Annotated in this window: 56 protein-coding genes and 2 pseudogenes (2 of these 58 only partly in view); 35 read left to right on the forward strand and 23 right to left on the reverse strand. The window is 63.6% G+C overall.

Annotated elements, in window-relative coordinates:
• From kdpB to AC1RGE_RS19200, 3 genes are all read left to right on the forward strand, one after another.
• Nucleotides 1-1,794, forward strand: partial view of a potassium-transporting ATPase subunit KdpB gene (gene kdpB / locus AC1RGE_RS19190; protein ID WP_011062825.1) — the 3' portion only. Its footprint begins 279 nt before the window's first position; 1,794 of the gene's 2,073 nt are visible here — the last part of the coding sequence; the start codon falls outside the window, past its left edge; its stop codon occupies nt 1,792-1,794.
• A 78-nt stretch (nt 1,795-1,872) separates the two neighbouring features.
• Entirely contained in the window at nt 1,873-4,545 is a 2,673-nt protein-coding gene (locus AC1RGE_RS19195) for a DUF4118 domain-containing protein (RefSeq protein ID WP_019093585.1), read from the forward strand.
• The gene (locus tag AC1RGE_RS19200; protein ID WP_011062823.1) at nt 4,542-5,234 is read left to right on the forward strand and encodes a response regulator; all 693 of its coding nucleotides are present in this window, start codon (nt 4,542-4,544) and stop codon (nt 5,232-5,234) included. Before AC1RGE_RS19195 ends, AC1RGE_RS19200 begins: the two co-directional genes overlap by 4 nt.
• Here AC1RGE_RS19200 and AC1RGE_RS19205 read toward each other — a convergent pair.
• Nucleotides 5,213-5,353, reverse strand: a complete 141-nt coding sequence (locus AC1RGE_RS19205; RefSeq protein WP_015636715.1) for a hypothetical protein — start codon at nt 5,351-5,353, stop codon at nt 5,213-5,215. The two genes, AC1RGE_RS19200 and AC1RGE_RS19205, sit on opposite strands and share 22 nt — an antisense overlap.
• 211 nt (nt 5,354-5,564) lie before the next feature.
• Between AC1RGE_RS19205 and AC1RGE_RS19210 the strand changes: the two genes are divergently transcribed.
• Nucleotides 5,565-6,062, forward strand: coding sequence for a GNAT family N-acetyltransferase (locus AC1RGE_RS19210; protein ID WP_011062822.1), 498 nt, complete (start codon nt 5,565-5,567; stop codon nt 6,060-6,062).
• 34 nt (nt 6,063-6,096) lie between these two features.
• Here the strand turns inward: AC1RGE_RS19210 and AC1RGE_RS19215 are convergent, their stop codons facing one another.
• Entirely contained in the window at nt 6,097-6,582 is a 486-nt protein-coding gene (locus AC1RGE_RS19215) for a GNAT family N-acetyltransferase (RefSeq protein WP_019093588.1), read from the reverse strand.
• Nucleotides 6,583-6,764: 182 nt separating this feature from the next.
• Here AC1RGE_RS19215 and AC1RGE_RS19220 point away from each other — a divergent pair, with 182 nt between their 5' ends.
• From AC1RGE_RS19220 to AC1RGE_RS19235, 4 genes are all read left to right on the forward strand, one after another.
• Nucleotides 6,765-7,199 carry a YybH family protein gene (locus tag AC1RGE_RS19220; RefSeq protein ID WP_019093589.1) on the forward strand — a complete coding sequence of 145 codons (435 nt, stop codon included), beginning with the start codon at nt 6,765-6,767 and terminating at the stop codon, nt 7,197-7,199.
• Between the two features lie 67 nt (nt 7,200-7,266).
• Nucleotides 7,267-7,611, forward strand: a complete 345-nt coding sequence (locus AC1RGE_RS19225; protein WP_011062819.1) for a YciI family protein — start codon at nt 7,267-7,269, stop codon at nt 7,609-7,611.
• 26 nt (nt 7,612-7,637) lie between these two features.
• Nucleotides 7,638-8,129, forward strand: coding sequence for an SRPBCC family protein (locus tag AC1RGE_RS19230; RefSeq protein ID WP_011062818.1), 492 nt, complete (start codon nt 7,638-7,640; stop codon nt 8,127-8,129).
• Complete coding sequence (locus AC1RGE_RS19235) at nt 8,129-9,376, forward strand: RNA polymerase sigma factor (protein ID WP_011062817.1); 1,248 nt, start codon at nt 8,129-8,131, stop codon at nt 9,374-9,376. The genes AC1RGE_RS19230 and AC1RGE_RS19235 overlap by 1 nt, the downstream gene beginning before the upstream one ends.
• A gap of 52 nt (nt 9,377-9,428) precedes the next feature.
• On the opposite strand, the gene AC1RGE_RS19240 is transcribed toward AC1RGE_RS19235, so the two are convergent.
• Nucleotides 9,429-10,154 carry an SDR family oxidoreductase gene (locus AC1RGE_RS19240; RefSeq protein WP_011062816.1) on the reverse strand — a complete coding sequence of 242 codons (726 nt, stop codon included), beginning with the start codon at nt 10,152-10,154 and terminating at the stop codon, nt 9,429-9,431.
• A 111-nt stretch (nt 10,155-10,265) separates the two neighbouring features.
• Here AC1RGE_RS19240 and AC1RGE_RS19245 point away from each other — a divergent pair, with 111 nt between their 5' ends.
• A complete protein-coding gene (locus AC1RGE_RS19245) occupies nt 10,266-11,090 on the forward strand; it encodes a LysR family transcriptional regulator (RefSeq protein WP_019093592.1) in 825 nt (274 codons plus the stop codon).
• A gap of 22 nt (nt 11,091-11,112) precedes the next feature.
• Here AC1RGE_RS19245 and AC1RGE_RS19250 read toward each other — a convergent pair whose 3' ends face one another.
• A complete protein-coding gene (locus AC1RGE_RS19250; RefSeq protein ID WP_015636709.1) occupies nt 11,113-11,967 on the reverse strand; it encodes a LysR family transcriptional regulator in 855 nt (284 codons plus the stop codon).
• Between the two features lie 88 nt (nt 11,968-12,055).
• Between AC1RGE_RS19250 and AC1RGE_RS19255 the strand changes: the two genes are divergently transcribed.
• Nucleotides 12,056-12,490: a multidrug/biocide efflux PACE transporter gene (locus AC1RGE_RS19255; protein WP_011062813.1), complete on the forward strand. Its 435-nt coding sequence runs from the start codon at nt 12,056-12,058 to the stop codon at nt 12,488-12,490.
• A gap of 7 nt (nt 12,491-12,497) precedes the next feature.
• Here the strand turns inward: AC1RGE_RS19255 and AC1RGE_RS19260 are convergent, their stop codons facing one another.
• Complete coding sequence (locus AC1RGE_RS19260; protein WP_019093593.1) at nt 12,498-13,145, reverse strand: TetR/AcrR family transcriptional regulator; 648 nt, start codon at nt 13,143-13,145, stop codon at nt 12,498-12,500.
• 151 nt (nt 13,146-13,296) lie between these two features.
• Here AC1RGE_RS19260 and AC1RGE_RS19265 point away from each other — a divergent pair, with 151 nt between their 5' ends.
• The 4 genes from AC1RGE_RS19265 to AC1RGE_RS19280 are packed head-to-tail and all read left to right on the forward strand — an operon-like array spanning nt 13,297 to nt 16,784.
• The gene (locus tag AC1RGE_RS19265) at nt 13,297-13,905 is read left to right on the forward strand and encodes a paraquat-inducible protein A (RefSeq protein WP_015636707.1); all 609 of its coding nucleotides are present in this window, start codon (nt 13,297-13,299) and stop codon (nt 13,903-13,905) included.
• Nucleotides 13,905-14,519, forward strand: a complete 615-nt coding sequence (locus AC1RGE_RS19270; protein ID WP_015636706.1) for a paraquat-inducible protein A — start codon at nt 13,905-13,907, stop codon at nt 14,517-14,519. Before AC1RGE_RS19265 ends, AC1RGE_RS19270 begins: the two co-directional genes overlap by 1 nt.
• Nucleotides 14,512-16,203 (forward strand): PqiB family protein, encoded by a 1,692-nt coding sequence (locus AC1RGE_RS19275; RefSeq protein WP_015636705.1) that lies wholly within the window; start codon nt 14,512-14,514, stop codon nt 16,201-16,203. The genes AC1RGE_RS19270 and AC1RGE_RS19275 overlap by 8 nt, the downstream gene beginning before the upstream one ends.
• On the forward strand, nt 16,200-16,784 hold the full coding sequence (locus tag AC1RGE_RS19280; protein ID WP_019093594.1) for a PqiC family protein: 585 nt from the start codon (nt 16,200-16,202) through the stop codon (nt 16,782-16,784). Before AC1RGE_RS19275 ends, AC1RGE_RS19280 begins: the two co-directional genes overlap by 4 nt.
• Nucleotides 16,785-16,844: 60 nt before the next feature.
• Here the strand turns inward: AC1RGE_RS19280 and AC1RGE_RS19285 are convergent, their stop codons facing one another.
• Nucleotides 16,845-17,762, reverse strand: coding sequence for a LysR family transcriptional regulator (locus AC1RGE_RS19285; protein ID WP_011062808.1), 918 nt, complete (start codon nt 17,760-17,762; stop codon nt 16,845-16,847).
• Between the two features lie 199 nt (nt 17,763-17,961).
• Between AC1RGE_RS19285 and AC1RGE_RS19290 the strand changes: the two genes are divergently transcribed.
• From AC1RGE_RS19290 to AC1RGE_RS19310, 5 genes are all read left to right on the forward strand, one after another.
• Nucleotides 17,962-18,720, forward strand: coding sequence for a 5-oxoprolinase subunit PxpA (locus AC1RGE_RS19290; RefSeq protein WP_015636704.1), 759 nt, complete (start codon nt 17,962-17,964; stop codon nt 18,718-18,720).
• 95 nt (nt 18,721-18,815) lie between these two features.
• Complete coding sequence (locus tag AC1RGE_RS19295) at nt 18,816-19,058, forward strand: acetyl-CoA carboxylase (RefSeq protein WP_011062806.1); 243 nt, start codon at nt 18,816-18,818, stop codon at nt 19,056-19,058.
• A gap of 10 nt (nt 19,059-19,068) precedes the next feature.
• Nucleotides 19,069-20,442, forward strand: coding sequence for an acetyl-CoA carboxylase biotin carboxylase subunit (locus AC1RGE_RS19300; RefSeq protein ID WP_492584848.1), 1,374 nt, complete (start codon nt 19,069-19,071; stop codon nt 20,440-20,442).
• On the forward strand, nt 20,439-21,311 hold the full coding sequence (locus AC1RGE_RS19305; RefSeq protein ID WP_492584850.1) for a 5-oxoprolinase subunit B family protein: 873 nt from the start codon (nt 20,439-20,441) through the stop codon (nt 21,309-21,311). The genes AC1RGE_RS19300 and AC1RGE_RS19305 overlap by 4 nt, the downstream gene beginning before the upstream one ends.
• Nucleotides 21,308-22,282 (forward strand): 5-oxoprolinase subunit C family protein, encoded by a 975-nt coding sequence (locus AC1RGE_RS19310; RefSeq protein ID WP_011062803.1) that lies wholly within the window; start codon nt 21,308-21,310, stop codon nt 22,280-22,282. Before AC1RGE_RS19305 ends, AC1RGE_RS19310 begins: the two co-directional genes overlap by 4 nt.
• Nucleotides 22,283-22,414: 132 nt before the next feature.
• Here the strand turns inward: AC1RGE_RS19310 and AC1RGE_RS19315 are convergent, their stop codons facing one another.
• The gene (locus tag AC1RGE_RS19315) at nt 22,415-24,025 is read right to left on the reverse strand and encodes an inorganic phosphate transporter (protein ID WP_015636700.1); all 1,611 of its coding nucleotides are present in this window, start codon (nt 24,023-24,025) and stop codon (nt 22,415-22,417) included.
• A gap of 241 nt (nt 24,026-24,266) precedes the next feature.
• Entirely contained in the window at nt 24,267-25,289 is a 1,023-nt protein-coding gene (locus tag AC1RGE_RS19320; RefSeq protein WP_103289602.1) for a transporter, read from the reverse strand.
• A gap of 855 nt (nt 25,290-26,144) precedes the next feature.
• Here AC1RGE_RS19320 and AC1RGE_RS19325 point away from each other — a divergent pair.
• The 3 genes and pseudogenes from AC1RGE_RS19325 to AC1RGE_RS19335 form a co-directional block, all read left to right on the forward strand.
• Nucleotides 26,145-26,255: pseudogene (locus AC1RGE_RS19325) on the forward strand (hypothetical protein); the annotation flags it as partial.
• A gap of 228 nt (nt 26,256-26,483) precedes the next feature.
• Nucleotides 26,484-27,188 (forward strand): methyl-accepting chemotaxis protein, encoded by a 705-nt coding sequence (locus tag AC1RGE_RS19330; RefSeq protein ID WP_370508325.1) that lies wholly within the window; start codon nt 26,484-26,486, stop codon nt 27,186-27,188.
• 110 nt (nt 27,189-27,298) lie between these two features.
• Complete coding sequence (locus AC1RGE_RS19335; protein WP_011062799.1) at nt 27,299-27,742, forward strand: hypothetical protein; 444 nt, start codon at nt 27,299-27,301, stop codon at nt 27,740-27,742.
• Nucleotides 27,743-27,811: 69 nt separating this feature from the next.
• On the opposite strand, the gene AC1RGE_RS19340 is transcribed toward AC1RGE_RS19335, so the two are convergent.
• Nucleotides 27,812-28,129, reverse strand: coding sequence for a PepSY domain-containing protein (locus AC1RGE_RS19340; RefSeq protein ID WP_011062798.1), 318 nt, complete (start codon nt 28,127-28,129; stop codon nt 27,812-27,814).
• 155 nt (nt 28,130-28,284) lie between these two features.
• On the opposite strand from AC1RGE_RS19340, the gene AC1RGE_RS19345 reads away from it, so the two are divergent.
• Nucleotides 28,285-29,196, forward strand: a complete 912-nt coding sequence (locus tag AC1RGE_RS19345; RefSeq protein WP_011062797.1) for a sterol desaturase family protein — start codon at nt 28,285-28,287, stop codon at nt 29,194-29,196.
• Here the strand turns inward: AC1RGE_RS19345 and AC1RGE_RS19350 are convergent.
• Nucleotides 29,174-29,854 carry a helix-turn-helix domain-containing protein gene (locus tag AC1RGE_RS19350; protein ID WP_011062796.1) on the reverse strand — a complete coding sequence of 227 codons (681 nt, stop codon included), beginning with the start codon at nt 29,852-29,854 and terminating at the stop codon, nt 29,174-29,176. The genes AC1RGE_RS19345 and AC1RGE_RS19350 overlap by 23 nt on opposite strands.
• A complete protein-coding gene (locus AC1RGE_RS19355) occupies nt 29,855-30,982 on the reverse strand; it encodes a glycerophosphodiester phosphodiesterase (protein WP_072442745.1) in 1,128 nt (375 codons plus the stop codon).
• 247 nt (nt 30,983-31,229) lie between these two features.
• Here AC1RGE_RS19355 and AC1RGE_RS19360 point away from each other — a divergent pair, with 247 nt between their 5' ends.
• Entirely contained in the window at nt 31,230-31,565 is a 336-nt protein-coding gene (locus tag AC1RGE_RS19360) for a DUF2025 family protein (protein ID WP_011062794.1), read from the forward strand.
• 55 nt (nt 31,566-31,620) lie between these two features.
• On the opposite strand, the gene AC1RGE_RS19365 is transcribed toward AC1RGE_RS19360, so the two are convergent.
• Nucleotides 31,621-31,944: an antibiotic biosynthesis monooxygenase family protein gene (locus AC1RGE_RS19365; protein ID WP_011062793.1), complete on the reverse strand. Its 324-nt coding sequence runs from the start codon at nt 31,942-31,944 to the stop codon at nt 31,621-31,623.
• The gene (locus AC1RGE_RS19370) at nt 31,941-32,660 is read right to left on the reverse strand and encodes a CTP synthase C-terminal region-related (seleno)protein (RefSeq protein ID WP_492584852.1); all 720 of its coding nucleotides are present in this window, start codon (nt 32,658-32,660) and stop codon (nt 31,941-31,943) included. The genes AC1RGE_RS19365 and AC1RGE_RS19370 overlap by 4 nt, the downstream gene beginning before the upstream one ends.
• Before the next feature lie 88 nt (nt 32,661-32,748).
• On the opposite strand from AC1RGE_RS19370, the gene AC1RGE_RS19375 reads away from it, so the two are divergent.
• The gene (locus AC1RGE_RS19375; RefSeq protein ID WP_492584854.1) at nt 32,749-33,627 is read left to right on the forward strand and encodes a LysR family transcriptional regulator; all 879 of its coding nucleotides are present in this window, start codon (nt 32,749-32,751) and stop codon (nt 33,625-33,627) included.
• 5 nt (nt 33,628-33,632) lie between these two features.
• Here AC1RGE_RS19375 and AC1RGE_RS19380 read toward each other — a convergent pair whose 3' ends face one another.
• From AC1RGE_RS19380 to AC1RGE_RS19400, 5 genes and pseudogenes are all read right to left on the reverse strand, one after another.
• A complete protein-coding gene (locus AC1RGE_RS19380; protein ID WP_401335073.1) occupies nt 33,633-34,172 on the reverse strand; it encodes a DUF1003 domain-containing protein in 540 nt (179 codons plus the stop codon).
• 89 nt (nt 34,173-34,261) lie between these two features.
• Nucleotides 34,262-34,810, reverse strand: coding sequence for a methyl-accepting chemotaxis protein (locus tag AC1RGE_RS19385; protein WP_370508327.1), 549 nt, complete (start codon nt 34,808-34,810; stop codon nt 34,262-34,264).
• Nucleotides 34,808-35,581: pseudogene (locus tag AC1RGE_RS19390) on the reverse strand (PAS domain-containing protein); the annotation flags it as partial. The gene AC1RGE_RS19385 and the pseudogene AC1RGE_RS19390, both read right to left, overlap by 3 nt.
• Before the next feature lie 357 nt (nt 35,582-35,938).
• Nucleotides 35,939-37,009 carry a diguanylate cyclase gene (locus AC1RGE_RS19395; protein WP_492584856.1) on the reverse strand — a complete coding sequence of 357 codons (1,071 nt, stop codon included), beginning with the start codon at nt 37,007-37,009 and terminating at the stop codon, nt 35,939-35,941.
• Between the two features lie 183 nt (nt 37,010-37,192).
• Nucleotides 37,193-37,801, reverse strand: a complete 609-nt coding sequence (locus AC1RGE_RS19400; RefSeq protein WP_011062787.1) for a TetR/AcrR family transcriptional regulator — start codon at nt 37,799-37,801, stop codon at nt 37,193-37,195.
• Nucleotides 37,802-38,004: 203 nt separating this feature from the next.
• On the opposite strand from AC1RGE_RS19400, the gene AC1RGE_RS19405 reads away from it, so the two are divergent.
• Entirely contained in the window at nt 38,005-39,063 is a 1,059-nt protein-coding gene (locus tag AC1RGE_RS19405) for an MBL fold metallo-hydrolase (protein ID WP_011062786.1), read from the forward strand.
• 169 nt (nt 39,064-39,232) lie between these two features.
• Here the strand turns inward: AC1RGE_RS19405 and AC1RGE_RS19410 are convergent, their stop codons facing one another.
• Nucleotides 39,233-39,550: an XRE family transcriptional regulator gene (locus tag AC1RGE_RS19410; RefSeq protein WP_026020019.1), complete on the reverse strand. Its 318-nt coding sequence runs from the start codon at nt 39,548-39,550 to the stop codon at nt 39,233-39,235.
• Nucleotides 39,551-39,656: 106 nt separating this feature from the next.
• A complete protein-coding gene (locus tag AC1RGE_RS19415) occupies nt 39,657-40,448 on the reverse strand; it encodes an AraC family transcriptional regulator (RefSeq protein ID WP_492584858.1) in 792 nt (263 codons plus the stop codon).
• A gap of 114 nt (nt 40,449-40,562) precedes the next feature.
• Between AC1RGE_RS19415 and AC1RGE_RS19420 the strand changes: the two genes are divergently transcribed.
• Together AC1RGE_RS19420 and AC1RGE_RS19425 are read left to right on the forward strand one after the other, a co-directional pair.
• Nucleotides 40,563-41,378 (forward strand): sulfite exporter TauE/SafE family protein, encoded by an 816-nt coding sequence (locus AC1RGE_RS19420; RefSeq protein WP_011062783.1) that lies wholly within the window; start codon nt 40,563-40,565, stop codon nt 41,376-41,378.
• A gap of 121 nt (nt 41,379-41,499) precedes the next feature.
• Entirely contained in the window at nt 41,500-42,699 is a 1,200-nt protein-coding gene (locus AC1RGE_RS19425; protein WP_492584860.1) for a hypothetical protein, read from the forward strand.
• 12 nt (nt 42,700-42,711) lie between these two features.
• Here the strand turns inward: AC1RGE_RS19425 and AC1RGE_RS19430 are convergent, their stop codons facing one another.
• The 3 genes from AC1RGE_RS19430 to AC1RGE_RS19440 all read right to left on the reverse strand — a co-directional run bounded on the left by AC1RGE_RS19430 (nt 42,712) and on the right by AC1RGE_RS19440 (nt 46,111).
• Nucleotides 42,712-43,692 carry a hypothetical protein gene (locus tag AC1RGE_RS19430; protein ID WP_236184036.1) on the reverse strand — a complete coding sequence of 327 codons (981 nt, stop codon included), beginning with the start codon at nt 43,690-43,692 and terminating at the stop codon, nt 42,712-42,714.
• Between the two features lie 156 nt (nt 43,693-43,848).
• The gene (locus AC1RGE_RS19435; RefSeq protein ID WP_011062780.1) at nt 43,849-45,096 is read right to left on the reverse strand and encodes a ribonucleotide-diphosphate reductase subunit beta; all 1,248 of its coding nucleotides are present in this window, start codon (nt 45,094-45,096) and stop codon (nt 43,849-43,851) included.
• 751 nt (nt 45,097-45,847) lie between these two features.
• Nucleotides 45,848-46,111 carry a DUF2790 domain-containing protein gene (locus AC1RGE_RS19440; protein ID WP_011062779.1) on the reverse strand — a complete coding sequence of 88 codons (264 nt, stop codon included), beginning with the start codon at nt 46,109-46,111 and terminating at the stop codon, nt 45,848-45,850.
• A gap of 411 nt (nt 46,112-46,522) precedes the next feature.
• Here AC1RGE_RS19440 and acs point away from each other — a divergent pair, with 411 nt between their 5' ends.
• From acs to argR, 7 genes are all read left to right on the forward strand, one after another.
• Entirely contained in the window at nt 46,523-48,478 is a 1,956-nt protein-coding gene (gene acs, locus AC1RGE_RS19445) for an acetate--CoA ligase (protein WP_011062778.1), read from the forward strand.
• 603 nt (nt 48,479-49,081) lie between these two features.
• The gene (locus tag AC1RGE_RS19450) at nt 49,082-49,858 is read left to right on the forward strand and encodes an ABC transporter substrate-binding protein (protein ID WP_011062777.1); all 777 of its coding nucleotides are present in this window, start codon (nt 49,082-49,084) and stop codon (nt 49,856-49,858) included.
• Between the two features lie 92 nt (nt 49,859-49,950).
• A complete protein-coding gene (locus tag AC1RGE_RS19455) occupies nt 49,951-50,640 on the forward strand; it encodes an ABC transporter permease (protein WP_011062776.1) in 690 nt (229 codons plus the stop codon).
• Entirely contained in the window at nt 50,637-51,335 is a 699-nt protein-coding gene (locus tag AC1RGE_RS19460) for an ABC transporter permease (protein WP_011062775.1), read from the forward strand. Before AC1RGE_RS19455 ends, AC1RGE_RS19460 begins: the two co-directional genes overlap by 4 nt.
• A gap of 1 nt (nt 51,336) precedes the next feature.
• Complete coding sequence (locus AC1RGE_RS19465) at nt 51,337-52,449, forward strand: succinylglutamate desuccinylase/aspartoacylase family protein (protein ID WP_019093133.1); 1,113 nt, start codon at nt 51,337-51,339, stop codon at nt 52,447-52,449.
• A 23-nt stretch (nt 52,450-52,472) separates the two neighbouring features.
• A complete protein-coding gene (locus tag AC1RGE_RS19470) occupies nt 52,473-53,237 on the forward strand; it encodes an ABC transporter ATP-binding protein (RefSeq protein WP_011062773.1) in 765 nt (254 codons plus the stop codon).
• Between the two features lie 112 nt (nt 53,238-53,349).
• On the forward strand, nt 53,350-53,627 hold the beginning of the coding sequence (gene argR / locus AC1RGE_RS19475) for a transcriptional regulator ArgR (protein ID WP_011062772.1). 703 nt of this gene lie beyond the right edge of the window; the window shows 278 of its 981 coding nt (coding positions 1-278); it begins with the start codon at nt 53,350-53,352; the stop codon falls past the right edge of the window.

The raw sequence follows: 53,627 nt of genomic DNA on the forward strand, positions 1-53,627 counted from the left end.
CAGGCGGCGAGCCTCAAGGGCATGAAGCGCCAGACCCTGGCCAAGCTGCTGCAACAGCCCCGGCATGGCGCCGCCTGGTTGCCCATGGCCGCCAGCGAACTGCGCAAGGACATGGTGGTGCTGATCGAGGCCGGCGACCTGGTGCCCCTGGACGGCGAGGTCATCGAAGGCGTGGCCACGGTGGACGAAAGCGCCATCACCGGTGAATCGGCGCCGGTGATCCGTGAGGCCGGGGGCGATTTCTCCTCGGTCACCGGCGGCACCCGGGTGCTGTCGGACTGGCTGGTGGTGCGCATCAGCGTCAACCCCGGCGAGTCGTTCCTGGACCGCATGATCTCCATGGTGGAGTCGGCCAAGCGCCAGAAGACTCCCAACGAGGTGGCCCTGACCATTCTCCTGGTGGGCCTGACCCTGCTGTTCCTGCTGGTGATCGTGACCCTGAGCCCGTATTCGATCTTCGCCGTGGCCATGAGCGGCACCGGCAGTGTGATCAGCGCCACGGTGATGGTGGCGCTGCTGGTGTGCCTGATCCCCACCACCATCGGTGGCCTGCTCTCGGCCATCGGTGTGGCGGGCATGAGCCGGATGATGTCGGCCAATGTCATTGCCACCTCCGGCCGCGCCGTGGAAGCGGCGGGGGACGTGGACGTGCTGCTGCTGGACAAGACCGGCACCATCACCCTGGGCAACCGCCAGGCCAGCGCCTTCCTGCCGGCGCCGGGGATCAAGGACAGCGAACTGGCGCAAGCCGCGCAACTGGCTTCCCTGGCGGACGAAACCCCGGAAGGCCGGAGCATAGTGGTGCTGGCCAAGCAACTGTTCGACATCCGTGGGCGCGACCTTCACGCCCTGGGCGCCAGCTTCGTGCAGTTCACCGCCCAGACCCGCATGAGCGGGGTCGACCTGCCCGAGGGCCGGAGCATCCGCAAGGGCGCGGCCGATGCCATCCGCCGGCATATCGAGGCCCAGGGCGGCAGCTTCCCGCCGGCCTTGCAGGCCAAGGTCGATGAAGTCTCGCGCCGTGGCAGTACGCCGCTGGTGGTCAGTGAAGGCGCCCAGGCCCTGGGCGTGGTGGAGCTCAAGGACGTGGTCAAGGGCGGGATCAAGGAGCGCTTCGCCGAGCTGCGGCGCATGGGCATCAAGACCGTGATGATCACCGGCGACAACCGCCTGACCGCGGCGGCCATCGCCGTGGAAGCCGGGGTCGACGATTTCCTCGCCGAAGCGCGGCCCGAGGACAAGCTGCAACTGATCCGCGACTACCAGGCCAAGGGCAAGCTGGTGGCCATGACCGGCGACGGTACCAACGACGCCCCGGCCCTGGCCCAGGCCGACGTGGCGGTGGCCATGAACAGCGGCACCCAGGCGGCCAAGGAAGCCGGCAACATGGTGGACCTGGACAGCAACCCGACCAAGCTGATCGAAGTGGTGGAAGTGGGCAAGCAGATGCTCATGACCCGCGGTGCCCTGACCACTTTCAGCGTGGCCAACGACGTGGCCAAGTATTTTGCTATCGTACCGGCCGCCTTCGTCGCCACTTACCCGCAACTGGCGGCGCTGAACGTGATGCACCTGAACAGCCCGAACTCGGCGATTCTCAGTGCGGTGATCTTCAACGCGCTGATCATCGTGTTCCTCATCCCCCTGGCGCTCAAGGGGGTGAAGTACCGGGCCATTGGCGCCGCGGCGCTGCTCAACCGCAACCTGCTGATCTACGGCCTGGGCGGGGTGCTGGTACCCTTCGCCGGGATCAAGCTGATCGACATGCTGCTGGCCGGCCTCGGCCTGGTCTGACAGGGACTTGCAAGGCGGCGCTCTTTCGAGTGCCGCCTTGTCCATTTAAGGATGCACATGGCTGTTCTCGATGCTGACATGCCGCCCCGCGACGGTCGCCCCGATCCCGATGCGCTGCTGGAAAAACTGCAGCAGGACGAGCAAGCGGCCCAACGGGGCAAACTGCGGATCTATTTCGGTTCCAACGCCGGAGTCGGCAAGACCTGCGCCATGCTCACCGCGGCGCGCAACGAAGTGGCCCAGGGCCGCGACGTGGTGGCCGGGGTGGTGGAAACCCATGGCCGGCGGGAAACCGCCGAGCTGCTGCAAGGGCTGCAAGTGCTGGAGCGCCACCGCCTGATGCACCGCGACTACGCCTTGCCGGAGTTCGACCTGGATGCCGCCCTGGCGCGGCACCCGGCGGTGCTGCTGGTGGACGAGCTGGCCCACAGCAACGTGCCCGGCTCGCGCCATCCCAAGCGCTGGCAGGACGTGGAGGAATTGCTGCGGGCCGGCATCGATGTTTGGACCACCCTCAACGTCCAGCACCTGGAAAGCCTCAACGACATCGTCAGCGGGATCATCGGCATCCGGGTGCGCGAGACGGTGCCCGACCACCTGTTCGACGAAGCCCACGAAGTGCTGGTGATCGACCTGCCGCCGGATGACCTGCTGCGCCGCCTCAAGGACGGCAAGGTCTACCTCGGGCCCCAGGCCGAACGCGCTTCACGGCATTTCTTTCGCAAGGGTAACCTGCTGGCCCTGCGTGAACTGACCCTGCGCCGCACCGCCGACCGGGTCGATGCACAGATGCGCGACTATCGCCGCGAGCGTTCGATCAATGCCTTGTGGCCGGCTCGCGAGCGCTTGCTGGTGGGGATCGCCGGCGACCCGGCGGACGAGCGCCTGGTGCGCGAAGCCGCGCGCCTGGCGCAAAAGCTCGAAGCCGACTGGATGGTGGTGCACGTGGCTTCGGCCCAGCGCCGTGGCGCCGGCGCCGCCCGTTATGCGGCGGCCATGAAGACCCTGGCCCTGGCCGCCGAGTTTGGCGCCGAGACCGCCACTTTGCCCGGCATGGATGTCGCCGAAGCCCTGGTGGCCTGCGCTCGCGAGCACAACGCCAATCGCCTGGTGCTGGGCCATTACCCCCGCAAGGTCTGGCAGTTCTGGCACCAGTCGGTGAGCGACCGCATCAGCCGCCAGCACCCGGAAATCGACCAGATCGTGATCGCCAATGGGCCCTTGAGCCGGCGCCCTGCGCCAGTGGACAAGCCCGAGGCCGGCCTGCCGCCCAGCCGCGCGCCGGCCTACCTGTGGGCGAGCCTGGCGTGCTTTGCCGCCACCGCGGTGGCGGCGCTGCTGCTCAAAGTGTTCGACCCGGCCAACGTGGTCATGCTGTTCCTGCTGACCGTGGTCCTGGTGGCGCTGCGCTACGGGCGGGGCCCCGGCGTCTGGGCGGCGATGCTGGCGGTGCTGTGCTTCGATTTCTTCTTCGTCCAGCCGGTGTGGTCGTTCACGGTCAACGACACCCAGTACTTCTTCACCTTCGCCCTGATGCTGGGGATTGCCCTGATCACCGGCCAGCTCACCGCGCGCCTGCGCCATGAAGCGCGTACCGCGGCCGCGGGCGAGCGCCGTGCCACCTCCCTGGCCGGGCTGGCCCGTGAGCTGTCGGCGGCGTTGACCGAGGAGCAGATCTGCGCCGTGGCCCTGCGTACCTTCAGCGGGGTGTTCGAGGCCCGGGTCGGGCTGGCGTTGCCGGATGCCGAGAACCGGGTGCGGGCGCTGAGCGCCAATACCCTGGCCATTGACGAGAGCATCGCCCAGTGGGCCTATGACCACGACCAACCGGCCGGGCGCGGCACCGATACCCTGGCGGCGGCCAAGGGCTGCTATCTGCCGCTCAAGGCGCCGATGCGGGTGCGTGGCGTGCTGGTGCTTGAAGCCGAGGATGCCGAGCGCCTCAAGGAGCCGGAAGAACAGCGCCTGCTGGAGGCCTGCATGAGCCAGCTGGCGATTGCCCTGGAGCGCGTGCATTACGTCGAGGTGGCCCAGAGCACTGTGCTGCAGATGGAGGGCGAGCGCATGCGCAACACCCTGCTGGCGGCCATTTCCCATGACCTGCGCACGCCCTTGACCACCATCATCGGCGCCGCCGACGCCGCCTTGCCCCACGCTGCGCAGGGCCCGCTCAAGCACCTGCTGGCAGGGATTCACGATCAGGCTTCGTCCATGCAGCGGCTGATCGAGAACCTGCTGGACATGGCGCGCATGCAGGAGCGCGGGGTACGCCTGAATCGCCAGTGGAACTCCCTGGAGGAGATTGTCGGCAGTGCCCTGCGCCAGCTGCGCGAGCCCCTGGCCGGGCATCAATTGCGAGTGGCCATGGCGCCGCAGCTGCCCTTGGTGGAAGTGGACGCGCTGTTGCTGGAGCGGGTGCTGGTGAACCTTCTGGACAACGCCGCCAAGTACACCCCGGCCGGGACCCTGGTGCAGATCAGCGCCCGCCAGGTCGACCAGCAGATCATCCTGCAGGTCAGCGACAGCGGCCCGGGCTGCCCGAAGGGCAGTTCCCCGGCCAGCCTGTTCGAAGCCTTCAGTCGCGGTCAGCAGGAATCCGCCGTGGCCGGCATCGGCCTGGGCCTGGCCCTGGCCAAACGTATCGTCGAGGCCCATGGCGGGCGCATCGAGGCCCAGCCTCATGCCGATGCCGGGCTGAGTTTTGTCATCACCTTGCCGGCGGGTCAGCCGCCTTCCATGGAAACCCTATGAGCAGCGCACGCATCCTGATCGTCGAGGACGAAGCCAATATCCGCCGTTTCGTCGGTATCGCCCTGGAGGACGAAGGTTTCCAGGTGTTCGAGGCCGACAGCGTCAAGCGCGCCCTGATCCATGCCGCCAGCCGCCAGCCGGACCTGGTGATCGTCGACCTGGGCCTGCCGGACGGCGACGGCAAGCAGTTGATCAGCGAGCTGCGCGGCTGGCTGGCGGTGCCGATCCTGGTGCTGTCGGCCCGGGATCGGGAGGACGAGAAAGTCGCCGCCCTGGATGCCGGCGCCGACGACTACCTGGTCAAGCCGTTCGGCGTGCCGGAACTGCTGGCGCGGATTCGCGCGCAACTGCGCCGTCATGGCCAGAGCGGTACGGCGGCCGCTACCAGCAAGGTGGCCTTTGGTGCCATCGAGGTCGACCTGGCCACCCATGAGGTGCGCCGCGAAGGGCTGCCTGTGCACCTCACGCCGATCGAGTACCGCCTGCTCTGCGCGCTGATCCGTGGCCAGAGCCGGGTGCTGACCCATCGCCAGTTGCTGCTGGAAGTCTGGGGCCTGGACTACGTCGACCGCGCCCACTACCTGCGGGTACACATGGCCCATCTGCGGCAGAAGCTGGAGGCCGATCCGGCCCAGCCCCAGCATCTGATCACCGAGTTGCAGGTGGGTTACCGCCTGGTGGGGCTGTGATCCCGGCCCAGGGATTTTTCGCCGCGGCGCCGTTCGTGGACAAAGTCGATGTACAGGGTGATACAGCCGAAGGCGGCAATGCCGAACAGCAGTAGCAGGCCGATCTGGATATTGCTCATGGGAAAGCTCCTGGGGGCAGGACGGGGCGGTTCCGGCCCGCTCGGGCCGGCCACCCTGACGTCGGGGAGCTGATAGATAAGCCCTTGGCGCAGGCGTTGCCAGGGCTTATATGAAAGCTTTACGGCGGCCCCTTCGATCCCTATGCAATGCATACGCAGGCTGCACTGTTGGTAGAATCGGCGGCCCTTCTCCGACCCCAGGTTGCCGCCCATGACCGCTTCGACTCCGCTGATCCGCACCGTCCTGCCCACCGACCTGGACCGCTGCTTTGCCATCGAGACCCTGGCCTACGAAGGCGACGAGGCCGCGACCCGGGACAAGATCGCCACCCGCATCGCCACCTGGCCCGAAGGTTTCATCGTTGCCGAAGTGCAGGGTGTGGTGGCCGGCTTCATCAACTCCGGCGCCACCTTCGACGTGCAGATGGCCGACGAGGCCTTCAAGGAACTGATCGGCCACGACCCGGCGGGCCCGGAAGTGGTGATCATGTCGGTGGTGGTGCACCCGGACTTCCAGGGCCTGGGCCTGTCCCGGCACCTGCTGCAAGCCTTCATCGCGCGCATGCGCGAACTGGGCAAGGCGCGCATCCACCTGATGTGCAAGGAACGCCATGTACCGCTGTACCAGCGCTTTGGTTTTGTCTACATCAAGGCGTCGGAGTCGGACCACGGCGGCATGGCCTGGCACGAGATGGTGCAGTCGCTGTAGAACGGATATCGGGTTTGCAGCAGCGGGCCCGGGGTCAGAACGCCAGCGCCATCCGCCGTTCATAGCCGATCCGGCCCTTGCAGGCTTCGCCGTTTTCCACCCAGCCCAGCTTGCGGTACAGCCTGAGGGCCGGCTGGTTGTCGCTGTCCACCGCCAGGGTCAGGCCCTTGAGTTCGGGCCAGGCCTGGCGGGCGGCCTCAGGCACCGCTTGCAGGCAGGCCTGGCCGAAGCCCCGGCCCTGGTGCCGCCGGTCCACTTGCAGGGCGTGCAGGCTGGCGCTGTCGGCATCGGCCCAGGCCGGTAGGCAGGGCGGGCGCTTGAGCAGCAGGAAGGCCACCGGCCACTCCTCGCTGAGCAGGGCAAAGCCCCTGATCGCTCCCCGCGGCGCGTTGCCGAGGGTGTACAGCGCGCCATGAATGTCCCCGCTAAACGCCTTCTGTCCGGGCAGCACCTCAAGCTCCAGCAAGCGGGCATGCTGGTGGCTGTCGAGCTGTTCGTAAGGCACCAGGCGAGTGGTCACGGGCACGTAGATCCGGTGGGGGGAGGGTGCGGATTCTAGCGATTTTGCCCCGCCGGTAAATTTTTTTATGCGCAGTGTCGATTGCGCGAATGGCCAGACGACTAAGGGTGAACTGAACATTCAACGGCGTGGGTGCAGGGGGTGTTCAGCAGCGGTTCATTCCATTCATGAGGAGTTTCGCCATGCACAATCCATCCAACGAAGCGCAGGTCCGCAGCCTGATCGACAACTGGCAACAGGCTGTGATGGCCCGGGATATCCAGCGTATTGTCAGCTACTACGCCGACGACATCACTTCTTTCGACGCGGTCGGTGCCTTGCAATTCAAGGGCAAGGCCGCCTATCGCGAACACTGGGAAGCGTGCATGCAGGTCTGCCCCGGCCCGGGCATTTTCGAGTTCCATCAGTTGCAGGTGCTGGCCGACGAAGAGCTGGCCTTCGCCCACTGGCTGGCCCATTGCGGTGGCACCGATGCCGAGGGCGTGACCAAGGCCTGCTGGATGCGGGTGAGTGCCGCCTACCAGCGCCGTGCGGGCCAATGGCTGGTGGTGCACGAGCACTGGTCGGCGCCGTTCGACATGCTCACCGGGACCACCCAGTTCGACCTGCAACCCTGAGCAACCAGCGGTTCGCCAAAGCGGCGAACAGCGACCATAGTTGCTCAGCCCGAATCCGGAGGTGCCCATGAAATACCTATGCCTGGTCTACAGCGACGAACAGTTGCTGCACAGCCTGCCCGACAGCCCCGAGGATGCCGAGTGCCTGGCCTATGCCGAGTCGGTCCAGGGCAGCGGGCGGATGCTTGCCGCCGAGGCGCTGCAATCGGTGCACACCGCCACCACGGTGCGCATGCGCGGTGGCAAGCTGTCGATCACCGATGGCCCGTTCGCCGAAACCAAGGAACAGTTGGCCGGTTTCTACCTGATCCAGGCCAAGGACTTGAACGAAGCGATCCAGGTGGCCGGGCAGATACCGGCGGCCCGGGTCGGCAGTGTCGAAGTGCGTCCGGTACGTGAATTGAATCCCTGAAAACAACGATAAACAGGAGTTTCGCGATGACTTTCCAGACCGCGGGCCGCAAGCCCGCCGAGCATGAACTGTCCATCAGCCGCCTGATCGACGCGCCGCGCAACAAGGTCTTTCGCGCCTGGACCGAGCCGGCCTTGCTGGCGCAATGGTGGGGGCCCCACGGCATGACCACTCCGGAGTGTGAAATGGACCTGTGGGTCGGCGGCCAGTTTCGTACCCTGATGCGCGCCCCGGACGGCAGCGAGTACCCGACCATGGGGGTGTTCCTGGAGATCGCCGCGCCGTCGCGGCTGGTGTTTACCGACGCTTACCTGCCGGGCTGGATCCCCTCGGGCAAGCCGTTCATGACCGCTGAAGTGACCTTCGAGGAGCAGGGCGACCAGACCCTCTACACTGCCCGCGCCATGCACTGGACCGAGGCCGATCGCAAGGCCCATGAGGCCATGGGCTTTCACGAGGGCTGGGGGCAGAGCCTGGAGCGCCTGGTGGCCCTGGTCACCCGGGACCTGCCGGACTGATGAGCGACCAGCCTCGGGAAGTCATCGCGGCAACGGTGGCGCAGGTCTACCGCGAGCAGTCGCGGCGGATCCTCGCCACCCTGATCCGCCTGCTGGGGGATTTCGACCTGGCCGAGGAGGCGCTGCATGAAGCCTTCTTCGTGGCGGTGGAGCGCTGGCGCAGCGATGGCGTGCCGGACAACCCGCGGGCCTGGCTGGTGTCCGTCGGCCGCTTCAAGGCCATCGACGCCCTGCGTCGCCGGGCGCGCTTCGCGGCGTCACAGGCGGCGCTGCTCAGCCAGCTCGAGCAACTGGAACAGGACGACTGGAGCGCCGAGGACGTGCAAGACGATCGCCTGCGCCTGATCTTCACCTGCTGCCACCCGGCGCTGGCGGCGGATGCCCAGGTACCCCTGACCCTGCGGGAGATCTGCGACCTGAGCACCGAGGAAATCGCCCGGGCCTTTCTGGCCACGCCGGCCACCATCGCCCAGCGCATCGTGCGTGCCAAGGCGAAGATCCGCGATGCGCGGATTCCCTACCAGGTGCCGGCGTTGAGCGAGCTGCCCGAGCGCCTGGAGAGCGTGCTGCGGGTGATCTACCTGGTGTTCAACGAAGGGTATTCGGCTTCCATGGGCGCCGAGCTGACCCGGGAGGACCTGACCCGCGAAGCCATTCGCCTGGGCTACCTGCTGCTGGAACTGTTGCCGGAAGCGGAGGTGATGGGCCTGCTGGCGCTGATGCTGTTGCACGAGTCACGGCGTGGCGCGCGCCTTTCCAGCGACGGCGAGCTGGTCCTGCTGGACGAGCAGGATCGCGGGTTGTGGCAGCAGGACTTGATCGAGCAGGGCTGTGCCCTGGTAGAGCGCGGCCTGCGCAGCGGCCAGGCCGGGCCCTATTGCCTGCAGGCGGCGATTGCCGCGGTGCATGCCGAAGCGCCGAGTGCAGCACAGACCGACTGGCCGCAGATCGTCGGTTTGTATGACGTGCTGCTGCGCCTGCAGCCTTCGCCGGTGATCGAGCTCAACCGTGCCGTGGCCCTGGCCCAGCGCGACGGGCCCGGTGCCGGGCTGGCGCAAGTGGAAGCGATCCTGCTGCGCGGCGACTTGCAGGATTACCACCTGGCCCATGCCGCTCGTGCCGACTTCTGCCGGCAACTGGGGCATATCGCCGCGGCGCGCCAGTCCTACCAGCGGGCCCTGGCCCTGGTCCGGCAAGCCCCCGAGCGGCGCTTCCTCGAACAGCGCCTGGCCCAGCTCCCCCAGTAGCCGCTGCCGAAGGCTGCGACCGAACCCGCCGGGGCGCCAACCGCGCCCCGGCTCAAGCCTGCTGACGGGTCGCCGCCAGGACGATCTCGCGGATACACACTTGCTGCGGCTGCTGGTAGGCAAAGGCAATGGCCCCGGCCACGTCGTCTGCACTCAGCACCGTACCGCCCATGTCCTGTTTCCAGGCCTGGTAACCGGCCTTGATGGCCTCGTCGGTGGTGTGGCTCAGCAGTTCGGTTTCTACCGCACCGGGGGCGATGGTGATGACCCGCACATTGTGCGGCGCCAGCTCTTCGCGCAGGTTTTCCGAGAGCCCGTGGACCGCGAACTTGGTGCCGACATAGGCCACGTGGTTGGCAAAGGTCTTGCGCCCGGCCACCGAACTGACGTTGATCAGGGTGCCCTGGCGGCGCTCGATCATCCCGGACACCACGGCGTGCACGCCATTGAGCAGCCCCTTGACGTTGACGTCGAGCATGCGCTCCCACTGCTGCGGGTCCTGCCGGCTGATTTCCCCCAGGAGCATGACCCCGGCGTTGTTGATCAGGGCGTCCGCCGGGCCGAACCGCGCTTCGGCCTCCGCCACGGCGGCCAGCAGTGCGGCGCGGTCGGTGATGTCCACCGCGCGGCTCAGGCTGTCGGGCAGTTCCAGGGCGTGCAGGCGCTCGACGCGTCGGGCCAGCAGCAGGAGGGGATGGCCGGCCGCCGACAGCAGGCGGGCGGTGGCCTCGCCGATGCCCGAACTGGCGCCGGTGATGATGACGAGAGGCTTGCTCATGGGAGGACTCCAGGAATAAGAAAAATGCATGGCTTTACGGGGCGGGCAGTATATTTAGCCCTCTTGAGGCTGAAAAATGCCTTATTTCTCTGTCTGTCATCGGTATTTCCTATGGATGTCCGCCATCTCAAAGCCTTCCTTGCGGTGTTCGAGGAGCGCAACATCACCGCTGCCGCCCAGCGCTTGTGCATCAGCCAGCCGACCTTGTCGGTGACCATCAAACAGCTTGAGGACGAGTTGGGGGCGCAGTTGTTCCTGCGCCAGCCACGGGGTGTTGAAGTCAGCGAGCAGGCGCGGGTGCTGTATCCCCAGGCCCGGCGCATGGTGGCCGAGGCCGAGAGCTTGAGCCGTCTGTTTCGCCAGGACGAAAGCCGTTTGGCGCTGGAGCTGGGAGTAGAAGGTGATATTGCCGACAGCCAGGTCTCCGCTTTCGTACGAATGGCCCAGCAGGCGTTGCCCAACCTGTTGCTGACCTTGCAGGAAGGCTGTGTCGGCGACGCGCGCCTGGCGGTGGAAGAGCTGTGCTGCGAGGACGAATTGTTCCTGCCGTTATGGGAGGAGCCTTATGTGCTGGCGGTGCCGGTGGGGCACGGGCTGCTGGAGCAAGAGCAGCCCCAGCCCCGGGTGGAGGACTGGGTCACTTGCCCGGAGCACGCCTCGCACCAGCGCCTGATGGCGCTCTATGGCGGTGCTGTGCAAGCCCAGGCCGGGCATGCCGGGAGCTTGAAGCAGGCGCTGAACATGGTGGCGGCGGGCCTTGGGGTGGCGATGCTGCCGCTGTCGCTGGTGCAGGGCCGCGAGGGGGTAGAAAGCCGGGCCTTGCACCTGCCGGCGCCCAGCCGGCGGATCGGCTTGTGCTACGCCGTGCAGGCGCTGGAGTCGGCGACCTTGCGCACGCTGCATGACTACTTGCGCACCCTGCGGCCAATCGGCTAGCGGGCGGCGCTGACGAGCGCGGTCATTGCAGCATCTGCGCCAGCAACCAGCTGCCCGCCGGCCCTGGCGGGTGCAGGCGCGACCAGAGCGCGTCCACCGCCACGGTGCGCGGCCAGCCACGCACGTTCAGCTCCTGCAACTTGCCCGCGCCAAAACCTTCCACCAGCCAGCGCGGCAGGGGCGCCCAGCCAAAGCCGCCCTGGGCCATCTCCAGCAGCATCAGGTAGCTGGGGGCCGACCAGACCCGGCCCTGGCAGCGGCTGTCGTAGGGGTTGAGCACGGTGGCCAGACGCAATTCACGGTGCTGGCGCAGGCTTTCCTCATCGACCCGGGCCTGCTGCGCCAAGGGATGCTTGCAGGCCACGTAGAGGGAAATCTCACTGCGCTCTTGCATGGTCTTGTGCTCCAGGTCCGCCGGGTAGTCGGCCTGCATCTCGGCAAAGGCGATCTGCGCCCGGCCGCTCTGCACCAGGGCGATCAGGTCTTCGCACTCGGCAATCAGGCATTCCAGCTCGAGGTCCGGGTAACGCTGCTCGAAGGCGCTCAGGCTGCTTTCGAAGCGATCCGACTGGTAGGTGTCCGACAGCGCCACCGTGAGTTTCGCCTCAATGCCCTGGGACAGCTGGCTGGCGGCCATTTCCAGGCGGCTGGTGGCAGCCAGGATTGCTTCGGCACGCTGCAGCAGCACATGCCCGGCCGGGGTCAGGCCGGGCTTGCGGCTGGAACGGTCGAAAAGCTGCACGTCGAGGTCGATCTCCAGGCTGGCCACCGCCGCGCTGATGGTGGACTGGCTCTTGCCCAGCTTGCGCGCGGCAGCGGAAAAGGAACCTTGGGTGGCTGCCTGGACAAACGCCAGGAGCACTTCATGTGAGGCCATGAACTATCGCTCTGCTCGATGGTTATTGATTATGAAGTATCGGCCTTGTCCTGGAAGATCGGCAACACATTCATTCAAGGAGCCGACCATGAGCCTTCAGAAATCCCTTAACGAACGCATCTTCCAGGCGGTAGGTTTTGAACTGCTGGCGGTGCTGATCTGCACCCCGCTGCTGTCCTGGATCATGGACAAGCCCATGGCCGACATGGGCCTGGTGACCATCGGCATCGGCCTGTTGGCCCTGGCCTGGAACGTGGTGTTCAACGGCCTGTTCGACCGGTTGCTCAAGCGCTTGCAGTGGGTCCACAACGGCTGGACCCGGGTCCTGCATGCGTTGATGTTCGAAGGCGGGCTGGTGGCAGTGGGGGTACCGATGATTGCCTGGTGGCTGAATATCAGCCTGCTGCAGGCGTTCATCCTGGACATCGGCGTGCTGCTGTTCTTCCTGCCGTACACCTATGTCTATCACTGGGTCTACGACGTGCTGCGGGACAAGTGGCTGCAACAGCGCCTGGCTCACTGAGCCGGTTTCAGGGCGCCGGGTGCCGCCCTTCGATGGCAGCCAGATAGGCTTCCAGCGCCCGCGGCACTTCTTCGAGCAGCAGCTGGCTCTTGAACTCGGGGTGTTCCAGGGCCAGGTGGAACAGGCCGATGGGCAGGCCGAGCATGGCCATGGCGTAGGCCTCGCGCTCGGCGGCACTGGCCCGGGGAAGGCGCAGCGCCAGGACCTGGCGATAGACGCTCTTGATCTGCAGGCGCAGGTCCGGGGCCTGCAACTGGCCCATGGCAAACCCCGGGTTGATCATCAGCAGCAGGTCGGGGTGCTGCTCCAGGTATTCGAGTATCGGCAGCACCATGCGCTCTATCACTTGCCGGCCACTGGACCCCGTCCAGACCTGCGGAGCAACCGCCAGCAGGTCGCTGGTGATGGTGCTCAGGGCTTCGATGTGGCGCTGGCCCAGGGCTTCGAGCACTTGCTGCTTGTCACTGAAAAAATGATAGAGCGAACCGATGGAGGTACCGGCCAGCCGGGCGATGCCGTGCATGGTCAGGTTCGCCGCTCCCTGGCTGGGCAGTAGCCGGGCACAAGCGTCGAGGATCGCCATCACCCGTTCGTGGCCACGGGACTGTTTGGGGGCTCGGTGGGGAGCGGCGGGGGAGGGGATGGATTCGGTCATGGTCAGCGAAATGTCCGGGGGCGCCTATTATGGCGTAGAGCGTGGGGGGCAGTCCTAGAGAAAACTAGACACCATCCTCTACTTTTGCAGAAAATACCCGGCTTCGGGTTCCGTTCAGTGAACCTGCTGTCCTCCTGACTATCTGAAGGCCATGACTATTTCCCGCAACTGGATCATCTGCGAACACTGCGATTCGTTGTACGAGTCCGTGCCGCTCGGCAAAGGCCAGACGGCCCAGTGCTCGCGCTGTGGCGCGGTACTGGCCCGTGCCCGTTGGCTGAGTGTGCAGCAGCTGTTGGCCCTGTCGATCACCGCCGGGTTGTTGTTCGTCTTCGCCAACCTGTTTCCGGTGATCAAGATCAGCCTCGAAGGCCTGAGCAACGAGGCGACCCTCTGGCAATCGGTGGAGGCCCTGGCCCAGGGCCGCATCAGCCTGATTGCCGCGATCACCGGCCTGACCATCATTCTTGCGCCGTGCCTGCAGATCATCCTGCTGTGCTGGGTGCTGGGGTTTGCCAATGTGGGGCGCGCCGCGCCCGGCTTCAAGGCCAGCATGCGCGCTCTGGAGCACCTGCGGCCCTGGAGCATGCTGGAGGTGTGCCTGCTGGGGATCCTGGTGGCCATCGTCAAGCTGGCGGGGATGCTCGATGTGCATCCGGGGCTGGGGCTGTGGGCCCTGGCGATGCTCACGGTGCTGATCATCCTGATTTCCGGCAAGGACATCCGCTACCTCTGGGATGACCTGGAGGGCCGCTACTGATGAGCGCTCCACCCTACGCCCGGGACCACCAATTGATGCTGTGCCACACCTGCGGCCAGGTCTGCCAGGCGTCCGAGCATCAATGCCCGCGCTGCGATTCGCCGGTGCATGCGCGCAAGCCCAACAGCCTGGCGCGCACCTGGGCCTTTCTCCTGGCCAGCCTGATCTTCTACATTCCGGCCAACCTGCTGCCGGTGATGCACACCAGCATCTTTGGCAGCGCCAGTGAAAACACCATCATGAGTGGCGTGGTGGAGTTCTGGAAACACGGTTCCTGGGACATCGCCCTGCTGATCTTCATCGCCAGCGTGGTGGTGCCCTGCAGCAAGTTCTTTGTCCTCGGCACCCTGCTGGTGACCTGCCAGCGCCGCAGCCTCTGGGCCCAGCGCGAGCGGGCCAAGCTCTATCGTTTCATCGAGCTGATCGGCTACTGGTCGATGCTCGACGTGCTGGTGGTGGCCCTGGTGGCGGCCCTGGTGCAGTTTCGCGCCCTGAGTTCGATCGACCCGCGCATGGGTATTCTGTTTTTTGGTTTGGTGGTGGTGCTGACGATGTTGGCGGCCATGAGTTTCGATCCCCGGCTTATCTGGGACGCAGAGGTTGAAGATGTCTGATCATCCAGGTTCCAACGCAGCAAATCCCCCGCCCGTTCCTGGCGCTCCGGCGCTGCGCACGCGGCGTTTCAATGTCTCGCTGGTGTGGCTGGTGCCGATTGTCGCGGCCCTGGTGGGGCTGTCGATGGTGGTGCACAACTCACTCTCGGCGGGGCCGGAAATCAGCATCAGCTTCCAGACCGCCGAAGGCCTGGAAGCCAACAAGACCCAGGTCAAGTACAAGAACGTGGTGATCGGCAAGGTGACCTCCATCGCCCTGAGCGACGACCGCAAGAAGGTGGTGGCCAAGGTCGAGCTGGACCAGTCCGCCGAACCCTTCACCGCCGACGATTCGCTGTTCTGGGTGGTGCGCCCGCGAATCGGCGCCAATGGCATTTCCGGGGTCGACACCCTGCTTTCCGGGGCTTTTATCGGCGCCGACGCCGGCAAGTCGGAAAAACGCAAGGACAGCTTCAAGGGCCTGGAAACCCCGCCGCCCATCACCTATGGGCAGAAGGGCAAGCGCTTTACCCTGCACACCGACGACCTGGGCTCGCTGGACATCGGCTCGCCGGTCTATTACCGGCGCATCGAGGTGGGGCAGGTGGTGTCCTACCAGTTGGCCAACAGCGGCAAGGGCGTGGACGTGAAGATCTTCGTCAACTCGCCCAACGATAAGTACGTCACCACCGACACCCGTTTCTGGAACGCCAGCGGCGTCGACGTGACCCTCGGCGCCAACGGTTTGAAGGTCAACACCGAGTCGGTGTCGTCGATCCTCGCCGGCGGTATTGCCTTCGTCGAACCCAAGTACAGCCCCAACGCCAAGCCGGCTGACGAGAACGCCGAGTACACCCTGTTCGGCGACCAGGACACCGCCCTGGCGCCGCCCGACGGCGCGCCCTATTACATTCGCATGCGCTTCGACCAGGCCTTGCGCGGCCTGTCGGTGAATGCCCCGGTGGAGTTCCTCGGGGTGAACATCGGCAAGGTGGTGTCCATGGACCTGGACTACGACGAGCAGCGCAAGTATTTCCCGACCCTGGTCGGCGCGGTGATCTACCCCGAGCGGCTGGGCAAGGCCCACGAAAAGCTGGTGAAGCAGACTGGCGGCGAAGACGACGCCCGCTCGGCGAAACTGATCGGCGCCTTCGTCAAGAATGGCCTGCGCGCCCAGCCCCGCAGCGGCAACCTGTTGACCGGCCAGCTGTACATCTCCCTGGACTTTGTCACCAACGCCAAGCCGGTGGCCTATGACGCTACCGCACGGCCCCTGGAGATTCCCACTGTGCCTGGCAGCATGGACAAGTTGCAGGAGCAGTTGCAGGCCGTGGTGGACAAGATCAGCAAGCTGCCGATCGATTCCATTGCCGCCAACCTCAATGGCAGCCTGGCGGAGATGCAGAAGACCCTCAAACAGGTCAACGGCGAAGTGCTGCCACAGATGCGCGACACCCTGGAGCAATCCAAGAAGACCCTGGCCAGCGCCAACGAGAGTTTCTCCGAAGACTCGCCGCAGCGGCAGAAACTCGGCCAGGCCATGGAGGAAGTGCAGCGCACCGCGCGTTCGGTGCGGGTGCTCAGCGATTTCCTCGGGCGTCATCCTGAAGCGCTGATCCGCGGGCGCCTCAAAGACAATCAACCGGATGCCTACCAGTCGCCATCCTCCTCTGTTCGCGAATCCGTACCGGAAGCCCAGCCATGAAAACCCGTGCCCTGTTGCTCTGCCTGACCCTGGGACTTGCCGCCTGCAGCTCCGCGCCCACCCATTACTACACCCTGCTGCCACCGGTGGCCGAAGGCAGCAGCGCGGCCCGCACCGGGGGCCCGCAGTTCGAAATGTCCACGGTGCGGATTCCGGTCCAGGTGGACCAGCCGCAATTGGTGGTGCGCCAGGACAGCGGCACCCTGGCGATCCTCGAAACCCAGCGCTGGAGCGCGCCGCTGGTGGATGAGTTCCACGACGCCCTGGCCAGCCAGATGGAGCAGAAGCTGGGTACCCGCAACCTTGAAGGCCTGCCCAAGCAGCCCGGGCGCCCGGTGCTGTCGTTGCAGACCGATGTGCGGCGCTTCGAGTCCCTGCCCGGGCGCTATGCACTGATCGATGTGGTCTGGAGCCTGCGCCAGCGGGGTGAGGGCGGCCCGGCCCGCAGCCTGACCTGCAGCAGCCAGATCCGCCAGCCGGCGGGTGTGGAACTGAACAGCCTGGTCCAGGCCCACCAGCAGGCCATCGCCCAGTTGGCCGGGCAGATCGCCGCCGCCGCGCAACGCTGGACCTGCCCCTGAATCACCCTGTAGCCGCTGGCGCAGGTTGCGAACGGCTCAGCAGGTGACGGGGCCACACGCTCAGCGCCGGGCGCTGAGTTGCTGGGGCGCCAGGAAGGCGTCGTGGAAATAATCGCGCAGGGCCTGCATGGCCGGGGTGAAGGTACGCTCGCGGTGCCAGGCCAGCCCCACGCTCATGGGCGTGACCGCATCGCTCAGGCTCAGGGTCTCGATACGCTTGCCTTCCAGTGACCAGGGCCGGTGCACCAGATCCGAGAGGATCGCCACGCCGCTGCCGTTGGCCACCATGCTGCGCACCGCTTCCACCGAGCTGGTGCGCACGCGCACCCGGGGCTGCTGGCCGGCCTGTTCCCAATAACGCATGGCGCTTTGCTCGGCTTCGTCGACGGTGAGCAGGATGAACGGCTCCTCGGCCACGTCCGCCAGGCTGATGCTGCTGCGCTCGCACAGCGGATGGTGGGCCGGCAGCCACAGCCGGCGCTCGGAGTTGAACAGGGTCTGCGAGACGATGTCCGGGTGCGTCAGGTTGGCGGTGAGTACCACTGCCATGTCGAAGCGGCCTTCCAGCAAGCCTTGCTCGATGGCCTGGCGTTCCTGTTCATGGAGCTCGATGGTGACGTCCGGGTGCCAGTGCTGCAGGCGCTGCAGGTGGTGCGGCAGGAAGTAGCCGATCACCGTGTAGCTGGCCGCCAGGTGCAATACGCCGCTGGCCCGATAGTCCGGCAACGGGCTGTTCAGGGCATCTTCGACGCTGCGCAGGATCACGTAGGCGCGGTTGAGAAAATGCCGCCCGGCATCGGTCAGGTTCATGCCCTGGGCCGAGCGCACGAACAGCTGCACGGCGAGCATCGCCTCCAGCTCCTTGATCGCCGTGGTCACCGCCGACTGGGAAATATTCAAGTGCAGCGCCGCCTGGGAAATCTGCCCGATCTCGGCGGTAGCAACGAAATAGCGCACCTGGCGCAAGGTCAACGACACGGCCCATTCCCCTCTAACGCTGCAGGAGCCGGCTTGCCGGCGAAAGCGATCGTGCAAGCGCCTGTGCCGTCACGCATTACGCTGCCTGCTAGCTTTATCTGTTTTTCAGAACAAGCTCTATCTGATAATAGATCTTCCCAAGGGGTCAAGGGCGCTCTAATTTTCGTCGCACGAAGTCACGAGAGTTGGAGCAACAGTGATGCAGGCAGTGGATTTCAATTCGGACATGGGCGAGAGCTTCGGCCCCTGGACCATCGGCGATGGCGTCGACAACGAGCTGATGGGCTTTATCAGCTCGGCCAATATCGCCACCGGCTTTCACGCCGGCGACCCCGGCACCATGCGCCGCACCATCGAACAGGCCAAGCGCCTGGGGGTAGCCATCGGCGCCCATCCGGGGTTTCGCGACCTGGTGGGTTTCGGCCGCCGGCACATCAATGCCCCGGCCCAGGAGCTGGTGGACGACATGCTCTATCAGCTTGGCGCCCTGCGGGAAATGGCCCGGGTACAAGGCGTGAAGCTGCAGCACATCAAGCCTCATGGTGCGCTCTACATGCACCTGGCCCGGGACGAGGAGGCGGCGCGGCTGCTGGTGCAAAACCTGCGCCGGCTGGAGCCCGAGTTGCTGCTGTATTGCATGCCCAATTCGGTGATCTGGCGTGTGGCCCAGGAGCTGGGGCAGCCGGTGATCCGCGAGTTCTACGCCGACCGCGACTACGACCTCAGCGGCTCCATCGTGTTTACCCGCAACGTCCGCGCCCTGGACCCGGCAGCCGTGGCGGCCAAGGTGCTGCGCGCCTGCCAGACCGGCCTGGTACGCACCGTCGAAGGCGAGGAGCTGTTTCTCGAATTCGATTCCATCTGCCTGCACAGCGACACCCCCGGCGCCCTGGACCTGGTGCAGGCCACCCGAACGGCGCTGGATCAGGCCGGTATCGAGGTCCGCGCACCGCGTTGAGGCGCATCGACACGAAGCACCGCGCACAGACGCGGGGTTCATCTGGTTTTGTTTTTTTTGCCTGCCTTTCTACAACTATTCCAAAAGGAACAGACATGGCCGAATACAGTGTTATCACCCCCTTGCCGGGCACCTTTTATCGCAAGGCCACCCCGGAGTCGGCGCCTTTCGTCGAGGTCGGCGACAGCGTCAGCGCCGATACCGTGATCGGCCTGATCGAAGTCATGAAGCAGTTTTCCGAACTGACCGCCGGGAGCGCGGGTCAAGTCAGCGCCTTTCTGGTGGAAGACGGTGATCCGGTGGAACCGGGTCAGGTCGTCGCGACGCTCGAACAGTGAGGGCCGGGGCATGACTGGATCAATCAACAAATTGCTGGTGGCCAACCGTGGCGAGATTGCCGTGCGCATCATTCGCGCGGCCAAGGCCCTGGGGATTCCCACCGTTGCCGCCTGCAGTGAGGCGGATGCCGATTCCATGGCCGCACGTATGGCCGATGAAGTGCAGATCATCGGCCCGGCGCGGGCCGACAAGAGCTACCTGAATGTCCAGGCCCTGCTCGGTGCCTTGCAGGCCAGCGGTGCCAACGCGGTACATCCGGGCTATGGCTTTCTTTCCGAGAATGCCGACTTCGCCGAGGCGGTGGTCGAGGCCGGGGCGATCTTCGTCGGTCCCAGTGCCGAAACCATCCGCCGCATGGGTGACAAGGCCGAAGCCCGGCGCACTGCGCAGGCGGCGGGAGTGCCGGTGGTACCGGGCTCCCCAGGAGAACTCTTCGACCTGGACAGTGCGCTGGCGGCCGCTGAAGTCGTGGGCTTTCCGTTGTTGATCAAGGCCAGTGCCGGCGGTGGCGGGCGCGGGATCCGCCTGGCCCGGGACGCGGCGCAATTGGCCGAGGAATTCCCTCGGGCGCAACGCGAAGCCCAGACCGCGTTCGGCAATGGCGCGGTGTACCTGGAGCGTTTCATTGGCCGTGCGCGGCACATCGAAGTTCAGGTGTTGGGCGATGGCAAACACGCGGTGCACCTGTTCGAACGCGAGTGTTCGCTGCAACGACGGCGGCAGAAGATCTTCGAGGAGGCGCCGTCGCCGGTACTCAGTGCCGAGCAGCGTGAGCAGTTGTGCAGCAGCGCCGTGCGCCTCACCGAAGCCTTGGGCTACCAGGGCGCGGGCACTCTGGAATACCTCTACGACGACAGCACCGGCGAGTTCTTCTTTATCGAGATGAACACGCGGATCCAGGTGGAGCACCCCATCAGCGAGCTGATCACCGGCATCGATCTGGTCCAGGCCATGCTGCGTATTGCCGGGGGCGAGCCCCTGGGTTTGCGCCAGAGTGATATCCGGCTTAACGGCGCGGCCTTGCAGATGCGCCTGAACGCCGAAGACCCGGCGCGGGATTTCTTCCCCAGCCCGGGCAAGGTCGAGCAGTTGATCTGGCCGCAAGGCGCCGGGGTGCGAGTCGATAGCCACCTGTACCCGGGCTATGCTGTGCCGCCTTATTACGACTCGCTGCTGGCCAAGCTGATCGTCCACGGCCGTGACCGTGGCGAAGCCCTGGCCCGAGCGCGGATTGCCGTGGAGCACACCACCCTGACCGGCATGGCCAGCACCTTGTCGCTGCACCGTGAACTGCTGGCCGAACCCTGGCTGGAGCAGGCCGACTTTCACACCGGAACCCTGGAAACCTGGCTGGCCGAGCGCCGCGCCGGAGGTGTCGCATGAGCCTGCCTATCCGCTACAGCTTTGGTGCCGACGAGCACCTGTTCGCCGAAGTCAGCGACAGCATGTCCCTGGAAGCCTTCTTCAAGGGCATGGCGGTAACCCGCGCGGTGGAGCGCCTGGAATTGGATGGCGTGCTGGATGTGTGCCTGGCCAATGCTTCGTTCCAGATCCGCTTTGACCCGGACCGCATCGCCCCGCAGGATCTGCTGGAGGCGGTGCAACAGGCCGAGGCCTGCGCGGTGGCCGAGCGCAGCCTGCATACCCGGATCATCGAGATCCCGGTGCTCTACAACGACCCCTGGACCCATGAAACCCTGATGCGCTTTCGCGACCGGCACCAAGACCCCAGCGCCACCGATCTTGAGTACGCGGCGCGGATCAACGGCCTGGCGGATGTCGAAGCCTTTATCGCCGCCCACAGCGGCGCGCCCTGGTTCGTCTCCATGGTGGGCTTTGTGGCGGGCCTGCCGTTCATGTTCCAGATGGTCGAACGTGAACGGCAACTGCAGGTGCCCAAGTACCTGCGGCCGCGCACCGATACGCCCAAACTGACCCTGGGCCACGGCGGCTGTTTCGGCTGCATCTACTCGGTGCGCGGTGCCGGCGGCTACCAGATGTTCGGCGTCACCCCGGCGCCGATCTACGACCCGCAGCAACAGTTGACCTACCTCAAGCAGCACATGGTGTTCTTCCGTCCGGGGGACATCGTGCAGTTCAAGCCCATTGACCGCCAGGCCTATGACCTTGCCGTGGCCGAAGTCGAGGCCGGGCGTTTCGACTTGCGCATCCGCGAGGTGGAGTTTTCCCTGGATGCCTTTCTCGCCGACCCGGTCGGCTATCCCAAGTCGTTGCAGGAGGTGCTGGCATGATCAAGGTCATCAAACCGGGCCTGGCCACATCGGTACAGGACCTGGGTCGCGAAGGTTTCTATCACCTGGGGATTCCGCCGTCCGGGGCCCTGGACCAGTACGCCCTGAGCGCCGCCAACCAGCTGGTGGGCAACCCGGCGGGGGCAGCGGGGCTGGAGTGCACCTTGCTCGGCCCTGAGCTTGCATTCAGCACCGATGCCCTGGTGGCGGTCTGCGGTGCCCACATGACCCCCAAGCTCGATGGCGTGGACATGCACCTGGACACCGCCTTTGCGGTCAAGGCCGGGCAAGTGCTGCGCTTCGACTTTCCCAAGGCCGGGGCCCGGGCGTATCTGGCGGTGGCCGGTGGCATCGATGTGCCGCTGGTGCTGGGCAGCCGCTCGACTTACTCCTTGGGTACCCTGGGTGGTTTCCAGGGCCGGCGCCTGGTGGCGGGTGATGAGCTGCCGGTGGGCATGGACAGCGGCAAGAGCCGCCCGGGCGCCAGTCTGCCCATGGCGCTGCGCCAGTCCCTGGGCGGCGAAATCACCCTGCGGGTGGTGCCGGGCCTGTACTACGAACGTTTGAGCGAGGCGGCCAAGGCCAGCTTCTTCGCCGAACCCTGGACCGTGGGTTCGGAGGCGGACCGCATCGGCTATCGCTTCAAGGGCGGCAGCGCCTTGAGCTTCCAGCCCAGGGAGCAGCCGTTCGGTGCCGGTTCCGATCCGTCGAACATCGTCGACAGTTGCTATCCCATCGGTTCGATCCAGGTGCCGGCGGGGCTCGAACCCATCGTCCTGCACCGGGACGCGGTGTCCGGTGGTGGCTACGCGATGATCGGCACGGTGATCAGCGCCGACCTCGACCTGATCGGCCAGATGCAGCCCAACCAGAAGGCCCGTTTTGTCGCGGTGACCCTGGAAGAAGCGCTGGAGGCCCGGCGTTCCTACAAGAAAAAGCTCAGTTGCCTGAGCAAGTTGTTTCCTTCCTGACCTTCTTGCTCGTGTAGCCGCTGGGAGCCTGAGGTTGCTGCAGGTTTGGCGAGGGATCGCCAGGCAAGGCCCCGCGGGCCTTTTCGCAGCCTCGCAGGCTCGGCAGCGGCTACAGAGGGGGAGGCACGCCCCTCAGAAGAGCTGAGTGAACAACCAGTACAGGCTGCCGGACAGCAGGATCGCCGCCGGCAGGGTCAGCACCCAGGCCATGGCCAGGTTGCGGATGGTGCGCATCTGTAAGCCGCCGCCATTGGCCACCATGGTCCCGGCCACCCCCGAGGACAGCACATGGGTGGTGGACACCGGCAGGCCGAACATGTCCGCCGCGCCGATGGTCAGCATCGCCACGGTTTCCGCCGAGGCGCCCTGGGCGTAGGTCAGGTGGGTCTTGCCGATCTTTTCGCCAACGGTGACCACGATGCGCTTCCAGCCCACCATGGTGCCCAGGCCAAGGGCGATGGCCACGGCGATCTTCACCCACAGCGGAATGAAGCGCGTGGCGTTGTCGATCTGTTGCTTGAACAGTTGCAGTTTGTCCCGGGTGTCCTGGTCGAAGTGGCCTACCTGATTCTTGTCCATCAGGCGGATCGCCTCGCTGGTCAGGTACATGTCGTTGCGCACGTTGCCCATGGCTTCGGCGGGCACCTTGGCCAGCGAACCGTAGCCCTTCACTTCAGTGCCGATGGCGCCGGTCAGGGCGGCCAGCGCGGGGATCAGTTCCGGTGTCGCTTCCTTGCTGCGCATGTACTCGGAGAGCACCGCGCGGGAATCGGCCGGCGCCGGTTGCGGGGCACTCTTCACCAGGGCCTGCTGGGTGACTTCGGCCACCGCGGCGAATTGCAGCGACTGGTCGGCGGGCATGGTGCGGTTCAAGGCGTAGGCCATGGGCAGGGTGCCCACCAGGATCAGCATGATCAGTCCCATGCCTTTCTGGCCGTCGTTGGAACCGTGGGCGAAGGACACGCCGGTGCAGGTCAGGATCAGCAGCCCGCGAATCCACCAGGGCGGCGGTGCGTCGCCCTTGGGTGCCTTGTACAGGGCACGGTTCTTGACGAACAGGCGCAGGGCCAACAGCAGCAGGGCGGCGAACACGAAGCCGATCAGGGGCGAGAACAGCAGGGCGTAGCCGACCTTGGTGGCCTGGCCCCAGTCCACGCCGCTGGTGCCGTCGCGGCCATGCATCAGGGCATTGGCCACGCCGACACCGATGATCGAGCCGATCAGGGTGTGGGAAGACGAAGCCGGCAGGCCCAGCCACCAGGTGCCGAGGTTCCATAGGATGGCGGCGATCAGCAGGGCGAAGATCATCGCGAAACCGGCGGAGGAACCCACCTGCAGGATGAGTTCCACCGGCAGCAGGGCGATGATGCCGAAAGCCACCGCGCCGCTGGACAGCAGTACGCCGAGGAAGTTGAACAGGCCGGACCAGACCACCGCGAACTGCGGCGGCAGCGAGTGGGTGTAGATCACCGTGGCCACGGCGTTGGCGGTGTCATGGAAACCGTTGACGAACTCGAAGCCCAGGGCGATCAGCAACGCCACGCCCAGGAGCAGGAACGGGGTCCAGGTGGTGACCGTGGTGCCCAGCTCGTGCATGTCGTGCACCAGGCTGTAGGCGGTGAACAACAAGCCCATGGCCAGCACCGCGAAGAAGGCGACGAGGGTGAAGGGGCCGGGCTTTTTATCCAGTTGCGGTTTGCTGTCGAGGTTGGACGAAGCGGCAGTCAGGGACGGGGTGGCCATTGCTGGACAATCCTGTTGCTGGAAGGAATGGCGTCCATGATCGTTGCTGAATGTTACAGAGAGACTGCCTCAGGTCATGGTTTACGCGATTGAGCCCTTGCGTTGATCAGATCGATCACGCACGACCATCCCTCCATCCCGCTCATCCCGTAGGAGCCGGCTTGCCGGCGAAGAGGCCCTCAAGCCAAGCACCTGCCTTGGCAGACGCCTTCGCCGGCAAGCCGGCTCCTACAAGGTGGGGTCAGTAGTCCTGGCGTTTGCGAAAGGCCCAGCGCCCGGCGATCACGGTGAAAGTGGCCACCAGCGCTACCAGGATCCAGAAGCCCTCCGGGTCGCCGGAGAACGGAATGCCACCGACGTTCATGCCAAAGAAACCGGCGATGATGTTGATCGGCAACGCCAGCACCGTGACCACCGTCAGGGTGAACAGGGTGCGGTTGGTCTGTTCGTTGAGGTTGGCGGCGATCTCTTCCTGCAGCAGCTTGATCCGCTCCCCCAGGGCGGTGAGGTCGTTGATGATCAGGGCGAACTCTTCGGTGGACTTGCGCAGCTCCTTGACGTCTTCCTTTTGCAACCATTGCGGCGGGCGGTTGAGCAGGCGCAGCAGCGAGCCCGGCTCCAGGGCCAGCAGCCGTTGCAGGCGCACCAGCACCCGGCGCATGGCCCCCAGTTCGGCACGGTTGGTGGAGACCCGGGCTGCCAGCAACTGGTCCTCGATCTGATCCACGCTGAGGCTGGTCCGGCGCACGATCTGGGTCAGCACTTCGCCCTGGTCCCGTAGCAGGTGCACCAGCAGTTCCAGGGGCGAGCGAAAGCGTTCTCCGGCCTTGACCGAGGAGCGCAGCTTGTCCACCGAGTGCAGCGGCTGCAGGCGGGCGCTGACGATCAGGCGGCTGCGGGCGCAGACCCAGAGGGTGGAGATGTCCGAGGAAACCATGCTGCCGAAGTTGAACACCACGTCGTTGACCACCGCCAGCAGGGCCGAATCCACCTGTTCGATGCGGGTCGAGCGCGAGCCTTCGTGCAGGGCCTCGAAGAATTCGTCGGGCAATTGCAGGTGGGACTTCATCCAGCGCTCGCACGCGGCGTGAGCCAGGTTCAGGTGCAGCCAGAGGAACTCCTCGCTGTCCTCGGGGTGTTGCAGGGCTTGCAGGGCCTGGGCCGAGTCCAGTTCGCGGCCCCGTTCGCCGGGGCGAAAGCTGAAACCGTAGAGCAGGCCGAACAGATCGGAATCACGGTGACTCTGGTCGATGCTGTGGTTCATGGAGTCTCGCAGGAGGGACAGTGCCTGGCGCGGGTTTCTCAGGTTCACTTGAGCCCCATCATGGCAAGGCTTTTTGACATTTTTGTGACGTTTTGAAGTGCATGATGGAGCCCGTCATACCGATGGTCGGCGGCACTCAAGATTGTCTTGCGCAGGCCGATCACACTCCTACGCTGCACTCATTCGACCCCTCTCGAATGCGCCTTACAGGGATGTTCGGCACTATGCATGCCTTCATCGGGCCTGCTCTATCCCTGCCATGAGATCTCCTCGATGTTTTTGCAAAAATCCCTGAGAGCGCAAATCCTTGCCCTGCTGAGCGGTAGCCTGCTGGCGATGTTGTTGATCGCCCTGGCGAGTTTTCATTTGCTGTCCGGTGGCGTGCAGAGCTACCGCGAGCTGATAGAAGGTCCGCTGCGCAGTTCGCAGTTGATCGACGAGGCCAACCTGCAGTTCAAGAGCCAGGTGCAGGAGTGGAAGAACGTATTGTTGCGGGGCAAGCAGCCCCAGGAGTTGAACAAGTACTGGCAGCAGTTCGAAGACCGCCAGCGCGATGTGCAGAACATCCTCGGCCAGCTGGTGCAGACCCCCGGGCTGGACGCCTCCCTCAAGAGCCGGGTGCAGCGCCTGGCGGATGAGCACCGGCAGTTGGGTTCGGCCTACCAGAAGGGCCGCGATGCCTATGTGGCCGGCGGTGCCGATCCGAGTGCCGGCGATGCCGCGGTCAAGGGCGTGGACCGGGCCACCAGCGAGCAGATGGGCGAACTGGTGACCGAGCTGCGCCAGCACGGCGACCGGCAGTCCGCCGAGATCAGTGCAGCGGCCGACCGCACGGTGTGGCTGGGTATTCTGGTGATGCTGGCTTCCGGTTTGCTGATCGGTCTGCTCAGCCTGTGGCTGGTCAATCGCAGCCTGGTGCAGCCGATCCGTCAGTTGATCGACTATGTCGCCCAGCTCAGCCGCGGCCAACTGGCCCAGCGGGTGGCCAGCGAGCGTCAGGATGAACTGGGCAAGCTGGCGATGGCCGCCAACACCCTGCGGGATTTCCTGGCCCAGACCTTCGCCAGCTTGCAGCGCAGTGCCTCGGACCTGGACAGTTCCAGCGGCGAGCTCAACTCCATCGCCACCCTGATGTCCCAGGGCACCAACGAGCAGTTCAACCGCACGGACCAGGTGGCCACGGCGATGAACGAGATGTCCGCCACCGCCCAGGAAGTGGCGCGCCACGCCGCCGACGCCGCTCGTGCCGCAGACGATGCCGACCAGTCGGCGCAGCAGGGCGAACAGGTGATGCAGCAGACCATCCACAGCATCACCCAGATGCGTGGCGAGATTGCCAACACCGCCACCGTGATCCGCCGGCTGGAGGCCGACAGCGGGCGCATCGGCAAGGTCCTGGAAGTGATCCAGGGCATTGCCGAACAGACCAACCTGCTGGCCCTCAACGCGGCCATCGAAGCGGCCCGGGCCGGTGAGGCCGGGCGCGGTTTTGCCGTGGTCGCCGATGAAGTGCGCAGCCTGGCGCAGCGCACCGCGGCCTCGATCACCGAGATCAACCAGATCATCCAGAGCGTGCAGACCGGGGCCGTGGATGCGGCCCAGGCCATCGAGAGCGGCCAGTCCCGCAGCGAGCAGAGCGTGCAGCAGGTGACCGAGGCCGGGGCCATGCTCGAGCGCATCACCGAAGCGGTAGAAGCGATTCGCGACATGAACCGGCAGATCGCGACCGCCGCCGAGGAGCAGACGTCGGTGGCCGAGGACATTTCCCGCAACCTCACCGAGATCACGTCCATCGCCAGTACCAATCTGGACAACGTGCAGCGCACCGAGGCGGCGAGCCGCAATCTGCACGGCCTGTCGGGGCAGTTGAGCGAGGTCACGGCGCGCTTGAGCGCCTGAGGCCGGCCGGGGTGTATCGGCCTGCTTACCAGGCCGATACACGATCACTCTCAAGTGGCCGGGGCGGGTGTCGATGACCGGGTATCTTCACACCCGACAGGACTCACATCATGGTCAGCATCACTTCCATCGCGATCAACCAGACCCAGGTCAGCCCGAGCAAGACCAGCATCGCCGGCAGTTCGGACAGCGACACTTCAGCGACCTCCACCGCCAGTATCACTGCTGCCAGCGACGCGACCAAGGCGCCGGCCACGGGTGCTGGCGCGGCCGGCGGCAGTTCCAGCAGCGATGATTCCAGCAGCGACTCGGTCAAGCAGTTGCGCAAGCAGATCGCTGAACTGCAAAAGCAATTGCAGGAGCAACAGCAGCAGTTGCAGGCCGCGCAGAGCCAGCAGGAAAGTGCCGATGCCAAGGCCGCGCAAGTAGCGGCAGCCCAGGCTCAGGTGGCCAGCACCAGCGCTTCGTTGCAGACCGCCACCGCGGCCTTGTTCCAGGCCCTGCAGCAATCCCAGAGCAGTACTGCGGGCTCCCTGGTCAGCACCAGTGCCTGACTGATCCGCACGCCCCAACGCACAAGGCCGCGCTCCCGAAGCGGGGCGCGGCCTTGTAGGGGGGGGGGGTTACTTGTCTTGCTTGTTGCTCAGGACCTTGCCGGTCTTGGCATCCAGGTCCACGTCCCACTCGATGCCTTTGCTGTCGCGCAGTTCCACCTGGTAGACGTAGGCGCCAGTGGCGGTCTGCTCGAGCTCGGTGTCGGTAATGCTGGCGGCGGTGGTGCCCGGGTGCTGGGCGAGGGCGGCCTGGTTGAGTTTTTCCAGGTCCATGATGGCGCCGGACTTGAGCAGGCCGGGGATCAGGTCCGGGCGCACATCGGCCTGGGCCAGGCCAGCGGTCAGGGTCAGGGCGGCGGCTGCGAACAGGGCGGAGAACTTGGTCATGGGTTGATTCCTTGGGGTGATGGGTTTCGATGGGCACAGGTTAGCCAACGCAACTTAATTCACCCTTAATTCAGGTCACTCTTTGCGTCGTTTGTTCAAGCCGCGCCCCGGCATCGGGTCGCAAGCTGCGGTTTTCCCTACAGGAGCTGCAGCAAATGAAACGAATGCTTGCATGGTTGTACGCACCCTTGGTGTTTGCCGGGTTCATCGGCGCCGGGGTGTGGTGGATGAGTGCTGGGCCGGCGTCTGCCAGCGGGTTGTTGGGGGTGTTCGGGGCTGCGCTGGGGGTGTCGTTCCTGGCGGAATGGTGCTTGCCCTATGAGCCTGGCTGGAACCGTTCCCAAGGCGACCGGCTGCGCGACAGCCTGCATGCCCTGGTCAATGAAAGCCTCAATGCGCTGGGGCTGCTGGCGTTGCCCGGGCTGGTGGCGCTGCTGGCCCATGATGGGCTCTGGCCCCAGGGCTGGCCGCTCTGGGGGCAGTTGCTGCTGGCCATCGTGATCGCTGATTGCGGCATTACCCTGGCCCACTACGCCAGTCACCGCCTGGCCTGGCTCTGGCGTTTGCATGCGGTGCATCACAGTGTGCAGCGCATGTACGGTTTCAATGGCTTGCTCAAGCATCCCCTGCACCAGTTGATCGAAGCTTCGGCCGGGCTGCTGCCGCTGGTGTTGCTGGGCATCCCGCTGCCGGTGGCGCAGTTGCTGGCCCTGGCCATTGCCGTCCAGCTGCTGTTGCAGCATTCCAATGTCGACATGCGCCTGGGGCCTTTGCGCTGGATCTTCGCCTGGGCACCGGTGCATCGCTTTCACCACATGAAGTACGGACGCGCCGGGGATGTGAACTTTGGGCTGTTCTTCAATCTTTGGGACTGGCTGCTGGGCACCGCGTTTTATCGCGATGACTATTGCATGCGCCAGGGCGACCTGGGGATTGGCAGCCGTGCCGACTACCCGGTGGATTACTGGCCGCAGTTGCTGGAGCCGTTCAAGGCACAGCGCTATGGGGCAGAACCCGTGGTGCCCGAGCAGTTGCGCCGGCGCGTCAGACCAGCAAGCGAGGCTTGAGGTGCTTGAGGGCCTGGCTGGCGGTGACGCCGAACAGGCTCTTCAGGGTGCGGGAGAAGTGCGCGCTGTCGGCGAACCCGGCGCCGTGTGCCGCGCCAGTGTGAGTCTGGCCCTCCAGCACCAGGGCCATGGCCAGGCGCAGGCGGCGCCAGAGCACCAGGCGCCTTACCGGCAGGCCGACGTCACGGGCGAACAGACGCTCCAGCTGGCTCAGGGATACATGGGCCCGGGCCGCCAGTTGCGCGGCGGCCACCTTGCCCTCCAGGGCGGCATCCACGGCGTGCAGTGCCCGCGCTACACGTGGGTCGGCAACGGGCTGGCGCGGGCAACGGCGCAGCGCCGCTTCCAGGCCGGGCAGTGAGGGGGCGGCGCCACTGACGCATGCTTGCAGGTCTTCGACGGCGATTAGCAGCGGCTCGGCGTACACCGTGAAGGCCTGCTCGGGAGCCTGAACGATGGCGTGGCGCTGCAAGGCCGGGATCAACAGGTAATGAGCACTCTGCAGCCCGCCCGCGAGCGCCACCGTGACCGGTTGCCCGGGGGCGATGATCAGTTGATGGGCATAGTGGGCATGGGGCTCGGTTGGCCCCATCGCCCCGTGGATCAGGCCGAAATCCCGGCTCAGCCAGAGCTCGCCGTGCCAGTGCGAAACCGTCATTCAGTAACCGCTGGCGTCCAGCAATTGCGCCACGCTGGCACTGGCCGGCCGCTTGAAGTACTTGAGCAGTTCGGCACTGCGGTTGGTGAAGATGCCATCGACCCCGGCATCCATGACCTTCTTGAAGTCCACCGGCTCGTCGATGGTGTAGACGTGCACCAGCAGGCCCTGGTCGTGGGTGTACTGGTTCATCCAGGGTTGCACCAGGTCCGAGTAGCTCTGCTCGCCACCGCCGGTCAGGGCCGCGGAAGGGCCGGTGCCGATGGCACCCTGGGCCTTGGCGAAATCCACCCAGCGCTTGAACTCGGCCTGGTCCTTGGGCTGCTGCCGGGCATAGAACGCGGCCTTGTCGGTTTCGCCGCTGCTGGCGAAGCTCTGGCCGGACGCGGGTTCGATACTGCCGGGCGCGACCCAAAGCAACAGTACTTTCGGCACGTTGGGCATTGCCTGGTGCAGCAGTTCCAGGCTGTGCTTGTCGAAGGTCTGCAGCACCACCTTGCCCTTGCCCTGGCCCACCGCCAGTTCGCTTTTCGCCAGCTTGGAACCGGCCGGGCTCAGCCAGCCACGGTCCTGGAGTTTTTCCTTGAGGTCGTGCTCGATACCGGGGAACAGCTGGGGTTCCTTGGTCTCGATATACAGCCCGGGCTTGTGCTGCGCATTGCCCTGGGCGATGTCGATGATTTCATCCAGGGTGAGGATCTTCAGCCCGGCAAAGCCCGGTCGCGCCCGCTCCGGGTGGGCCTGGTTGAACCAGCTGCCGGCGTCGAGGGTTTTCAGTTCCGCCATGGTGAAGGCGTTGGCCGGGCTGTCCTTGCGTTCGGGGAATTTCTGCGCCACGTCGGTGGTGCGTTGCAGGTTGTTGTCGTGCAGGGCGAAGAGCACGCCATCCTTGCTGCGTTGCAGGTCCATTTCCAGGTAGTCGGCGCCCAGGTCCCGGGCCAGCGTGTAGGAAGCCGCGGTGGATTCGGGGGTATCGAAAGAGGCGCCGCGGTGGGCGATCACCGCTGGCTGTGGAATCCCCTGGCGAGCGGCCAGGGCGTCCGGGTCAGGCTGTTCAGAGGCCTGGGCCAGTCCGCAAGCGAGCATCAGGCCCAGCATCAGGGCACAAGGGGTGAAGGTCGCGGGCATGCTCGAAATCCTTTCGTGGGGGCGTGTGCAAGGGGATATCTTTTAACAACTCGATGACGCTTGTGCTATCTCCAGAGCGACATAAATCCCTCTCATTTGCATTTTTCAGCGCTTTTTTCCGGCGCTTTGCAGTACTCTTGGGCGCTGCAGTTTCCCCATCAGAGGGAGGCCCTGAAAACTCCGCTGTCCCTTGCCTCGCGTGTAGACCATTGATCACCTGTCCTGCGGGACTCTAGTGAGGTTTACCATGAGCATCACCTCCGAACTCATCTGTCAGGCTGCCGACCAGCTCAAGGGCTTTGTCGGCTTCAATCGCAAGACCGGTCGCTATATCGTGCGCTTCAGCGAAGACTCCTTTGGCATGGACGTGGCCGACGACGCCATAGTGCCGGCCCACGAGTTTGTCTGGGCGCCGGTGTCGGACCAGGCCATGAGCCTTAAGCGCGAGCAGATCCAGCTGCTGCTGGATCAGAACATCGACGACCGGATCAATATCAGCGAGCCGCTGCGGGTATACATGCGCCGCAGCGACTTGCCGGAAATCCAGGCGGTGCGCAGCCTGCTGTCGACCACGCAGGGCTGATGCGTGCCCCCGAGCCGTCACCCGGGCGGCTCGGGAATCCGTGCCTGAAGCGGGCTCAGCCTGGAAAGCCGTAAGCCCGTTGGACCTTGCTCACCCGGGTGCTGAACTGGCGATACCACTGTGCCCGACCGCGCTCGCGGATCGCGCTGTGTTCGGGGTGCTGCTTCCAGGCCAGGATCGCCGCTTCGCTGCTCCAGTACGACACGGTGATGCCGAAGCCGTCCTCACCTCGTGCCGATTCGACCCCGAGAAACCCCGGCTGCTGGCGCGCCAGTTCGAGCATGCGTTCGGCTGCCTGTTCATAGGCGGGGTCGGCCTCACCGCGCTGGGAACTGAAAATCACGGCGTAGTAGGGCGGTGCGGGAGTCCGGTCAGTCATGCTTGGCACTCCCGGCAGGCCGTGAGCAAGGCCCTGACCAGAGGCGGTGTGCGGTCCTGGAGGGCCGCGCGCTCGGGTTGGAACAGGGTGGCGACGAAGAACGGATGCTCGTCCAGTTCCAGGCTGCGCAGGTCGCCGGCGCTGTCATGGCCAGTGGGGAGCAAGGTGCCGCTGAGCAGGGCGTCAGCGAAGTCCGGATTGACGCCATAGCGGCAGCGATAACCTTCCTCGATGCAGGTTGTGCCGTAGGCCTTGGCGATGCGGCTGTTGGCGCGCAACTGAATCGAGTCCCGGGCTTCCACCAGGGCGCAACTCAAGGGCGTGAGCAGCACGCGCTCGGCGTCGGGCGCGGTTTCGCCGTGTTCAGCATCGGCCCAGCCCAGCACATTGCGGGCGTATTCCAGGACCGCGTGCTGAAAGCCGCCACAGGTACCGAGAAATGGCCGCTGCTGTTCACGCGCCACGCGGATCGCCTGCAGGGCACCCTCGATGTTGCGGTAGGGGCTGCCGGGGACACACCAGATACCGTGGAAGCCCTCCAGGTCTTTCTCCTGGTGCAGATCGGCGGTTGCCAGCCACTGGTATTCCATTGGGCCGGCACCCTCCTGCGCTGCCCGCTCCAGGGCCAGGGGGATGGCCTGGTGCGCGGTGATCTGTGGGTCGTAATCCCCCACCAGGGCGATACGAATGGTCGGTGCTGGTACCTGTGGATGCATGGAACTCTCCGGTTGTGACCCTGACTTGTCGATGGCCTGGGCCCACTATAAATTGGCGCCTACGCAATCAATATTGGCGTTTACCCAAATGATCATTGCACCAGCGCACTATCAGTTGGACTATCCCGATCTCTCATTGATCCTGGCCCTGGTTCGCGGCGGCTCCCTGGCGCGTGCTGCGGCCCTGCTCAAGGTCGATGTCTCGACGGTGTTTCGCGCCGTGCGCCGGCTGGAGGCCGGGCTGGGCCAGCAGTTGTTCGACAAGAGCCGCGCCGGCTACTTGCCCACCAGCCTGGCCCAGGCCCTGGCGCAGCAGGCAGAACATGCTGAACAGGCCCTGGAAGCGGCGCGTATCGGCGTGGCCCGGGGCGGCGAAGTGGTCAGCGGCACGGTACGCCTGACTTGTACCGATTCGGTGTTGCAAAGCCTGTTGCTGCCGGCCCTGGCGCAGTTCATGGCGAACTACCCGGCACTGGTCATCGAGCTGTGCACGTCCAATGATTTCGCCAATCTCAACCGGCGTGATGCGGATATTGCCGTGCGCCTGACCGCCAGGCCTCCAGAGCACCTGGTGGGGCGCTGCCTGGGGGCGGTGTCCTACCGGGTATGCGCCAGCCCGGCCTATCGGCAACGGGTCGACTGCACTGATCTGTCGCGGCTGGCCTGGATCGCCCCGGACGATTTCCTGCCCGATCACCCCACGGTGGTCTGGCGTCGCCAGCAATGGCCCGGCGTACAGCCCAGTTACCGCTGCAACAGCATGCTTTCGGTTACCGAGCTGGTGCGCGCTGGCCTGGGCGTGGCCGCGCTGCCGGATTTCCTGGTGGGCAGCGCCGGGCTGGAAGCGTTGAGTGAACCCCTGGGCCAGGAAACCGCCCTGTGGCTGCTGACCCGCCCGGACTGTCGGGCCTTGCGTTCGGTGGTGACACTGTTCGACGAGTTGGCGCGGCACCTGCGCTGGCCCTGAGGCCTTCAGGCCTTGGGTTGATCCTTGCGCATGAAATGCTCATGCATCTCGCTGGTGAGATTCTCGATGCGCTCGGTCAGTTGCTTGGTCATTTCGGTCAGCCGGGTGTTCTGTTCCAGCAGCTCCATCAGTTGCGTGGTGGTCTGTGCGGCCTGGGCCTGGCGTTCGCTGTTGGCAACGGCCAGGGCTTCGCGGTGCTGCGCATCGGCATCCGCCTGGGCCTTGTCCCGCGCGGCCTGGCGGGTCTGTGCGAGGAGAATCAGCGGGGCGGCATAGGCCGATTGCAGGCTGAAGGCCAGGTTCAGCAGGATGAAGGGATAGACGTCGAAATGGGTGACGCCGGTCAGGTTCAGGGCCACCCAGACCAGTACCACCAGGGTTTGTGCGCCGAGGAAGGTCGGGGTGCCGAAGAACCGGGCGAAGGCTTCGGCCTTCAAGGCGAAATTATCGGTGCCGAAGGTCGGCGCCAGGTGGGCATGGGCGCGATGAAAGCGCAGGTGGTCGATGACCGGAGTGGTTTTCTTCGGGATGTCGCTGGAACTCATGATGGCCTCCGCCAGGCACTGGGACGTCAGGCCACTATAGCCTCCCGGGCCAGGCCCGACGTCGCTCTCGACGCCGGGAAAGCCTGCCCTCAGGGGGCGCCGCGTTCGTTGGCGAACATGCTCACGGCCTCTACCGCCTCGCTGGCACCGTCGCGAATCTGCAGGATCACCGTGCCCGCCTGATCCGCCAGTTGCACGCCCTTGGCCGCCCGCTCCCGGGTACCGTCCATGCTCTTGATGGCTTGCTGCGTTTCGTTCTGGATCATGTCGATCATGCTGGAGATTTCCGCCGTCGAGCCGCTGGTGCGCGCCGCCAATTGCCGGACTTCATCGGCCACCACGGCAAAACCACGACCCTGGTCCCCGGCCCGGGCCGCTTCGATGGCGGCGTTCAGAGCCAGCAGGTTGGTCTGGTCGGCAATGGCGCGGATGGTGTTGACGATGGCGGTGATCTGTTCGGAGCGTTCGCCCAGGCGCGCGATCAGCGATGAAGATCCCTCGATGTTCTCGGCGATCTGGCGCATTTCGCTGGCGGCTTGCTGGATCACTCCGGTGCCTTGTTCGGCGACTTTACGGGTCTGCACCGAGATGTGATAAGCCTGGCTCGCGCTCTGGGCATCCTGTTCGTGTTTTTCCACCTGCTGGGTGACGTCGGCGGCGTACTTGACCACTTTGCACAGGCGCCCGCTGGCGTCGTAGACCGGGTTGTAGTTGGCTTCCAGCCACAGCGTACGTCCGTGCCTGTCGATCCGCTCGAACTGACCGTTGAAGAACTCACCCCGGTTCAGGCGGTTCCAGAAGTCCTGGTAGGCGCTGCTGTTGATCAGCTCGGGTTTGCAGAACATGCGGTGATGCTTGCCCTTGATCTCGGCCAGGCTGTAGCCCATGCGGCTGAGGAAATTGCTGTTGGCACCGATGATGCTGCCGTCGAGGTTGAACTCGATCACCGCCATGGCCCGGTCGATGGCGTCCAGCTTGTTTCGTGCCTCCACCTCTTCCTGCACTCGGGCGGTGACATCCAGAGCGTACTTGACCACTTTGTACACTGCGCCGGATGCGTCGCGGATGGGGTTGTAGCTGGCTTCCAGCCACAGGCTCTGGCCGTTGCTGGCCACCCGTTCGAAGGTTCCGGATTCGAACTGGCCGCTTCTGAGGCGGTTCCACAATTGCTGGTAGTCGCTGCTGCGAACGTACTCCGGGGTGCAGAACAGGCGGTGCGGCTGGCCTGTCACCTGGTCTTCGCGATAGCCCAGGATCTGGAGAAAGTTGGCGTTGGCTCGCAGGACGTTGCCCTGCAGGTCGAATTCGATCACCGCCATGGAGCGATCGATGGCTTCCAGCAGTCGGGATTGTTCGGCAATGGTTTGCTGCAGGGAATCGATGGTCTTGTTGTGGCGGTTGAATAGCATGGTAGCTGGTGCTCTGTGGGAGAAACGTCGCGTCGATCCCTATTGAGTTCGCCGGTATGCCGAATGCTCCCCAGCGTTCGGCATTATCTGCTCAATGCCAGCGTTCCATGACTGACAGATAAATTCGCAGCGATGACGCGGGCGACGTTGCTGGCGTGCATCGTTGGCCGCATCAAGAGGAGACGTAGTGGCTGCGAATCGATTTAGTTGGATTGATGGGCTACGGCATTTGTCCCCGAATGGAGGTCCTGTGCGGTAGCGAAGTGGCGGCATTATGATGGCAATTGCCGGGATAAATCCAAATAAAGTTGTACAAAAATGTTTTTTACTTCTTTTTTGTATAAGTTTTTTGGGTTTTTATGCCATTTGTGTTTGCCGGGAATGAGCCTCGTCGTCATTGCTGGCAATTAGATTGCGACCACTGTTTTTCGCCAGGTACAGGGCCTTGTCGGCGGCGTTGAGCCAACTTGAAGGGTCCTGGAAATCGCGGTCGAAGGCGGCCAGGCCGATGCTCAGGCTGACTTTCAGTTCAGCCACTTGCGGATGCCGGTACTGGCTGAAGACCTGGCGCAGGCGTTCCATGACCTCCAGTGCCTGCTGGCGGTCCATGCGCGGCAGGATCACGCAGAACTCGTCACCGCCGTAGCGGCCGGCGAGGTCGTCGTGACGCAGGTTGCGCCGCAGTTCGTTGCTCAGATGGCGCAGCACCGTATCGCCGATGATGTGTCCGTAGGTGTCGTTGATCGCCTTGAAGTGGTCGATGTCGATCAGGGCGATGCTGGCATCGATCTGTTGCTGCTGGCATTTGTGGAACTTGATATGCAGCAGGTCTTTCCAGGAGCCGTGGTTGAGCAGACCGGTGAGGCTGTCGGTGCGGCTCAGGGCGCTCAGGGCGCGCTTGTGCTCGGACAGCTTGATCGCCAGCCGGTAGCAGACCATGCCCACGGCCAGCGGATAGAGCGTGAGCATCGGCAGGCAGGCATAGATCTGCAGCGGGCTGATCCGGGTATTGAAGCTGGCGCCGAACAGCGACCAGGACAACAGGACCCCGATGCCCTGGGCCAGAGCGCCACGGATGAACAGACGCACCCCCCCGGCGGCCACATTGTTCATGGCCATCATCGACAGGATGGTGACGGCGGGCAGGGGATTGAACTGCATGGTGGCAGCCCAGAAACCGCCCAGCATCGAGTCGTACAGCAGGTTGCGACGTTCTGCCTGGTAGGGAAAGGCAGAACGGGTGGAGAGTTGATAGGCCAGGTGAGGCCAGAGCAGGCCGTGGAACAGGAGCAGGGCCCAGATCCAACCGGGCAGTGCAAGGGGGTAGAGGGTGGCGAATACACTGATACCGCCGATACCCAGGCCGATGATCCTTGGCCGATAGATGCGCCGGGCAAATGACAGCCCCTTGCCGCGTTGGTTTTCCATAAATTCCTGCACCAGGTTCTGTACTGAAACACCTTGTGGTGTTTTTTCGGCTTAGCCGTTTATCGGATCAGTCTGGTGAATATTGTCATTTATTCCAGTGAGAATAATCAGTGTCCTTCCAAGCCATTTCACAGTGGTGGCGACCGCCGGCTGCGGTTCGGCGCGCACAGGTGCCCCGGGAATTCAGGCCTGGTAGTGGCCCAGGAACATGTCCAGCGCCGACTCGACGACCTGATTTTGCATGCCTGTTGCCAGTGGCGCCTGGCCCATGGTGATCTGCGGCCAGAAGGCGAAGCTCTTGAGCAGGCCGTGCATCTGGGTCGCGGCGAATTCCGGGTCTACCGGCTTGAGGCGACCGTCGGCCAGGGCGCCGCGAATCCACAGGGTCAGGCCTTCTTCCCGTTCGCCAAGCCGCGCCACCATGTTCTGCGCCCGTTCCGGCGAGTGAATGGCTGCGGCGATGGCCACCCGGGCCAGATCGAGAAAGTTGTCGTCCGCCAGCAGTTGCAGCTTGGCCCGCACGACCTTTTCCAACTGCTCGCGCAGGGGCAGGTCGCTGCGGTAGATGATTTCCGATTGCGCGCTGATGCTGGCCCAGAGCTGGTGCAGGATCTCGGCGAACAGTTCCTCCTTGCTGGGGAAGTGGTTGTACACCGTGCGCTTGGACACCCCAGCCGTAGCGGCAATCTTGTCCATGCTGGTGATCTCGAAACCGCTGGTGCGAAATTCACTGATCGCCGCCTGGACGATGGCACTGCGTTTGAGGTCGGTGAGGCGCTTCGGGGCTGTCATAAGTTGGGTTCGGTCAGGGTGGTCGGTAAAAACACTCGGCAGTCTACTTCGTCTGTTTCCTGTTGCAATGTAGAAACTACACTGTGTAGTGTAGTTCATCTTTGAAACGATGATTGGCGGCTGATGCCTGCGTGCCTTGGCCAGTAGATCGTCCCGCAATACCACGTCGCAACCTTGCTGCGTTCCATGGAGTCATTTCAATCATGGCCACTGTCTCGTCAAGCATCACCCGTGCTCCCCGCGAGGAAACCTCGCGCCAGGAGCAGGGGGCTTTTCGCAACCATGCGCCGGTGCGTCGTGCCGGCTTTGGCAAGACCCTGCAGATCTTCTGGAACATGTTGTTCCACAAGCCGCGCAATACCCGCCCGGCCGGAGCCATTCCGGTGCAGCCGCTGACCCGCGAGCAGTTGCTGGCGGCGCCCGATCACAGCGTCTACCGCCTGGGGCATTCCACCGTGCTGCTGAAAATGCGCGGCAAGTTCTGGATCACCGATCCGGTGTTTGCCGAGCGCGCGTCACCCGTGCAATGGGCCGGGCCGAAGCGCTTTCACCAGCCGCCGATCAGCCTGGAGCAATTGCCCGATATCGAGGCGGTGATCCTGTCTCATGATCATTACGATCACCTTGATCACAAGACCGTGCTGGTCCTGGCGGACAAGACTCGGCATTTCCTCACCCCGCTGGGGGTGGGCGATACCCTGATCAAGTGGGGCGTGTCGGCGGCCAAGGTCCGGCAACTGGACTGGTGGCAGGGCTGTGAGGTCGCTGGCGTCCGTTTCGTTGCCACCCCATCGCAGCACTTTTCCGGGCGTGGTCTGTTCGATGGCAACCGGACCTTGTGGGCCTCCTGGGTGATGATCGATGGCCCCACGCGGATCTTCTTCAGCGGCGATACCGGTTATTTCGACGGTTTCAAGCGTATCGGCCAGCAGTACGGCCCATTCGACCTGACACTGATGGAAACCGGGGCCTACAACGTCGAATGGCCCCATGTGCACATGCAGCCCGAGCAGACTCTGCAGGCCCACATCGACCTGCAAGGTCGTTGGCTGCTACCGATCCACAACGGCACCTTCGACCTGGCGATGCACGCCTGGCACGAACCCTTCGACCGCATCCTGGCCCTGGCCTGGGAGCGCAGTACCAACATCACCACGCCGCAAATGGGCGAAGCCTTCAACCTGGCGCAGCCGCAGCGGGGAGCCGCCTGGTGGCTGGAGGTGGAAGGTGCACTGGAGCAGGCGGGCGTCGAATCCGCCTGACCCAGGCCTTCTTCGCCCGGGCGGCGGGTTATGAGGATGGTGACCATGGCATCCGCCGTTTGCGGCGCCATGAGGCTCGGATCAAAACCCTGGGCTGCCCGCCGGTTCGTCCGGGCTCGACCCCTCTGCCAGTACCGGCCTTGTGCGAGCACCTGCTCAGGCGGCTGGATCATTCGATCAGGGCGTAGTCGGGCCGCTCCATCGGGTTGGGAGTGGCTCCCTTGATGTTCATGCCGCGGCCCGGGGTGAAGCCCGGGAAGAACACCAGGCCCTGGGCCTCAAGGCAGAACGCCAGGGCCAGGCGGGTTACGTCACGGACCTCGTAGCCCGCTTCGAAGCGCTGGATGGCTTGCACCGAGACCGCGGACTCGCGGGACAGCTGATCCATGTCCCAGCCCAGCATGTCCCGGGCCTGGGCACAGTGTTGTGGGGTGAATTGATAGAGAGCGATACGTTCCAGGGTGATTTTCATCGCGAGAGAGGCCATGGTTTTCTCCGGGAGGTTAGGCAGTGCGTTGGCTTTGTACTGGATATTTGTACAGTTGTTTTGCGTCCGGATCAAACTCAATTTCTGCCACTGCGCCAGCCTTTGGTCACAAGGCTTTTCCAGGGGCTGGATGCTCTTGATTCAGGTAGGTGCTGGGGGATTGCCCCAGCACCCGACGGAACATGGTGGAGAACGCGCCAGGGCTGTCATAACCCAGGTCCAGGGCGATTCGGGTTACCGGCTCCGCGGCCGCCAGCCGGGCCAGGGCCTGGATCACGCAGGCCCGTTGCCGCCACTGCACGAAGCTCATATCGGTCTCCTGGCGAAACCAGCGATTGAAGGTACGCAGGCTGACATGCAGTCGGTCTGCCCAATGAAGGGGGGATTGATGGACATCGGGCCGGGCGAGAAAAGCCCGGCACAGCTCCAGCAGTGGGCCGCCGGCCGGCAAGGGAATGTGCAGCGGCAGGCCAGGGCAACGCTGGATTTCGTGCAGCAGCAGGTTGATCAGCAGCCCGTCGCGCCCGTCCAGGTCGTATTCCAGGGGCATGTCCACTGCTTCCAGCAGTAGCTGGCGCAGCAGTGGCGAGATGCCGATGACCCGGCAGCCGCTGCTGTCCAGTGGCGCCGTGGCCGGTTCGATATACAGGCTGCGAGTGCTGACCCCAAGCATCAGCACCTCATGTTCCACCCCCGGTGGAATCCACACCGCCCGCTGCGGTGGCACCACCCAGTTGCCCTGATCGGTACTGACCTGCATCACTCCGGTGGCGCCATAGAGCAGTTGCGCCCGCCGATGCCGATGGCGCGGCAGGCGTTGCCCGTCTGGGTAGTCGGTGCCAATGGCGAGCACGGGGCGCGGGGTCTGATCCAGTTGGTCGATGGAGATATTGCGCATGCCGACACAGTCCCGTATTTGGCGTAAACGCAAACATTATTGGCCAATTTGCTGAAGCCGGCCAAGCGCTGGGGTTCTATCTTCCAGGGCGTCTACCTGAATGGAAACGCCTTGATGTTCTATCTACTGTTGGCACTTTTTGGTTGCATGACGGGCATCAGCGCCGTGCTGTTCGGCTTTGGTGGCGGGTTTGTGGTGGTGCCGCTGCTGTACTGGATGTTGCTCGGCAGCCAGGGCGCCGATTCGGCTGTGGGGCAGGCGGCGATGCATGTCGCGGTAGCCACTTCGACCTGCGTGATGATCGTCAACGCCCTGGTTGCCACCGGCAGGCACCAGCGCGCAGGCAATCTTGTCCGCCGCTATCTGTGGCCCCTAGGTGGTTATATCGGGCTGGGGGCGATAGTTGGCGCGGCTGGGGCCATGTGGGTGAGTGGCGAGGTGATCCGCTATGCCTTTATTGCCTACCTGGGCCTGACCATTGCCGACTGCCTGCTGCGCCGGGGGTTTCTTGAACAGTCGGTAGGGCAGAAAACCCGTGACCTGGGATCAGGCGAAACGCTCTTTGGCGGTGTAGGAATAGGCGTCATCGCTACCTTCCTCGGAGTGGGCGGCAGTGTCATGACTGTTCCCCTGCTACGTCGCTGCGGCCTGAGCATGACCCAGGCCACCTCCATGGCCAATCCGCTGAGTGTCCCCGTGGCGCTGGCGGGTACTGCGACCTATATGGCGCTGGCAGGCTATAGCCGCTTCGATCTGGGCCCCTGGTTTGTCGGTTATGTCGACCTGCTGGCGTTTTTTGTCCTCACCCTGGGTTCGTTGCTGGGTATTCGTCTGGCCGCGCCCTGGATCGGCAGGATCCCTGATCGGGTACATGCGAGGGTTTACATCGGTCTGTTGTTTCTGGTGCTGCTGAGCATGTGCCTGAAGTGATAGAAGCGTCACGCTTGGCCGCTCGATTGTCCTGGGGCGCCGGTCCATAATTGCTCGTCGCTTACCACAGGCCCAGGCGCTGCTGACGACGCTGGCGGCCTTTTCATGCAAGGGAGTTTCCATGTTCAACGGATTGATGCGCCAGATCCTCGGTGCCCTGTTGCTATGTATCTACCTTCAGGGCCTGCAGGCCTCGCCCTCTCGACAGGTTCTCAGCGGCACTCTGGGCAAGATGCCGATTGTGCTGGAAATCAATACCGGCGATCCCAAGGACGTCACAGGGCGATATTTCTATCAGAAGTATCACCATGATCTGGCACTCAACGGCACGCTTGTCGGGCAGGCGCTGGAGCTGCGGGAGGGAGGAGGCCGCCCTGACGATGAGCAGGCGGCCCTGCCCACCTTCAAGTTGCAGCAAACTGCCGATGGCTGGCAGGGGCAGTGGCAGGACTCCAAGGGCAAGACTCTCGATGTGCAGTTGTCCACGGCCAAGGCTGAGGCGCCCAAGCCGGATGCGTTGCCCTATCTGGCGCAGCTTTATCCGAATGATCTGTACGAATACCTGCGCCTGCAAGGCCTGGCCCTCAAGCAGGGCAAGCAGCAGAGCTTCATGGGTTACACCCTGCAATGGTGGAGCGAGCCAGGGTCGAAGCTGTCGATGTTCAAGGTGGTCGGCGGTTACCCGGAAGCTCAGCAACAGCGTCTCAATCAGTTGTTGATGGAGCGTCTGTGGCGCGAGGTGAGCGCCTACCACGAGTGCCTGCTGGGAGCCGGCTCCCAGGAGGGCGAATTCATGCAGACGGTAAAACCACAGTTCTTCTCACCGGCGGTACTGAGCGTGAATATCTCCACCAGCTATTCCTGCGGCGGTGCTCACCCGGACTTTGGCGACTCCCCCATGAATATCGACGTGAACAGTGGCCACCCGTTGTCACTGTCCGATGTGCTCTGGGTGGGGCAAGGCAAACCGCTATTGCACAGCGACCGCAATGGCAAAGGGGACACTCGTCTCACCGAAGCGGAGCGCACAGGCCTCTACGAATACACCCAGGAAAAACTGGCACCCTGGCTGGTCCAGCAGTTTCGCGCCTTGTACCCCGGCAAGATGCGCGAGCCGACCGACCCCGACGAGGGCTGCAACTACAGCGACGAGAGCGTCTGGGGCGATAACAGTTGGTACTTCACTCCCAAGGGGCTGTTCCTCAAGGCCTACTTTCCTCGGGTAGCGCGGGCCTGTGACGGGCCTGAGTGGTCGGTGCTGCCGTATGCGTTGGTCAGGAAGCACCCCGGGGCCGTCGCTCTGGAGCTGCCCAAGCATTGAAACCGAAGGAGGTTATTTTGCTTCCAGCCCCGGCGCCTCACGGATCACGAAGTGATCCAGGTTCTCGATATTGGCGCTGAAGACCCCGAAGGTCGACTCGGGGTCTTTCTTGCTCGGCACTTGCTTGAGCGCCGGCGTCACGCCATAGAAGAAACAGTACAGCTCCCGCTGGCTGTCGGCGGCGCCCTTGATCTCCTCGAGGAAGGCTTTGCGCTTGCGGTAGCTGTCGATCAGCTTCTTGCTCAGGTAGACATTGACCGAGTAGGGCTTCTTCTTGGTTTCGCCCTCTGCCTTGAACCAGACTTTCTGCTCGAAATCGATGCGAAAGCTTTGGGTGTAGTCCTTGATCTCCTTGATCTTGCCCCAGTAGATAAGCCCCTTGTTGTCCAGCAGGTACTCGATCTTCTTGAAGAACGAGGCGTAGCTGGCCGTGTGTTCGCCGACCTTCAGCGGCATGCGCTTGAGCAGTTCCTTGTCGTCGATGTTCGACACAAAGCACTCCACCGGGTGGGCGAAGACGCTGGTCTTGTCCGGGGTAGTGTCGCGCCCGGCATGGGGTTTGTGCGAACTGGCCGTAGCGGCTGGCGGAGTGTCCTGTGGGGCATCCACTGCCGCTTGGGGGCTGGCCGGCTTGCGCACGTATTCACGGCGGCTTAAGAGCAGCTCCGAGGGGAAATGCTCCTCGCGTTCCTCTTCGGTCGCGGTGCCTTCCACGCTACCGGCGCTTTTGCTGACCCCATAAGGGCATCCTTCCATATGAAGCGTGGCGGGCAGGTTCTTGAAATGCGGCGTGCGGATGTAGTTGACGTTCTTGGCGTTGAAAGTGCCCAGTTGATTAGTGCTATCGAACGCTGCGCGGCATTCATCGTTGGGGCACTGGAAACTTTCCCTGGCCGAATCGAAGACCAGGGTTTCATCGAAATTCAGATCACGCACGTCATAGATCGACAACTTGTCGTCGAGGCTGATGCAGTACGCGGTATCGAATTTCATGGGCGCTTTGATCCTTAAGCGGAAGAGGGTTCTTTATAGCGGCAGGTCATGCAGCCTGCACGTACTTTGATGAGCCAGTCCCTGTGTACATTGGTGCGGCCAATAAAAAAGCCCTGACCAAGTCAGGGCTTCTTGTTTGTGTCATTGATCCGGGAATCAATCCCAGCTCAAGGCGCCGCCAGTCTGATACTCGATCACGCGGGTCTCGAAGAAGTTCTTCTCTTTCTTCAAGTCCATGATCTCGCTCATCCATGGGAACGGGTTGGTGGTACCCGGGTACTCTTCCTTCAGGCCGATCTGCGACAGGCGACGGTTGGCGATGAACTTGAGGTAGTCCTCCATCATCGCGGCGTTCATGCCCAGTACGCCGCGCGGCATGGTGTCGCGAGCGTATTCGATTTCCAGTTGGGTGCCCTGGAGGATCATCTGGGTCGCTTCTTCCTTCATCTCGGCATCCCACAGGTGCGGGTTTTCGATCTTGATCTGGTTGATCACGTCGATGCCGAAGTTCAGGTGCATGGATTCGTCGCGCAGGATGTACTGGAACTGCTCGGCGACACCGGTCATTTTGTTGCGACGGCCCATGGACAGGATCTGGGTGAAGCCGCAGTAGAAGAAGATGCCTTCCAGAACGCAGTAGTAGGCGATCAGGTTGCGCAGCAGTTCCTTGTCGGTGTCGACGGTGCCGGTTTCGAACTTCGGATCGGAGATCGAACGGGTGTACTTCAGGCCCCAGGCGGCTTTCTTCGCGACCGATGGAATCTCGTGGTACATGTTGAAGATCTCGCCTTCATCCATGGCCAGCGATTCGATGCAATACTGGTAGGCGTGGGTGTGGATCGCCTCTTCGAACGCCTGGCGCAGGATGTACTGGCGGCATTCCGGGTTGGTGATCAGGCGGTACACGGCCAGTACCAGGTTGTTGGCAACCAGGGAGTCGGCGGTGGAGAAGAAGCCCAGGTTGCGCATGACGATGCGACGCTCGTCGTCGGTCAGGCCTTCCGGGTTTTTCCACAGGGCGATGTCGGCGGTCATGTTGACCTCTTGCGGCATCCAGTGGTTGGCGCAGCCGTCGAGGTACTTCTGCCAGGCCCAGTCATACTTGAACGGCACCAGCTGGTTGAGGTCGGCGCGGCAGTTGATCATGCGCTTCTCGTCAACCGCGACACGGGCGGAAGAACCTTCCAGTTCAGCCAGGCCTTCGGCGATGTCGAGCTGATCCAGAGACGCCTTGGCGCGGGCAACGGCCGCGGAGTCGCTGGCGGTCACGGCGCGGGCTTCAAGAGCGGCGGCGCCACCGGCGCTGTCGAGGCGGTCCATGTTGGCTTCAGTAGCGTGGCCGGCGTTGGCGCCTTTGACCGCAACTTCACCTTCTTCTTTGTCGAATTCGTCCCAGCTCAGCATGACGTGTCGTCTCCTGCTCGAGGGCCAGATGCCCGTGTGAAAACAAAAGGGGTGGTTTTTCACACGGCACGCTGGCCGCGTTAAATCATTGGAAATCGTTTGTTGCAGCAGTGAACGCAGGCAATAAACAGAAATACGTGTCCGGGTGCCTGGTGACCGCTGTCGGGCGGAGCTTGGCGTGCCAGCTCCTGCGCAGGATTCAGCAGGTCGTTTTCATCCGGTAAGGGAATGTTGCAGGCCCGTTTTGAGGACGCATTATAAGGATATTTTCGGGGGCGTGGGGCGACCGATGGGCGCAGGCGAGCCCGAGAAGGGGGGGGGACTTGGAGCAGAGCGCGGGTTTACAAGGCTTTGGCGGTTGAAGATTTTTTTTCACGCTTGAAAAAAACAGCCGGAAATGGCCAAAAAATAGCCAATTTTACTAGATGTTGTGTTTTTGCAAGCCTTTTTGAGGTTTTGAACACAACTCGAATCGCTCGGTCTTGCCTTGGGAAATCTCTTGGAGCAGGTCTTCAGGGGGTGGTCGGATTTCCTCCGTCGAAGCCGTCGCTGGAGTTGCTCGCAAGGTCGTGGGCGGTGCCATGAGGAGGCCATCAACCTCAGGAGGAAAGGTGCGTGCGATTGCCGGGCTCGCACGTCGTCAGGCTGAGGCCTTTTGCTGCCCATGGGTGGGTAGTCACCAGGCTTCTGTGCCGCAAGAGGGATTTCTTGCGGCCGGCAGTCATCAAGGTATGTGCAATGAACTTTGCTATTAGCCGTTAGAGCAACCGTTGCCCATTACGCGATATTGAAGAATATGCCGCTGGCCGTGGGAGTCTTCATATTCCATGCGCGCTGGTACAACTTCGCATACTTCTGGAACTTCGCTCATGGAGATAACTTTGGCGATATCCAGATCAGTCGAGTAAGTGTATTCCTCTACCGGTACTTGCTGGTTGGCGACATCAGTCGGGATCTCATCAGCCATCGCGGTTACGCACAGACTGCTGAGGGCCAGAACTAATAAAGCTTTCATTTGCGTTTTACCTTTCTAAGGTCGTGTGAGGTCACGCAGCCTTTATGGGGCTGCGTGTGGAACTTGAGTAGAAGTTTGATTAACTGCCTTCGTGGGGGCTGCAACTTGGTTAATCAGATTGCCTGTTGGGCGAGGCAGATTTTAGGCGCGGGGGCCGCAGTCATATAGGCGTACTTTTGATAAACACCTTTGACAGTTTTTGTAACAATCGCCGAAAAAGGGCTGTTTGGCAGCTGGCTGGAACTTTTTTGGGTAGGGTGGATATCGCTGTAAGGCGCATTCTTGAAGGGCTTTGGCAAATGAAGGGGTATTTCGCAGGGGGTTGTTACTACCATCGTCGAATGGTTCTATAGACGCCCCCCGGCTACAACGGGGTCATACAAAAACAACTATGTCACCGAGGTAAGAAAGATGAGTGCGGCTTCTCTGTATCCCGTTCGTCCCGAGGTTTTGGCCAATACGCTGACTGACGAGGCGACCTACAAGGCCATGTACCAGCAGTCGGTCGTGAACCCGGACGGTTTCTGGCGCGAACAGGCCAAGCGTCTCGACTGGATCAAGCCTTTTACCACGGTGAAGCAGACCTCCTTCGACGATCACCATGTCGATATCAAGTGGTTCGCCGACGGCACCCTGAACGTCTCCTACAACTGCCTGGATCGCCATCTCGCCGAGCGCGGTGATCAGATCGCGATCATCTGGGAAGGCGACGATCCTTCCGAAAGCCGCAACATCACCTACCGCGAACTGCATGAGGAAGTCTGCAAGTTCGCCAACGCCCTGCGTGGCCAGGACGTGCACCGTGGCGACGTGGTGACTATCTATATGCCGATGATTCCCGAGGCGGTGGTGGCCATGCTGGCCTGTACCCGCATTGGCGCGATCCACTCGGTGGTGTTCGGCGGCTTCTCCCCTGAAGCCTTGGCCGGGCGCATCATCGACTGCCGCTCCAAGGTGGTGATCACTGCCGACGAAGGTATCCGTGCCGGCAAGAAAGTGCCGCTCAAGGCCAATGTCGACGATGCCCTGACCAACCCGGAAACCAGCAGCATTCAGAAGGTCATCGTGTGCAAGCGCACCGGTGGCAACATCAAGTGGAACCAGCACCGCGACATCTGGTACGAAGACTTGATGAAAGTCGCCGGCAGCGTCTGCGCGCCGAAAGAGATGGGCGCCGAAGAAGCGCTGTTCATCCTCTATACCTCCGGTTCCACCGGCAAGCCCAAGGGCGTGCAGCACACCACCGGCGGCTACCTGCTGTATGCGTCGCTGACCCATGAGCGGGTGTTCGACTACCGCCCGGGCGAAGTCTACTGGTGCACCGCCGACGTCGGCTGGGTCACCGGCCACACCTATATTGTCTACGGCCCGCTGGCCAACGGCGCCACCACCGTGCTGTTCGAGGGTGTGCCGAACTACCCGGATGTCACTCGGGTGGCGAAGATCGTCGACAAGCACAAGGTCAACATCCTCTACACCGCACCGACCGCAATCCGCGCCATGATGGCTTCGGGCACCGCTGCCTGCGAAGGCGCCGATGGCAGCAGCCTGCGCCTGCTGGGTTCGGTGGGCGAGCCGATCAACCCGGAAGCCTGGGACTGGTACTACAAGAACGTCGGTCAGTCCCGCTGCCCGATCGTCGACACCTGGTGGCAGACCGAGACCGGCGCCACCCTCATGAGCCCGCTGCCGGGGGCGCATGCCTTGAAGCCGGGTTCCGCAGCGCGTCCGTTCTTCGGCGTGGTGCCGGCCCTGGTGGATAACCTGGGCAACATCATCGAGGGCGCGGCCGAGGGCAACCTGGTGATTCTCGACTCGTGGCCAGGCCAGGCACGGACCCTGTACCGCGACCACGATCGTTTCGTCGATACCTACTTCAAGACTTTCCGTGGCATGTATTTCACCGGTGACGGCGCCCGTCGCGACGAAGATGGCTACTACTGGATCACCGGTCGGGTGGATGATGTGCTCAACGTCTCCGGGCACCGCATGGGTACCGCCGAAATCGAAAGCGCCATGGTTGCGCACCCGAAGGTCGCCGAAGCGGCGGTGGTGGGCGTGCCTCACGACATCAAGGGGCAGGGCATCTACGTCTATGTGACCCTCAATGGTGGCGAAGAGCCGAACGAAGCCCTGCGCCTGGAATTGAAGAACTGGGTGCGCAAGGAAATCGGGCCGATCGCCTCGCCGGACGTCATCCAATGGGCGCCGGGCCTGCCGAAAACTCGTTCCGGGAAGATCATGCGGCGGATTCTGCGCAAGATCGCCACGGCGGAGTACGACGGTCTGGGCGATATCTCGACCCTGGCTGACCCGAGTGTGGTGCAGCACCTGATCGATACCCACAAGACCATGAACGTCGCCTGAGGCGGTTTTCGAGTCACCCAGCCCCGCCCGGCCCTGTGCCGGGCGGGGCTTTTTTGTGCGGTGGCGATGGGCCGCAAAGCCCTCTGCGTGGCTGTTGCAGGTGCCGGCTTGCCCGCGAAGAAGGGGCGAATAAATATCGGATTTATCCGTTCGGTGTATCCGAATGTTACCGGTACGGCCGAAGATGTAACCTTGCGCCTAATTTCGGGGCAATGGGAAACGCCGGGCCCCATTTCAGGGCCTTTTATATCCTTATAAAAAATAAGTCATCACGCTGCGCTTGCCGGAATAGAAGGCTTTGCCAATAATAGGCCCGCAATTTGCAGCATAGATCGGTTCCCCGTCTTTCGCTCTTGCATAGAATTGAAGAGCTGTCAATGCGCTAGCCAGGCATTCTCGATGCTTCTGTAATTTGTTGTCGCATTGAGGAAATATCGGCTTCCAGCCTGTCGTTAGAATGCCGGTCACTCGCTCGTCGTTGCCTGTGTGTGAGCCCCCTGCGGGCTGCCCGGGCCGCAGCGCCGCTACTTGCTGTTTCACCCATTCGCATATTGGGCTGTCGCTCACTCTGCCGTTTTCGCCCTTTACCGATGGAGTTCTAAGATGAAGAAACTCGTGCTTCTTGGCGCCCTGGCACTGTCCGTGCTGTCCCTGCCGACTTTCGCCGATGAAAAGCCGCTGAAAATTGGTATCGAAGCGGCTTACCCTCCGTTTGCCTCCAAGGCGCCGGACGGCAGCATCGTCGGTTTCGACTACGACATCGGCAACGCCCTGTGCGAAGAGATGAAGGTCAAGTGTGTCTGGGTCGAGCAAGAGTTCGACGGCCTGATCCCGGCACTGAAGGTTCGCAAGATCGACGCCATCCTCTCGTCCATGTCGATCACTGACGATCGCAAGAAATCCGTGGACTTCACCAACAAGTACTACAACACCCCGGCGCGTCTGGTGATGAAGGCCGGTACCCAGATCAGCGACGGCCTGGCCGAGCTCAAGGGCAAGAACATCGGCGTGCAGCGCGGTTCGATCCACGAGCGTTTCGCCCGTGAAGTGCTGGCTCCCCTGGGTGCGCAGATCAAGCCTTACGGCTCGCAGAACGAAATCTACCTGGATGTGGCCGCCGGTCGCCTCGACGGTACCGTGGCGGACGCTACCCTGTTGAATGACGGCTTCCTGAAGACCGACGCTGGCAAGGGCTTCGCCTTCGTCGGTCCGGCCTTCACCGACGTCAAATACTTCGGCGACGGCGTAGGGATCGCCGTGCGCAAGGGCGACAAGGCCGATCTGGACAAGATCAACGCCGCCATCGCTGCCATTCGTGAGAACGGCAAGTACAAGCAAATCCAGGACAAGTACTTCGACTTCGACATCTACGGCAAGTAAGACCGTCGAATCAGTCAGTCCGAGATGGCGCAAGCAGCAGAGTCTCTGAAGTTTGCGCCATTTTTTCATCCCAATTTTCGAGGACCTGAATCATGTTGAAAGGCTACGGGGCTGTCATCCTCGATGGCGCTTGGCTGACGCTTCAGCTCGCCTTGTCGTCCATGGCCCTGGCCATTGTTCTGGGTCTGATCGGGGTTGCGCTGCGCCTCTCGCCGGTGCGCTGGCTGGCCTGGCTGGGCGACCTGTACTCCACGGTAATCCGCGGTATTCCCGACCTGGTGCTGATCCTGCTGATCTTCTACGGTGGCCAGGATCTGCTCAACCGGGTGGCGCCGCTGCTGGGTTATGACGATTACATCGACCTCAATCCGCTGGCGGCCGGTATCGGCACCCTGGGCTTCATCTTCGGTGCCTACCTCTCCGAAACCTTCCGTGGCGCCTTCATGGCGATCCCCAAGGGGCAGGCGGAAGCCGGCATGGCCTACGGCATGAGCAGCTTCCAGGTGTTCTTCCGGGTGATGGTGCCGCAGATGATTCGCCTGGCGATTCCCGGCTTCACCAACAACTGGCTGGTACTGACCAAGGCGACCGCGCTGATTTCCGTGGTGGGCCTGCAAGACATGATGTTCAAGGCCAAGCAGGCGGCGGATGCCACTCGCGAGCCATTCACCTTCTTCCTTGCAGTGGCGGCGATGTACCTGGTGATCACCAGTGTCTCGTTGCTGGCACTGCGTTACCTTGAGAAGCGCTACTCGGTAGGCGTAAGGGCGGCTGATCTATGATCTTCGACTACAACGTCATCTATGAGGCCCTGCCGCTGTACTTCGGCGGCCTGCTGACCACCCTGAAACTGCTGGCGCTGTCGCTGTTCTTCGGTTTGCTGGTGGCGCTGCCCCTGGGGCTGATGCGGGTGTCCAAGCAGCCGCTGGTGAACATGACAGCCTGGCTCTACACCTATGTGATCCGCGGCACGCCAATGCTGGTGCAGCTGTTCCTGATCTACTACGGCCTGGCTCAGTTCGAAGCGGTGCGCGAGAGTTTCCTCTGGCCCTGGCTGTCCAGCGCGACCTTCTGCGCCTGCCTCGCCTTTGCCATCAACACCAGCGCCTACACCGCGGAAATCATCGCCGGCAGTCTCAAGGCCACGCCCAATGGCGAGATCGAGGCGGCCAAGGCCATGGGCATGTCGCGCTACAAGATGTATCGCCGCATTCTCTTGCCATCGGCTCTGCGCCGCGCACTGCCGCAGTACAGCAACGAAGTGATCATGATGCTGCAGACCACCAGTCTGGCGTCCATCGTGACCCTGATCGACATCACCGGCGCGGCGCGGACGGTCAACGCGCAGTACTACCTGCCGTTCGAGGCCTACATCACCGCCGGCGTGTTCTACCTGTGCCTGACCTTTATCCTGGTGCGCCTGTTCAAGCTGGCCGAAGGCCGCTGGCTGCGCTACCTGGCGCCGCGGAAGCACTGATATGGAACGCATCGATCATCCATTGCCCTGGAATCACCTGGGTAGCGAGCGGCATATCTCGGTGTTCCGTTTCGGCAGCGGCGAGCGCAAGGCCTATATCCAGGCCAGCCTGCATGCTGACGAGTTGCCGGGCATGCGTACTGCCTGGGAGCTGAAGAAGCGCCTCGGCGAACTGGAAGCCCAGGGGACTCTCAACGGCGTCATCGAGCTGGTGCCGGTGGCCAACCCGCTGGGCCTGGGCCAGTTGCTGCAAGGCAATCACCAGGGGCGTTTCGAGGCTGGCAGCGGCAAGAACTTCAACCGTGATTTCGTCGAGTTGAGCGAGCCGGTCGGCCAGCGCCTGCAAGGGCGCCTGGGGGATGATCCGCACGCCAATGTGCGCCTGATTCGCCAGGCCATGGCCGAGGTGCTGGCTGAGCTACCGCCGGCGTCCAGCCAGTTGCAGGGCATGCAGCGGGTGCTCCTGAGCCATGCCTGCAGCGCTGATGTGGTGCTGGACCTGCATTGCGATGCCGAGGCGGCGCTGCACATGTATGCATTGCCGCAGCATTGGCCGCAGTGGCGCTCCCTGGCCGCGCACCTGGATGTGAAGGTCGGCCTGCTGGCGGAAGATTCCGGTGGCAGTTCGTTCGACGAAGCCTGTTCGTTGCCCTGGTTGCGCCTGTCGCGGCAGTTCCCTGAAGCGCAGATCCCCTTGGCTTGCCTGGCAACCACCCTCGAGCTGGGCGGCCAGGCCGACACCGGGCGGCCTCAGGCCCAAGCGCACGCCGAAGGCATCCTGGCGTTTCTTGCCGAGCAGGGGTTGATTGCCGGTGACTGGCCGGCCCCCGGGCGCGAAGCCTGCGAGGCCATGCCTTTCGAAGGCACCCAACTGCTGTATGCGCCGCACCCCGGCGTGGTGAGCTTTCTGCGTCCGGCCGGTAGCTGGGTGGAGGTGGGCGAGCCGGTTTTTGAAGTGATTGATCCCCTATCCGATCGGGTCAGCACGGTGTGTGCTGGCACCAGCGGCGTGCTGTTCGCCGTTGAGCGGCTGCGTTATGCCCAACCCGGTTTCTGGCTGGCCAAGGTGGCGGGGCGCGAAGCGCTGCGTCACGGGCGCTTGCTCAACGACTGACTGTTTTTGTGAGAACCGACCGCATGTACAAACTTGAAGTCCAAGACCTGCATAAGCGCTATGGCAGTCACGAAGTGCTCAAGGGCGTGTCCCTGAAGGCCGCAGCTGGCGATGTAATCAGCATCATCGGCTCCAGTGGCTCGGGCAAGAGTACATTCCTGCGCTGCATCAACCTGCTGGAGCAGCCCCATGCGGGCAAGATCCTGCTGAACAACGAAGAGCTGAAGCTGGTAGCCAACAAGGACGGCGCCTTGAAGGCCGCCGATCCCAAGCAGCTGCAGCGCATGCGCTCGCGCCTGTCGATGGTGTTCCAGCATTTCAACCTGTGGTCGCACATGACCGCGATTGAAAACATCATGGAAGCGCCGGTGCATGTGCTGGGTGTGTCCAAGGCCGAGGCTCGCGAGAAGGCCGAGCACTACCTGGCCAAGGTCGGTGTGGCGCACCGCAAGGATGCCTATCCGGGGCACATGTCCGGTGGCGAGCAGCAACGGGTGGCGATTGCCCGGGCCCTGGCGATGGAACCGGAAGTCATGCTGTTCGACGAGCCGACCTCGGCCCTGGACCCGGAACTGGTGGGCGACGTCCTGAAGGTCATGCAGGCCCTGGCCCAGGAAGGCCGGACCATGGTGGTGGTGACCCACGAAATGGGCTTTGCCCGTGAGGTGTCCAACCAGCTGGTGTTCCTGCACAAGGGTGTGGTGGAAGAGAGCGGCAACCCGCGTGAAGTGCTGGTGAACCCGCAATCAGAACGTTTGCAACAATTCCTCTCGGGCAGCCTCAAGTAATAGCTGCCGTTGTGCACCAAATTAGGTCATGCTGCGCACCGCGCGCCAGATGGTCTAACTTGGTGCTGCCGCCCTTGGCTTCTCACCTTGTTTTCGTTTCGGATTGCCCGCCATGACTGCCCATCGAATTGGTTTCCTGATTTGGCCCAGCACTAAAGCCTTGACGCTGGCGCTGGCTGAGGAGGCCTTGCGTGTTGCCCAGCGGGTGCACCCGGAAGTGGTCTATGAGCTGGCTTTCCTGCAGGCTGAGGCCCCGGCCGAAGGCGCCTGGCAACTGCCGGGCGAGCCTTGGGCGGGCAAGCTGGAAGGTTGTCAGAAACTGTTCCTGCTGGCGGACGAGCCGCCGGCGCCGATGAGTTCCGGCTTGAGCAGTGCCCTCAAGCAGCTGGT

Source organism: Pseudomonas sp. GW823-FHT02C05 (genome assembly GCF_058797595.1).

What these genes read in the sequence shown, in the direction of transcription:
- AC1RGE_RS19195 (WP_019093585.1), top strand. Translation starts at nt 1,873, where the DNA reads ATGCCGCCCCGCGACGGTCGCCCCGATCCCGATGCGCTGCTGGAAAAA.
- AC1RGE_RS19200 (WP_011062823.1), top strand. Translation starts at nt 4,542, where the DNA reads ATGAGCAGCGCACGCATCCTGATCGTCGAGGACGAAGCCAATATCCGC.
- AC1RGE_RS19205 (WP_015636715.1), bottom strand. Translation starts at nt 5,353, where the DNA reads ATGAGCAATATCCAGATCGGCCTGCTACTGCTGTTCGGCATTGCCGCC.
- AC1RGE_RS19210 (WP_011062822.1), top strand. Translation starts at nt 5,565, where the DNA reads ATGACCGCTTCGACTCCGCTGATCCGCACCGTCCTGCCCACCGACCTG.
- AC1RGE_RS19220 (WP_019093589.1), top strand. Translation starts at nt 6,765, where the DNA reads ATGCACAATCCATCCAACGAAGCGCAGGTCCGCAGCCTGATCGACAAC.
- AC1RGE_RS19225 (WP_011062819.1), top strand. Translation starts at nt 7,267, where the DNA reads ATGAAATACCTATGCCTGGTCTACAGCGACGAACAGTTGCTGCACAGC.
- AC1RGE_RS19230 (WP_011062818.1), top strand. Translation starts at nt 7,638, where the DNA reads ATGACTTTCCAGACCGCGGGCCGCAAGCCCGCCGAGCATGAACTGTCC.
- AC1RGE_RS19235 (WP_011062817.1), top strand. Translation starts at nt 8,129, where the DNA reads ATGAGCGACCAGCCTCGGGAAGTCATCGCGGCAACGGTGGCGCAGGTC.
- AC1RGE_RS19240 (WP_011062816.1), bottom strand. Translation starts at nt 10,154, where the DNA reads ATGAGCAAGCCTCTCGTCATCATCACCGGCGCCAGTTCGGGCATCGGC.
- AC1RGE_RS19245 (WP_019093592.1), top strand. Translation starts at nt 10,266, where the DNA reads ATGGATGTCCGCCATCTCAAAGCCTTCCTTGCGGTGTTCGAGGAGCGC.
- AC1RGE_RS19250 (WP_015636709.1), bottom strand. Translation starts at nt 11,967, where the DNA reads ATGGCCTCACATGAAGTGCTCCTGGCGTTTGTCCAGGCAGCCACCCAA.
- AC1RGE_RS19255 (WP_011062813.1), top strand. Translation starts at nt 12,056, where the DNA reads ATGAGCCTTCAGAAATCCCTTAACGAACGCATCTTCCAGGCGGTAGGT.
- AC1RGE_RS19260 (WP_019093593.1), bottom strand. Translation starts at nt 13,145, where the DNA reads ATGACCGAATCCATCCCCTCCCCCGCCGCTCCCCACCGAGCCCCCAAA.
- AC1RGE_RS19265 (WP_015636707.1), top strand. Translation starts at nt 13,297, where the DNA reads ATGACTATTTCCCGCAACTGGATCATCTGCGAACACTGCGATTCGTTG.
- AC1RGE_RS19270 (WP_015636706.1), top strand. Translation starts at nt 13,905, where the DNA reads ATGAGCGCTCCACCCTACGCCCGGGACCACCAATTGATGCTGTGCCAC.
- AC1RGE_RS19275 (WP_015636705.1), top strand. Translation starts at nt 14,512, where the DNA reads ATGTCTGATCATCCAGGTTCCAACGCAGCAAATCCCCCGCCCGTTCCT.
- AC1RGE_RS19280 (WP_019093594.1), top strand. Translation starts at nt 16,200, where the DNA reads ATGAAAACCCGTGCCCTGTTGCTCTGCCTGACCCTGGGACTTGCCGCC.
- AC1RGE_RS19290 (WP_015636704.1), top strand. Translation starts at nt 17,962, where the DNA reads ATGCAGGCAGTGGATTTCAATTCGGACATGGGCGAGAGCTTCGGCCCC.
- AC1RGE_RS19295 (WP_011062806.1), top strand. Translation starts at nt 18,816, where the DNA reads ATGGCCGAATACAGTGTTATCACCCCCTTGCCGGGCACCTTTTATCGC.
- AC1RGE_RS19300 (WP_492584848.1), top strand. Translation starts at nt 19,069, where the DNA reads ATGACTGGATCAATCAACAAATTGCTGGTGGCCAACCGTGGCGAGATT.
- AC1RGE_RS19305 (WP_492584850.1), top strand. Translation starts at nt 20,439, where the DNA reads ATGAGCCTGCCTATCCGCTACAGCTTTGGTGCCGACGAGCACCTGTTC.
- AC1RGE_RS19310 (WP_011062803.1), top strand. Translation starts at nt 21,308, where the DNA reads ATGATCAAGGTCATCAAACCGGGCCTGGCCACATCGGTACAGGACCTG.
- AC1RGE_RS19315 (WP_015636700.1), bottom strand. Translation starts at nt 24,025, where the DNA reads ATGGCCACCCCGTCCCTGACTGCCGCTTCGTCCAACCTCGACAGCAAA.
- AC1RGE_RS19320 (WP_103289602.1), bottom strand. Translation starts at nt 25,289, where the DNA reads ATGAACCACAGCATCGACCAGAGTCACCGTGATTCCGATCTGTTCGGC.
- AC1RGE_RS19330 (WP_370508325.1), top strand. Translation starts at nt 26,484, where the DNA reads ATGTCCGCCACCGCCCAGGAAGTGGCGCGCCACGCCGCCGACGCCGCT.
- AC1RGE_RS19335 (WP_011062799.1), top strand. Translation starts at nt 27,299, where the DNA reads ATGGTCAGCATCACTTCCATCGCGATCAACCAGACCCAGGTCAGCCCG.
- AC1RGE_RS19340 (WP_011062798.1), bottom strand. Translation starts at nt 28,129, where the DNA reads ATGACCAAGTTCTCCGCCCTGTTCGCAGCCGCCGCCCTGACCCTGACC.
- AC1RGE_RS19345 (WP_011062797.1), top strand. Translation starts at nt 28,285, where the DNA reads ATGAAACGAATGCTTGCATGGTTGTACGCACCCTTGGTGTTTGCCGGG.
- AC1RGE_RS19350 (WP_011062796.1), bottom strand. Translation starts at nt 29,854, where the DNA reads ATGACGGTTTCGCACTGGCACGGCGAGCTCTGGCTGAGCCGGGATTTC.
- AC1RGE_RS19355 (WP_072442745.1), bottom strand. Translation starts at nt 30,982, where the DNA reads ATGCCCGCGACCTTCACCCCTTGTGCCCTGATGCTGGGCCTGATGCTC.
- AC1RGE_RS19360 (WP_011062794.1), top strand. Translation starts at nt 31,230, where the DNA reads ATGAGCATCACCTCCGAACTCATCTGTCAGGCTGCCGACCAGCTCAAG.
- AC1RGE_RS19365 (WP_011062793.1), bottom strand. Translation starts at nt 31,944, where the DNA reads ATGACTGACCGGACTCCCGCACCGCCCTACTACGCCGTGATTTTCAGT.
- AC1RGE_RS19370 (WP_492584852.1), bottom strand. Translation starts at nt 32,660, where the DNA reads ATGCATCCACAGGTACCAGCACCGACCATTCGTATCGCCCTGGTGGGG.
- AC1RGE_RS19375 (WP_492584854.1), top strand. Translation starts at nt 32,749, where the DNA reads ATGATCATTGCACCAGCGCACTATCAGTTGGACTATCCCGATCTCTCA.
- AC1RGE_RS19380 (WP_401335073.1), bottom strand. Translation starts at nt 34,172, where the DNA reads ATGAGTTCCAGCGACATCCCGAAGAAAACCACTCCGGTCATCGACCAC.
- AC1RGE_RS19395 (WP_492584856.1), bottom strand. Translation starts at nt 37,009, where the DNA reads ATGGAAAACCAACGCGGCAAGGGGCTGTCATTTGCCCGGCGCATCTAT.
- AC1RGE_RS19400 (WP_011062787.1), bottom strand. Translation starts at nt 37,801, where the DNA reads ATGACAGCCCCGAAGCGCCTCACCGACCTCAAACGCAGTGCCATCGTC.
- AC1RGE_RS19405 (WP_011062786.1), top strand. Translation starts at nt 38,005, where the DNA reads ATGGCCACTGTCTCGTCAAGCATCACCCGTGCTCCCCGCGAGGAAACC.
- AC1RGE_RS19410 (WP_026020019.1), bottom strand. Translation starts at nt 39,550, where the DNA reads ATGGCCTCTCTCGCGATGAAAATCACCCTGGAACGTATCGCTCTCTAT.
- AC1RGE_RS19415 (WP_492584858.1), bottom strand. Translation starts at nt 40,448, where the DNA reads ATGCGCAATATCTCCATCGACCAACTGGATCAGACCCCGCGCCCCGTG.
- AC1RGE_RS19420 (WP_011062783.1), top strand. Translation starts at nt 40,563, where the DNA reads ATGTTCTATCTACTGTTGGCACTTTTTGGTTGCATGACGGGCATCAGC.
- AC1RGE_RS19425 (WP_492584860.1), top strand. Translation starts at nt 41,500, where the DNA reads ATGTTCAACGGATTGATGCGCCAGATCCTCGGTGCCCTGTTGCTATGT.
- AC1RGE_RS19430 (WP_236184036.1), bottom strand. Translation starts at nt 43,692, where the DNA reads ATGAAATTCGATACCGCGTACTGCATCAGCCTCGACGACAAGTTGTCG.
- AC1RGE_RS19435 (WP_011062780.1), bottom strand. Translation starts at nt 45,096, where the DNA reads ATGCTGAGCTGGGACGAATTCGACAAAGAAGAAGGTGAAGTTGCGGTC.
- AC1RGE_RS19440 (WP_011062779.1), bottom strand. Translation starts at nt 46,111, where the DNA reads ATGAAAGCTTTATTAGTTCTGGCCCTCAGCAGTCTGTGCGTAACCGCG.
- acs (WP_011062778.1), top strand. Translation starts at nt 46,523, where the DNA reads ATGAGTGCGGCTTCTCTGTATCCCGTTCGTCCCGAGGTTTTGGCCAAT.
- AC1RGE_RS19450 (WP_011062777.1), top strand. Translation starts at nt 49,082, where the DNA reads ATGAAGAAACTCGTGCTTCTTGGCGCCCTGGCACTGTCCGTGCTGTCC.
- AC1RGE_RS19455 (WP_011062776.1), top strand. Translation starts at nt 49,951, where the DNA reads ATGTTGAAAGGCTACGGGGCTGTCATCCTCGATGGCGCTTGGCTGACG.
- AC1RGE_RS19460 (WP_011062775.1), top strand. Translation starts at nt 50,637, where the DNA reads ATGATCTTCGACTACAACGTCATCTATGAGGCCCTGCCGCTGTACTTC.
- AC1RGE_RS19465 (WP_019093133.1), top strand. Translation starts at nt 51,337, where the DNA reads ATGGAACGCATCGATCATCCATTGCCCTGGAATCACCTGGGTAGCGAG.
- AC1RGE_RS19470 (WP_011062773.1), top strand. Translation starts at nt 52,473, where the DNA reads ATGTACAAACTTGAAGTCCAAGACCTGCATAAGCGCTATGGCAGTCAC.